Source organism: Enterobacter cloacae complex sp. P47BA, assembly GCF_014930485.1.
Taxonomy (GTDB): domain Bacteria; phylum Pseudomonadota; class Gammaproteobacteria; order Enterobacterales; family Enterobacteriaceae; genus Enterobacter; species Enterobacter bugandensis.
Genome location: NZ_JADBRF010000018.1, coordinates 57,672 through 114,382 on the forward strand (window position 1 = coordinate 57,672; position 56,711 = coordinate 114,382).

Sequence of the window (56,711 nt, forward strand, 5' to 3'; positions counted from 1 at the left end):
ATGTTGCTGGTGCCGGACGCTTCCGTTCCCGCCGTGGAGATCTGCTCGGAGAGATCTGCCGCCGGGATGATCAGCTGCGCCAGGCTGACGCTGTAGTTCGGGATGAATACCACCTTCAGCTTGTCGCCAATCTCCGGATCCTGGTTAACCACCTTCGCCACGTCGTTGATCAGGTGAATAATGTGCTTCGCCATGTAGTAAGCGGAAGCCGCCTTACCGGCGAAGATCTTCACGCGCGGCACCCACTCTGCGGTTGGATCGGCCTTAATGCGGTTGTAGTGAGTGATCACGTGTAGCACGTTCATCAGCTGACGCTTGTATTCGTGGATGCGCTTGATCTGCACGTCAAACAGCGCTTTTGGGTTTGCGACCACGTTGAGGTGCATCGCCAGCCAGACCGCCAGACGTTTCTTGTTCAGCAGCTTGGCTTCCCGCACGGCCTTGTTCACCGTCGGGAAATCAATATGCTGCTTAAGCTCGCTCAGCTGGCTCAAATCGGTGCGCCAGGTGCGGCCGATATTCTCATCCAGCACGTCAGAGAGCGGCTGGTTGGCCAGCGCCAGCCAGCGGCGCGGCGTAACGCCGTTGGTGACGTTGCAGAAGCGTGTCGGGAAGATCTTCGCGAAGTCCGCAAACAGGGACTGCACCATCAGGTTCGAGTGCAGCTCGGACACGCCGTTCACCTTGTGGCTGATGACAACCGCCAGCCAGGCCATGCGCACGCGGCGACCGTTTGATTCATCAATGATCGAGGCACGGCTCAGCAGCCCGGTATCGTTCGGGTACTGCTCCTGCAGCGTCTTGAGGAAGTAGTCGTTGATCTCGAAGATGATTTGCAGGTGGCGCGGCAGAATTTTGCCGAGCATGTCCACCGGCCAGGTCTCCAGCGCTTCGCTCATCAGGGTGTGGTTGGTGTAGGAGAACACCTGGCACGTCACCTCAAACGCGTCGTCCCAGCTGAACTTGTGCTCGTCGATCAGCAGGCGCATCAGCTCGGGAATGGAGAGCACCGGATGGGTGTCGTTAAGGTGAATCGCGGTTTTCTCCGCCAGGTTGGCGTAGGTTTTGTGCAGCTGATGGTGGCGGCTGAGGATGTCCTGAATCGTCGCGGAGACGAGGAAATACTCCTGACGCAGGCGCAGCTCGCGCCCAGAGTAGGTTGAGTCATCCGGGTACAGCACGCGGGAGACGTTCTCGGAGTGGTTTTTATCTTCCACCGCCGCAAAGTAGTCGCCCTGGTTAAATTTACCGAGGTTGATTTCGCTGCTCGCCTGGGCATTCCACAGGCGCAGCGTATTGGTCGCATCGGTGTCATAGCCGGGGATGATCTGATCATAGGCCACGGCGAGGATCTCTTCGGTTTCCACCCAGCGGGACTTTTTCCCTTCCTGCTGAATGCGTCCGCCAAAGCGCACCTTGTAGCGCGTGTTGTGGCGCTTGAACTCCCAAGGGTTGCCGTATTCCAGCCAGTAGTCCGGGGACTCTTTCTGGCGGCCGTCAACGATGTTCTGCTTGAACATGCCGTAGTCGTAGCGAATACCGTAGCCGCGCCCCGGCAGCGCCAGCGTTGCCAGCGAGTCAAGGAAGCAGGCGGCAAGACGCCCGAGACCACCGTTACCCAGCCCCGGGTCGTTCTCTTCGTCAATCAGCTCTTCTAAATCCAGCCCCATCTCTTCCAGTGCAGTTTTGACGTCGTCGTAGATACCGAGCGACAGCAGCGCGTTGGAGAGGGTGCGGCCAATCAAAAATTCCATCGACAGGTAGTAAACCTGCCGCGTCTCCTGCGAAAGCTGGGCGCGGTTAGAGCGCAGCCAGCGTTCGACCATGCGGTCACGCACCGCAAACAGGGTGGCGTTCAGCCACTCGTGCTTGTTGGCGATGACCGGATCTTTCCCGATGGTAAACATCAGCTTGTAGGCGATGGAGTGCTTTAACGCCTCAACGCTGAGCGTGGGGGAAGAGTAGCTAAATGGAGCGTTCATATCAGTAACTTCGCCTCGTTACATCAAGCGTTGATAAAGGTCGCGGTACGACTGCGCCGCAACGTGCCAGCTAAAGTCCATGGACATCGCCTGACGCTGAACGTAACGCCACAGGGATGGACGGGACCACAAGACGAACGCACGCCGAATCGCCCGAAGCAGCGACCAGGCATTACTGTCTTCAAAGACAAACCCGCTGGCGATACCGTCCGCCAGGTTTTCCAGAGAACTATCCGACACCGTATCCGCCAGCCCGCCCGTGCGGCGCACCAGCGGCAGCGTGCCGTATTTCAGACCGTAGAGCTGCGTCAGGCCGCAGGGTTCGAAACGGCTCGGCACCAGAATCACGTCCGCGCCGCCCATAATGCGGTGCGAGAATGCTTCGTGATAGCCAATCTGCACGCCCACCTGCCCCGGATGTTCCGCGGCGGCGGCGAGGAAACCTTCCTGAAGCACCGGGTCGCCCGCGCCGAGCAGCGCCAGCTGTCCGCCCTGCTCCAGTAAACCGGGCAGCGCCTCCAGCACCAGATCCAGCCCTTTCTGGCTTGTCAGGCGGCTGACCACCGCAAACAGCGGCACCTTGTCGTTGACCTTCAGCCCCATCGCAATTTGCAGCTGGCGTTTGTTTTCGGCTTTATCTTCCACCGAGTCGCGGCCATAGCGCGCGGCCAGCAGGAGATCGGTTTCAGGGCTCCAGATCTGCTCATCCACGCCGTTCAGAATGCCCGACAGGCGGCCTTCACGATGGCGCTGCTGCAGCAGCCCTTCCAGACCGTAGCCAAACTCCGGCTGGGTAATTTCACGCGCGTAGGTGGGGCTCACCGCCGTGATGTGGTCGGCGTAGTACAGCCCGGCCTTCAGGAACGAAATTTGCCCGTTGAACTCCAGCCCGTGCATGTTATAGAACGACCATGGCAGATCGATGTCATTCATATGATGCGCATAGTACATGCCCTGATACGCCAGGTTGTGCACCGTAAACACCGATTTTGCCGGATGCCCTTTTGCCGCCAGATACGCTGGCGTCAGCCCGGCGTGCCAGTCGTGCGCGTGGACCACATCCGGACGCCAGAATGGATCCAGCCCGACGGCCATCTCCGCCCCCACCCAGCCGAGCAGCGCAAAGCGCAGCACGTTGTCGGTATAGGCGAACAGGTTGGTATCGTGATACGGGCTGCCCGGACGGTCGTACAGATGCGGCGCGTCGATCAGGTAGATCCCTACGCCGTTGTAGTGCCCAAACAGCAGGGTGATGCGTCCGGCAAACGTTTCACGGCGGGTCACGACCTTTGCATCAGGTATGCCGCGCCGGATATCCGGGAAGGCGGGCAGCAGGACGCGGGTATCGACTCCACCGGCGATTTGCGCCGCCGGTAATGCACCAAGAACATCCGCCAGGCCGCCCGTTTTTAACAACGGGAACATCTCAGAACATACGTGTAAAACCTGCATCATCGCTCCTGTTTGATCTGCAGCTTCCGCAACATTTCCCGTGTGACTAACACGATCCCCTCTTCAGAACGGTAGAAGCGACGCGCATCTTCTTCCGCGTTTTCACCAATCACCATCCCTTCAGGGATGACGCAGGCGCGGTCGATCACGCAGCGACGCAGACGACACGAACGCCCTACCCAGACATCCGGCAGCAGAACCGCCGAATCGATATTACAGAATGAGTTTATACGCACGCGCGGGAACAGCACGGACTGCACCACCACCGAACCGGAGATGATGCACCCGCCGGAGACCAGCGAGTTCAGGGTCATGCCGTGGCTGCCGGATCGGTCCTGCACGAACTTCGCCGGCGGCAGAGATTCCATGTGGGTACGAATCGGCCAGTTCTGGTCGTACATATCCAGCTCAGGCGTCACGGACGCCAGATCGAGGTTGGCTTTCCAGTACGCTTCCAGGGTTCCCACATCACGCCAGTATGGCTCCGCATTCGGATCGGACTGCACGCAGGACAATGGGAAGGGATGTGCATAGGCCATGCCAGCTTTGGTAATTTTCGGGATGATGTCTTTACCGAAGTCGTGGCTGGAGCTTTCGTCTTTGTCGTCTTCTTCGAGCAGCTCATAAAGATAATCTGCATCAAAGACATAGATCCCCATGCTGGCGAGCGATTTGGTGTCATCGCCCGGCATGGTTGGCGGGTTCGCCGGTTTTTCAACGAAGTCGATAATCTTGTCGTCCGCATCCACGTGCATCACGCCAAACGCCGTCGCCTCGGCAACGGGCACCGGCAGACACGCCACGGTGCAGCGCGCCCCTTTTTCGACGTGGTCGATCAGCATGTGCGAGTAATCCTGCTTGTAGATGTGGTCACCCGCGAGGATCACGATGTATTCCGCGCTGTAGCGGCGAATAATGTCGAGGTTCTGGGTCACCGCATCCGCCGTGCCGCGGTACCAGTTTTCCCCGTGTACGCGCTGCTGCGCCGGGAGCAGATCGACAAACTCGTTCATCTCTTCGCTGAAGAATGACCAGCCGCGCTGAATGTGCTGCACCAGGGTGTGCGACTGATACTGAGTAATGACGCCAATGCGGCGAATGCCCGAGTTCAGGCAGTTTGAGAGCGCAAAGTCGATAATGCGGAACTTACCACCAAAGTGAACGGCCGGCTTGGCGCGCTTGATGGTCAAATCTTTCAGACGGGTACCACGCCCGCCCGCAAGTATCAGGGCAACGGTTTTTAATGGTAGCTGGCGCGCCAACATTAACGGATCGTTCTTCTCTAATCTAACCATGACTAACTCCTTTTTTATCATCTTTGGAATACGCACACTCCGTGCGCAGGCCCGTGCCAGACAGCCATTACTACCGGATTATCCGCTCCGGCAAAGGGGGGAACAGCTCGCCACTCCCCGTCAGGTAAAACAATCTCTGCGACGTCGTCCGTCGCGTTCAGCGTCACCAGCCACTTATCCGAAAGCAGGATTTGCAGGCAGGTGATGCCGTGTTGCCACTCTTGCGCGCTCAACGGCTGCGCGTCTTTATTCAGCCAGCTAACGTTGCCATCGCCCTCTTCCCACCAGCTGTCGGCGGTAAGGGCGGGGATCTGCTGGCGAAGGTGGATCAGCGCCGCGGTGAAATGGGTCAACCCGCTGTTCGCCTCCCCCCAGTCGAGCCAGGTTAAGGTATTGTCCTGGCAATAGGCGTTGTTATTGCCGTGCTGGCTGTGGCCGTGCTCGTCGCCCGCCAGCAGCATCGGCGTGCCCTGAGACAGCAAAAGCGTCGTCAGCAGCGCATGAACGCTGGCGCGTCGCCGCTCGATCACATCCAGACTTCCGCCTAACCCTTCTATACCATGATTGAAGCTATGGTTATTGTTAGTGCCATCGCGATTCTCTTCGCCGTTGGCCTCATTGTGTTTCTGATTGAAACAAACGCAGTCGCGCAGCGTAAAACCGTCATGCGCCGTCACCAGGTTGATGGTGGCCGACGGACGTTTTCCGTCGCGCTTAAAGAGATCGCTGGAGCCGGCAAAGCGTCCGGCGAACTCGCCCAGCGACAGCTCGCGCGCCAGCCAGAAGCGGCGGATGGCATCGCGGTAGTGGTCGTTCCACTCGGCAAACAGCGGCGGGAAGTTCCCCACCTGATAACCGCCTGTACCAATGTCCCAGGGTTCCGCAATCAGCTTCACCGTTGAGAGCACCGGGCAGTTTTTTATCGCCTCAAACAGCGGTGCCTGCTGGCTAAATGCTGGGGTGCGCCCCATCACGGGCGCCAGGTCGAAACGAAAACCGTCCACGTGGAACGTCTCTACCCAGTATTTCAGGCATTCGTACGCGTAATGCGTAACGGCCGGATGGCTGAGGTTGAGGGTGTTACCGCACCCGGTCCAGTTCTCGTAATCGCCATCTTCCCTGATCCAATAATAGCTACGGTTATCGATTCCGCGCTGTGAGAGCGTCGGGCCGTCAAGATCGCTTTCCGCACTGTGGTTCAGCACCACGTCCAGAATGACCTCAATGCCCGCGGCGTGGAGTGCCTTCACCGCGTCGCGAAACTCGTCCCGCGCTTTCTCCGGATGCACCGCGTAGCGCGGGTCGAGAGCGAACATCGCCAGCGGGTTGTAGCCCCAGTAGTTGCTTAACCCAAGACGCTGAAGACGCGGCTCGCTGGCAAAATGCGCCACCGGAAGCAGCTCCAGCGCGGTGATGCCCAAATGCTTCAGGTAAGCGACCATGGTCGGATGCCCCAGCGCTTTGTAGGTGCCGCGCATCTCTTTGGGGATCGAAGGGTGCAGGTAGGTCAACCCTTTGACGTGCGCTTCATAGATGACGGTGTTACCCCACGGCGTGCGCGGCGGGGCATCGTCTTCCCAGTCGTAGAGATCGTGCACCACCGCGCTTTTCGGCGCGACGGGCGCGCTGTCGCGGTGGTCCGGTTCGCCGTAGCCGACGTGGAACAGCGGGTCGTCTTTAAACTCGCCGTCCACGCGGCGCGCGCACGGGTCAATCAGCAGCTTCGCCGGGTTAAACCAGTGCCCCTGAGAAGGCTCCCACGGGCCGTGTACGCGAAAACCGTAGTGCATTCCCGGACGCCCGCCGGACAGGTAACCGTGCCAGATGTCTCCCGTGCGGGACGGTAAATCGTAACGGCGCTCGTTACCCTCCCCGTCAAACACGCAGAGCTCCACCCGCTCCGCGTGAGCAGAAAAGAGCGTGAAGTTCACCCCCTTTCCATCAAAACTCGCGCCGAGCGGTTCGGGTTTACCTGCCGTAAGCTGCGTCATTCTCCCTCCCGCATCAGCCAGATGGTGCCAAGCGGCGGCAGCGTCAGGCTCAGGGAGTTTGGACGCCCGTGGCTTTCAATCGCATCGCTCTGCACCAGCCCGCCGTTACCGGCGTTACTGCCGTGGTAATGCATGGAGTCGGTATTCAGGATCTCGCGCCATTTGCCCGGCTGGTTAATGCCGAAGCGGTAGTGTTCGCGCGGCACCGGCGTGAAGTTGCTGGCGACGATAATCTCGTTACCCGCTTTGTCACGACGTACAAAGACAAATACCGAGCGCTCGTGGTCGTCCACCACCAGCCACTCAAAGCCGTACGGATCAAAGTCCAGCTCGTGTAGCGCTTTGTGGTGGCGGTAGGTCAGGTTCAGGTCGCGCACCAGACGCTGTACGCCGTGGTGCCAGTTGTCGCCGCCCTCCAGCAGATGCCAGTCGAGGCTGGTGTCGTGGTTCCACTCGCGACCCTGGGCGAACTCATTGCCCATAAACAGCAGCTTTTTGCCCGGGAAGGCAAACATCCAGCCGTAGTAGGCGCGCAGGTTGGCAAACTTCTGCCACGCGTCGCCCGGCATGCGGTCGAGAATGGATTTTTTGCCGTGCACCACTTCATCGTGCGACAGCGGCAGCATGAAGTTTTCGGTGTAGTTGTAGAGCAGCCCGAAGGTGAGCTTATCGTGGTGATACTGACGATAAACCGGGTCGAGCTTCATGTAGTCGAGCGTGTCGTGCATCCAGCCCAGGTTCCACTTGTACCAGAACCCCAGGCCGCCTGATGACGGAGGGCGGGAGACGCCCGCAAAGTCCGTCGACTCTTCCGCCATGGTCACGGCGCCTTCCACCTGCTCACCGATGATGCGGTTGGTGTTGCGCAGAAATTCAATCGCTTCGAGGTTTTCACGGCCGCCATACTCGTTCGGGATCCACTCCCCCTCTTTGCGGCTGTAGTCGCGGTAGATCATCGACGCCACCGCATCCACGCGCAGGGCATCAATGCCGAAGCGTTCGATCCAGTACAGCGCATTCCCCACCAGGTAGTTTGACACTTCACGGCGACCGTAGTTGTAGATCAGCGTGTTCCAGTCCTGGTGATAGCCTTCGCGCGGGTCGCTGTGCTCGTACAGCTTCGTGCCGTCGAACTCTGCCAGCGCAAAATCGTCCGACGGGAAATGGCCCGGCACCCAGTCGAGGATCACGTTCAGCCCGGCGGCGTGCGCGGCATCAATGAAATAGCGGAAATCATCGCGCGTGCCGAAGCGCCGCGTGGGCGCATACAGCCCGGTGGGCTGATAGCCCCAGCTGCCGTCGAACGGATGCTCGTTAACCGGCAGCAGTTCGAGGTGGGTAAAGCCCATCCATTTGGCGTACGGCACCAGCTGGTCGGCGAGCTCCCGGTAGCTGAGCCAGAAGTTGTTGTCCGTGTGGCGGCGCCAGGAGCCGAGATGCACTTCGTAAACGGAGATCGGCGCATCAAAGCGGTTGGCCTGCTTGCGATCCTCGGTCTGAACGACCTTCTCCGGCAGGCCGCAGATCAGCGATGCGGTATCCGGGCGCATCTGCGCCTCGAAGGCGTACGGGTCGGCTTTAATGCGCAGCTTGCCGTGCGCGTCGATCATCTCAAATTTGTAGAGCTGACCGTTATGCGCCCCGGGGATAAACAGCTCCCAGATGCCCGTCTCACGGCGCAGGCGCATCGGGTGGCGGCGACCGTCCCAGTAGTTGAACTGCCCGACAACGGAGACGCGCTGGGCGTTTGGCGCCCATACGGCAAAGCGCGTGCCGGTGATACCGTCCATGGTATCCGCATGGGCACCCAGCGTTTCGTAGGGGCGTAAATGGGTCCCTTCGGACAGCAGCCAGGCATCCATCTCTTTTAAGAGCGGCCCAAAGCTGTAGGGATCGTCAATCAGGTTTTGCTGGCCGTGCCAGATAACGGCGAGCTGATAGCGAAAGGGGTTTTTACGGCGGGGCATGACGCCCGAAAAGAAGCCGCGCGAGTCGAGGCATTCCAGATTACCCACCTTGCGGCCGGTTTTGGGTTCGATAACCCACACTTCTGTCGCATCCGGCAACAGCGCCCGAACTTCCAGTCCGGCCTCTGTACGGTGCATCCCTAGCACAGAAAAGGGGTCGGCAAAATGACCCGCAATAAGCGCATTAATCACGTCTCTCGAAATACGATCGGACATGGTATTCATCCTGTTTTTTTATGTCGCCCTTTTTACGCGCTCCGGGACGACTTTTAATGTGACCTAAACGGTGCAGTTGATCCTCTCTGCTCCGCCCTACCCTCAGGTGAGAAATAAATCTTCCTTAAAGCATAGCCAACGTCGTGGTTCCTCCTGATAAAAAATAAGACATCTGCGTTTTACTCCATGTAGTACGCAAAAAAAGGGGGTGACAATCACCCCCCGTGTTTAACAAATTATTACGCCAGCTGGCGCAGCATGCGGCGCAGCGGCTCGGCGGCCCCCCACAGGAGCTGGTCGCCGACGGTGAACGCGGAGAGATACTCCGGCCCCATGTTCAGCTTGCGCAGGCGGCCAACCGGCGTGGTCAGCGTGCCGGTAACGGCAGCCGGGGTCAGTTCACGCATGGTGATATCGCGATCGTTTGGTACCACTTTCGCCCACGGGTTGTGCGCGGCCAGCAGCTCTTCCACGGTCGGAATAGACACATCTTTTTTCAGTTTAATGGTGAAGGCCTGGCTGTGGCAGCGCAGCGCGCCGATACGCACGCACAGACCGTCAACCGGAATGGTATTCGCGGTGGCGAGAATTTTGTTGGTCTCCGCCTGGCCCTTCCACTCTTCGCGGGTCTGGCCGTTATCCAGCTGTTTGTCGATCCACGGGATCAGACCACCGGCTAGCGGTACGCCAAAGTTATCCACCGGCAGCTCGCCGCTGCGGGTCAGCTGAGTGACTTTGCGCTCGATGTCGAGGATGGCGGACGCCGGGTTTGCCAGCTCGGTCGCGACGCTTTGGTGCAGCTGGCCCATCTGGGTCAGCAGCTCGCGCATGTGCCGCGCGCCGCCGCCGGACGCGGCCTGGTAGGTCGCCACGGAGACCCACTCCACCAGGTCCTGCGCGAACAGGCCGCCGAGTGACATCAGCATCAGGCTGACGGTGCAGTTACCGCCAACAAAGGTTTTCACGCCGTTGTTCAGGCCGTCGGTGATGACGTCCTGGTTAACCGGGTCGAGAATAATGATGGCATCGTCTTTCATGCGCAGTGAAGAGGCCGCGTCAATCCAGTAGCCCTGCCAGCCGCTTTCACGCAGCTTTGGATAGATTTCGTTGGTATAATCGCCGCCCTGGCAGGTCACAATAATGTCGAGTGCCTTCAGCGCTTCCAGATCGTAAGCGTCCTGCAACGTGCCTGTGGTACCACCAAAGGACGGAGCAGCCTGGCCGAGCTGAGAAGTGGAGAAGAAGACCGGGCGGATAGCGTCGAAATCGCGCTCTTCAACCATGCGTTGCATGAGTACAGAGCCGACCATACCGCGCCAGCCGATGAAACCAACGTTTTTCATAGCATTTTTTTCCTGCTGAGGGTGTGTGCTGATTGTGCAAGCCAGTATTGAACTGGGATATGCTTCACATTACAAAATGCTGCCAAAGTCGCAAGCGAAATTAATCGATGATTGCCCGGCAATCAGAAATACAGCTAATTATCATAATAACCATAGAGAGTTTCAGGGATAATTTACATGAGTGAAATCATTTCAGCAGCGGTTTTATTGATCCTGATAATGGATCCACTGGGCAACCTGCCCATCTTCATGTCGGTGCTGAAGCACACCGAGCCGAAGCGCCGCCGGGCGATCATGATCCGCGAGCTGCTTATTGCCCTGCTGGTGATGTTTATCTTCCTGTTTGCCGGTGAAAAAATCCTCGCGTTCCTGAACCTGCGCGCCGAAACGGTCTCCATTTCCGGCGGGATTATTCTGTTCCTGATTGCCATTAAGATGATCTTCCCGAGCGCCGAAGGCAGCAGCAGCGGCCTGCCCGCGGGCGAAGAGCCGTTTATCGTGCCGCTGGCGATTCCCCTCGTCGCGGGGCCAACCATTCTGGCGACGCTGATGCTGCTGTCGCATCAGTATCCCAATCAGATGAGCCATCTGGTGTTTGCCCTGCTAATTGCCTGGGGCGGAACATTTATTATTCTGCTGCAGTCGTCGCTGTTCCTGCGCCTGCTGGGTGAGAAAGGGGTGAACGCGCTGGAGCGTCTGATGGGGCTGATTCTGGTAATGATGGCGACGCAGATGTTCCTGGACGGCATCCGGGCGTGGATGAAAGGATGACTTTCTCCCTCTCCCTGTGGGAGAGGGCCGGGGTGAGGGCATCAGGCCGCAGAGGACAGCCCACCTACCCCTTACGAATCAAATACCGGTACGGCAGCGTTTCCGTCTGCTGTGCCACCAGTTCATGCTCCATAAAGGTACAAAAACCGGGAATATCGCGCGTGGTGGCCGGATCGTCGGCAATAATCAGCAGCGTTTCACCGGTCTGCATGTTACGCACGGTCTTACGTACCATCATTACCGGCTCCGGGCAGCGAAGGCCCTGGGCATCAAGGGTGTGGTCTGGGCTGGAAAACAGGTCGGTCATGATCTTCTCGGTCAGATAAAAACGGCAGTAGTTTACGCCCCGGCGCGGGCAATGCAAACCAGGTTAACGATTGCGCAAAAACTAACCATTGCAATGTCCAGCCAAAGCAGTATCATGCTGCGGTTTTTATTGGGTTCCCTCACCCCAACGTATAAAAAGGTCACAATATGACGCAGTTCTCTGAATCACAGCGCGTAAAAGCGTTGTTCTGGCTTTCGCTTTTCCATTTGCTGGTGATCACCTCCAGCAACTACCTGGTGCAGCTCCCGATCTCCATTTTTGGTTTTCATACCACCTGGGGCGCGTTCAGCTTTCCGTTTATTTTCCTCGCCACCGATCTGACCGTGCGTATCTTCGGCGCACCGCTGGCACGCCGCATTATCTTTGCGGTCATGCTTCCGGCGCTGTTCATCTCGTACGTGATCTCCTCCCTGTTTTACATGGGAAGCTGGCAGGGCTTTGAGGCGCTGACACACTTCAACCTGTTTGTCGCCCGTATCGCCGCGGCAAGCTTTATGGCCTACGCGCTGGGGCAGATCCTCGACGTGCACGTGTTTAACCGCCTGCGTCAGAATCACCGCTGGTGGATGGCACCGACCGCGTCCACGCTTTTCGGCAACGTAAGCGATACGCTGGCCTTCTTCTTCATCGCCTTCTGGCGCAGCCCGGATGCCTTTATGGCCGAGCACTGGATGGAGATCGCGCTGGTGGACTACTGCTTCAAGGTGCTCATCAGCATTGTTTTCTTCCTGCCGATGTACGGCGTGCTGCTGAATATGCTGCTGAAAAGGCTGGCAGATAAATCTGAAATCACGGCATTGCAGGCTGGTTAAGGGTTCGCTTTATCAGTTGTGATAAGATGGGTGAATGAGCCGCTATGGCCGTTTATCGAAAGGAAGAAGTCAATGCGCAATCTGGTTAAATATGTCGGGATTGGCCTGCTGGTTGTGGGTCTTGCAGCCTGTGATAACAGCGACACGAAAACGCCTGCTCAGGGCGCATCCGCAGAAAGCAACGCGACCGGTCAGCCGGTGAATCTGATGGATGGCAAACTCAGTTTCTCTCTGCCAGCCGATATGACTGACCAGAGCGGCAAGCTGGGCACCCAGGCGAATAACATGCACGTTTACTCCGACGCAACCGGCCAGAAAGCGGTCATTGTGATTGTGGGCGACGACACCAGCGAAGACCTGGCCGTCCTGTCCAAACGTCTTGAAGACCAGCAGCGCGGCCGCGACCCGCAGCTGCAGGTCGTGACCAATAAATCCATCGAGCTGAAAGGCCATAAGCTGCAGCAGCTGGACAGCATCATCTCCGCAAAAGGCCAGACCGCCTGGTCTTCTGTGGTGCTGGGCAAGGTTGATAACAAACTGCTGACCCTGCAGATCACCCTGCCAGCGGAAGATCAGCAGAAAGCGCAGACGGCTGCTGAAAACATCATTAACACCATCGTGATCCAGTAACCCTTCACGACGATGACGTGGCCTCCGGTGCCTGCACCGGGGGCCATTTTTTTAGCCGCCACGTCAGCAGCAGGGCAATTATCACCAGACCCGCCGCGGCAAGATAGATCACCGGTACCCCCGCCCAGGCCATCACCAGCCCCGCCAGCGGCCCGGTTATGCCTAAAGACATATCCATAAATACCGTATAGGTCGCCAGCGCCGCCCCCTGGTTCTGCTGCGGCACCGCTTTAACCGCCACCACGCCCAGTGCCGGGAAGACCAGCGAGAAACCGGCTCCCGCCAGGAAGACGCCAATTTTCGCCATCCAGGGCGCGCTGGCGATGCCGGTTAATAGCAGCCCGACAATCTCTACCGTAAAGCAGATCATCGCTACGTTCAGCCCGCCCAGACGGTTGATACCGTTCGGGAAAAGCAGGCGTGCGCCAACAAACGCACCGCTGAAGAGGGTTAACGCAAAGGCCGCGCCCTCCCAGCCTTTGGCGTCATAAAACAGGGTAATGAAGGTCGCAATGACGCCGAAGCCGGTGGTCGCCAGGGCCAGCGCCATGCCGTACGGCCAGACGCGCCCCAGCACGGCCCGAAACGGCAGCGGTTTGCCCTTGCTGGCCTTCACCTTCGGGCGCGGCAGCGCAAACAGTATCGCCACAAGCGCGACCGCTATAATGGTCAGCGACAGTCCATACAGACCGCCAAAGGCGTAACAGGCCACGCCAAGCGGCGCGCCGAGCGCCATCGCCCCGTAGGTGACGATCCCGTTCCACGAGATAACCCGGCCAATGTGTGGTGCACCGACAACCCCCACACCCCATAGCGTCGAGCCGGTTCCTGCCAGGCTTTGCCCAATCCCGAGAATGACGCGGCCCAGGCAAAGCAGCGCCAGGCTGACCAGCGGCCAGTGGCTGGTAGCGGCAGCCAGCAGGTAGCTCAGACCACTGAGGAAACAGCCGCACAATCCCACTACCACGATGCTTTTGGGACCGAACAGGTCGGCATAGCGCCCGGCGTGCGGGCGGCTAAGGAGCGTGGCGAAATACTGCAGGCTGATGACCAGCCCCGCCCAGAACGCGCTAAAACCCATCACGTCATGGACGTAGCCCGGCAGAACCGCCAGCGGCAGGCCGATCGTTAAATAGCTGGCAAAGTTGAAGATAACGACGGAAACAATGCGCAGATTGAGGCGCAATCCGCTCAGCGCCGGTTCGGCGGCAGGTTCGGGCATGGGGTTCTACCTGATTTTTTTTGCAACAGTGTTTCACTATTACCACGGAGCAATAAGAAAATCAGCCCCGACTTTCAGATTATCGGTGCCAGACGAAGCGGCCCTAAGGCACTACACTTATCGGGTCATCTTATTAAGGAACACGCATGTTAGCTCCCCAGCCCGATAAAGCAGGACTCCACATCTTATTAAAACTCGCCTGTCTGGTGGTTATCCTTGCGGGTATACATGCTGCCGCTGACATTATCGTCCAGCTCCTGCTGGCGCTCTTTTTTGCCATTGTCCTCAATCCGCTGGTGACCTGGTTTTTACGCCGGGGCGTGAGCCGCCCGGTGGCCATCACCATCGTGGTTATCGTGATGCTGATTGGCCTGACGGCGCTCTTCGGCGTACTGGCGGCATCTCTGAGCGAATTCTCCACCATGTTGCCGCAGTACAATAAAGAGCTGACGCGTAAAATCGTCGCGCTGCAGGAGATGATGCCCTTTCTTAACCTGCATATTTCGCCAGAACGGATGCTGCGCAGAATGGATTCCGAGAAGGTCATGACTTACGCTACCACGCTGATGACCGGTCTTTCCGGCGCGATGGCCAGCATACTGCTGCTGGTCATGACGGTGGTATTTATGCTGTTCGAAGTGCGCCATGTTCCGTATAAGCTGCGCTTTGCTTTAAATAACCCGCAAATACACATTGCCGGCCTACACCGCGCCTTAAAGGGCGTCTCCAAATATCTGGCGCTGAAAACGCTGCTGAGCGTCTGGACCGGGATTATTGTCTGGCTGGGGCTGATGCTGATGGATGTTCAGTTCGCGCTGATGTGGGGGGTGCTGGCGTTTCTGCTGAACTACGTGCCGAATATTGGCGCGGTGCTTTCCGCCGTGCCGCCGATGATTCAGGCGTTTCTGTTTAACGGTTTCTACGAATGTATGCTGGTCGGAGCGCTGTTCCTCGTCGTGCATATGGTGCTGGGCAACATTCTTGAACCGCGCATGATGGGGCACCGGCTGGGCATGTCGACGCTGGTGGTGTTTTTATCCTTGCTGATTTGGGGATGGCTGCTGGGCCCTGTCGGCATGCTGCTGTCGGTCCCGCTGACCAGCGTATGTAAAATCTGGATGGAAACCACCAAAGGGGGCAGCAAGCTGGCGATCCTGCTTGGGCCGGGGCGGCCGAAAAGCCGGTTGCCGGGGTAACGTATCTGTCTGTGTAAACGGGTTTATACCGTCAAATACCGCGACGCTCACCGTCGCGGTATTTTTATTTGCGTTAAGGCTTATTCCTTCCGTTTTTTATCAACTCACCCAGATTTCGCTTAAATGCAACACTCCCTTAAAGCAAATTAAAAAAAACGGAATGATTAATTATTTTGCGTGATATTATACCCCGCCTTAGCGACGACGTAATGTAAACATTAATATTGATTAAAAACACACCTGACTTAATCCGTAAGCCTGGTGATGCTTATTTGTAAAAAACACTACCTTTAATTGTTATTATTGATATGGAGTTGTTGATGAAAAAGCTCGTTAAATGGTGCGCTGCCGCCGTATTCGTTGGCGCACTGGCTGGCTGTGCGCGTACCGCCCCTATTGCTCAGGTTCACTCTGTCGTGAGCGCGGGTCATACTGCCGATCAGGTGAAAACAGCCATTTTGAAAGCAGGCCAGAAGCGTGACTGGATCATGACGGAAGCGGGCCCGGGCGTGATTAAGGGCCGTCTGCAGGCACGCGATCACTCGGTCCAGGTGCGTATTCCCTACTCTGCGACAAGTTATTCAATTAATTACGAAAGCAGCCTGAACCTGAAAGCGGCAGACGGTAAAATTCACAAAAATTATAACCGCTGGGTGAACAACCTCGACCACGATATTCAGCTGAACCTTTCTGCGGGTGCCGCGCTGTAATATTTTTCTAAAGTCGGGCCGGACATGGCCCGATAACCTCATTTCTTACCCTGAAAGGTTACGCAACAATGTACGAAAAGGACACGCTCAGCGCGCTGGATGCCATTACCGAAGCGCAACGCATCGCTTTTGCGCCGATGTTATTTCAGACCGCGCTTTGTCTGCGTAACTCGGGCGTTCTCGCCTGGCTCGATAAACAGGGTAATAAGGGGGCAAGCCTCGACGAAATAACCGAAAACAGTACCCTGAGCAGTTATGCCGTCAGCGTATTGTTAGACATGGGATTAAGCGGGCGGATAATTACTTATAAAGAAGGTCGTTATTTCCTGGCGAAAGTGGGCCATTTCTTACTCCACGATACCATGACCCGCGTTAATATGGATTTCACGCAGGACGTCTGTTACCAGGGGTTATTTCATCTGGCCGATGCCCTGCAGAAAGAAAAACCGGCTGGATTATCCGTGTTTGGCGACTGGCCAACCATCTATCCGGCTTTATCCCAGCTTCCTGCCCCGGCAAAAGAGAGCTGGTTTGCCTTCGATCATTACTATTCCGACGCCGCTTTTGACGCTGCGTTGCCATATATATTCGCAAGCTCGCCGACAAAATTGTACGATGTGGGCGGAAATACAGGTAAATGGTCGTTACGCTGCTGCCGCTATGACGACAATGTTGCCGTGACGATCCTCGATCTCCCGCAGCAGATAGCGCTAGCGCAGGAAAACATCGAAAAAGCAGGTTTTTCTCATCGTATTGGATTCCATGCTGTCGATATGCTTAGTCCGTCGGCATTGCCGGGAGATGCCGACGTCTGGTGGATGAGCCAGTTCCTCGACTGTTTCTCTCCGGATCAGATTGTCGCCATGCTGACGCGCGTCGCAGAGGTCATGAAGCCTGGCGCACGGTTGTGCATCATGGAGCTTTTCTGGGATGCCCAGAAATATGAAGCGGCGGCTTTCAGCCTGAATGCCACCTCGCTCTATTTCACCTGTATGGCGAATGGCAATAGCCGGTTTTACAGCGTAGAGAAGTTTTATCACTACCTGGAAAGGGCGGGCTTCAGCATAGCACAGCGGCTGGATAACCTTGGGGTAGGTCATACCCTGTTAATTTGCACCAAACGTGAACAATAGCGCAGCCTGGCTGCCCTTTGAATACGGTATTCCGCGGACGCGCGTAGATGAAATTTTCACTGAACATTATTGACTGGCAGGCAAGAGCGCCAGGACTAAGCGATGCCGCAGAGTGGCAGGCGTGGTCGCGCCTGCAGTCGACCATCGACCCGACGGCTCCTCTACCCCGCCTGACCGCGTTACCCATGATGACCGCGCGCCGCCTTAACTCAGGCAGTAAGCTGGCGGTGGATATTGGTCTTGCCATGCTGCAAAGCCACGCCATAGACGCCGTCGTCTATTCCAGCCGCCACGGCGAGCTGGAGCGCAATTACCGTATTCTGCATACGCTGGCGACCGGGCAGGCCGTTTCGCCTACCGACTTCGCCATGTCCGTGCACAATTCCGCGGTGGGCAATCTCACGATCGCCGCTCGCCAGCCTGTTGTCTCGTCATCCATTTCCGCCGGGCTGGACACCTTCCAGCAGGCCCTGTGTGAAGTGCTGAGCCTGCTGCATGCGGGCTACTCCCGCGTCCTGCTGGTGGATTTTGACGGCGCGCTGCCGGAATTTTACCATCCGGCGTTACCGCCGCAGATGCCTACCTGGCCGTACGCGGTGGCGCTGGTGATTGAAGCCGGCAGCGAATGGCAGTGCGAAACCCGCAGCGGCAGCACGGGTGAGGAAGCCGCCCTGCCGCAAAGCCTGATGTTCCTGCAACGCTATCTCCGTGAGGAACAACAGTTTGTGGTGCCCGGCGAACGTTTGCTGTGGCAGTGGGCGCGCCAATGAACCGCCTGACCGCCCGGATCAACTGGCTATGGCGTCTGGTCATGACCGGATTCTGCTTCGTGCTGTTTGGCGCGGGCGGGCTGCTGCTGTCGCTGGTCTGGTTCAACCTGCTGCTGATTGCCCAGCGCGATCGCGCCAAACGCCGTCGCCTGGCGCGCCGCAGCATCGCGGCCAGCTTCCGCTTCTTCTTAACCGTTGCCCGCGGCACCGGGGTGCTGGACTATCGCATCCACAATCTTGATGCCCTGCGCGGCGATCGGGGCTGCCTGGTGGTGGCTAACCACCCTACGTTAATTGACTACGTGATTCTGGCGTCGGTAATGCCCGAAACCGACTGTCTGGTGAAAAGCGCGCTGCTGCGCAATCCGTTTGTCAGCGGCGTTATCCGCGCGGCAGATTATCTGATTAACAGCGAGGCCGAGCCCCTGCTCGCCGCCAGCCAGCAGCGTCTGGCCCAGGGCGACACGCTGTTAATCTTCCCGGAAGGGACGCGTACCCGCCCAGGTGAGGCAATGTCCCTCCAGCGCGGCGCGGCAAATATCGCCGTGCGCTGCCGCAGCGATCTGCGGATCGTACTCATCCACTGCAGCGAGCACCTGCTGGATAAAAAATGCCGCTGGTATGATGTACCGCCCGCAAAACCTGTCTTTACCGTCGATGTGCGCGATCGCGTGAACATCGACGAATTTTACGATGCAAGGCAACAAGAACCGGCACTGGCGGCAAGGCAGTTAAACCGGCACCTGCAGCATCGATTAACATCAGGCCTTCAATCTTTGTCAGGAATTAATGATGCAAGCGCTTTATCTTGAAATTAAGAATCTCATTATCACCACGCTGAATCTGGACGAGCTTACCGCAGAGGATATTGATACCGATGCCGCGCTGTTTGGCGACGGGCTGGGTCTCGACTCTATCGACGCGCTGGAGCTGGGTCTGGCGGTGAAAAACCAGTATGGCGTGGTGCTTTCTGCCGAAAGCGAAGAGATGCGCCAGCACTTCTTTTCCGTCGCCACCCTGGCGTCCTTTATCCACGCCCAACGCGCCTGAGATGTGAACTATGACCGAACAAGAAACCATTTATCAGGAAGTCTGCGGCCTTCTGACCAAACTCTTTGAAATCGACCCGCAGGACATTACGCCCGAAGCCCGTCTTTACGAAGACCTGGAGCTGGACAGCATTGACGCGGTGGACATGATTGTCCATCTGCAGAAGAAAACCGGTAAGAAAATCAAGCCGGAAACCTTCAAATCGGTTCGTACCGTTCAGGATGTGGTAGACGCCGTCGAACAGCTGCTGCGCGAAGAGTAAGACACCGTGCGTGGTGGACGGACGTTCCCGGTCATCCCACTCCTGACGGGGCTGATGCTGCTGGCGTGGCCCTTCCTGATTGGATTTGGGCTGACGCATAACAGCCTGCCGTGGCTGCTGCCGGTGATGGCGCTGCTGTTGCTGCTGCGGCTGCGTCAGGCGCGGCGTAACACCGGCCCGATGCGGTATGTGGTGCAGTGCGTGGCGCTGGCGGGGATTGCGCTCTGCGCGGCAAGCTATCTGCTGAAAACCCACCAGTGGCTGCTGTTTTACCCTGTGGTCGTTAATCTTGTAATGCTGGCCGTCTTCGGCGGTTCGCTCTGGACAGCGATGCCGCTGGTCGAACGCCTGGCGCGCCTGCGAGAGCCCAATTTGCCGCCGGAGGGCGTGCGCTATACCCGCAGGGTGACCCTCGTCTGGTGCGGATTTTTCATCGGCAACGGGGCGATGGCGCTGTATACCGTCCTGCACGGCGACATGCACCTGTGGACGCTGTGGAACGGTATGGTGGCTTACATCCTGATGGGGACGCTGATGGCGGCAGAGTGGCTGGTGCGCCAGCGGGTGATAAAAAAAGAGATGCACAATGAATAACCCCCTTCCGCTGGGCCAGTGGTTAAACGCGCCCCGCCCTGACGACACGCCCGTCGCCTGGCTCGACGATCGTACCTGGACGCTGGGCCAGCTGCGCCACGACGTGACGTTACTGGTCGACACCCTGCGTCAGCAGGAAGGCGAGCGCTGGGCGCTGTGCTTTGAAAACAGCTACCTGTTTATCGTTGCGCTGCTGGCCTCGCTGCATGCCGGTAAAACGCCGGTCATTCCCGGCCATAGCCGCGTTTCGCTGCTTGAGGAGCAGCAGCCGCTGTTTAGCGGCGTCCTGAGCGATCGGTCCCTCGATATTGACGGGCAGCTGATTGTGGTAGCCTCCCGCCACCAGACGATCGCCCGCTGGGTACCCCTGCCGGAGATTAACGAAAACCGCTTCGTCGAGCTGTTCACCTCCGGCTCCACGGGAACGCCGCGCCGGGTGGTTAAGCACATCGTCAGCCTGGATCGCGAAGCCCGCCTGCTGGCTGACCGCTTCGGCGAACGTCTGGCTGGCTGTAGCGTTGTGGCCTCCGTCGTCCCGCAACATCTCTATGGCCTGACATTTCGCATCGTACTGCCGATGGCGATGGGCCTGCCGCTGCATGCCGCGATGCTCTACTACGCTGAGCAGCTGGCCGCCCTTCCTCATGACCGGCATTACCTGTTCATCAGCAGCCCGGCGTTCCTGAAGCGCCTGGATACCGAACTGGCCGCGCCGCCCGTCAGGATGCTGATTTCCGCGGGCGGAATGCTGCCCTGGCGTGACGTCTCCACCACGGTTGGCTGGCTTAACATCTGGCCGGACGAAATTTATGGCAGCACCGAAACCGGGATCCTCGCCTGGCGCCATCGCGTGGAAGATAACCTGCCGTGGCGACCCTTCCCCGGCGTAAACTTCCATCAGGAAGATGACGCCTGCCGCGTCACTTCGCCGCTTATCCATGAGGCTGAAGGACTCCAGCTGGACGATATCCTCCACTTCGACAGTGAGGGACTGTTTAGCATCGCCGGTCGTCGCGGGCGGGTGGTCAAAATTGAAGAAAAGCGCATCTCGCTTAACGAGATTGAGCGTCGCCTGCTGGAGCTCGACGGCGTTTGCGAGGCGGCTGCGCTGCCGGTTACGCGCGGGGGCCGTCAGGGGATTGGCGTCCTGCTGGTGCTGGATGAGGCGGTTCGTCAGCGCTGGCATCTGCAGGATAAAAAAGCGCAGGAGTTCGCCTGGCGACGCGCCCTGCTGCCGTGGCTTGAGCCGGTCGCCGTTCCACGCTACTGGCGCATTGTCGATGAGATGCCGGTAAACAGTATGAACAAGCGTGTCTATGCGCAGTTAGAGGAGTTATTTCATGAAAATTCATGAAATCGAGCGCCATCAGGCACAGCCGGAGAAGCTGGAGATCGTGTTGCATCTCGACGCCTCTCTGTTCTGGTTTCAGGGCCATTTTGCCGTACAGCCGCTGCTGCCCGGCGTTGCGCAGCTTGACTGGGTGATGCACTACGCAACGACCTTACTGGCACCGGGCTACCGCTTTCACAGCATTCAAAACGTGAAGTTCCAGGCGCCTCTGCTGCCGGAAACCACGGTGACGCTGGTGCTTGAGTGGCATGCCGGGCGCAAACTGCTGACCTTCAGCTACCTGCGTCATGACGGAGCTGAACGCCATACCGCCAGCAGCGGGAAAATTCGTCTATGTCAGTAACCTTCCGCCCCTGCGTGCTGATCCCGTGCTACAACCACGGCGCCACGATGGCCAGCGTGCTGTCGCGCCTCTCGCCGTTTGGCCTGCCGTGCCTGGTGGTGGATGACGGCAGCGAAGCCGCCACCCGCCAGGAGCTTGAGCGGCTGGCGGCGGAGCAGCCGCAGATGACGCTGGTCCGTCTGGCGCAAAACGCCGGCAAAGGTGCCGCGGTCATCAGGGGGCTGGAGGAGTGCGCGCGTGCGGGCTATACCCACGCCCTGCAGGTGGACGCGGACGGCCAGCATGCCATCGAAGATATTCCCAAAATGCTTGCGCTGGCGGAGCGCCACCCGGACGCGCTGATTTCCGGCCAGCCCATTTACGATGATTCCATCCCGCGCTCGCGGCTCTACGGGCGCTGGGTCACCCACGTCTGGGTATGGATTGAGACCTTATCCCTGCAGCTTAAAGACAGCATGTGCGGCTTTCGGGTCTACCCGGTCTCGCCCACGCTGCGGCTCGCCGCGCGTGAAACGCTCGGTAAACGGATGGACTTTGACACCGAAGTGATGGTCCGTCTCTACTGGCAGGGCAACACCAGCGTCTTTCTGCCCACCCGCGTGACCTATCCGCAGGACGGGTTGTCCCACTTCGACGCGTTGAAAGATAACGTGCGGATCTCCCTGATGCATACCCGGCTGTTCTTCGGCATGCTTCCGCGCATTCCCGGCCTGCTCTTCCGTCGACGCGGCCAGCACTGGGCGCAGCAGGACGAGGTTAAAGGCCTGTGGGGCATGCGCCTGATGCTGCGCGTCTGGCAGCTGCTGGGGCGGCGGGCGTTTACCGTGCTGCTGTGGCCGGTTATCGGCGTCTACTGGCTGATCGCGCGTCCGGCGCGGCAGGCTTCGCGGCAGTGGATTGCACGCGTGAAGCAGGTGCTGATGCAGCGGAACATGCCTGTTCCAGAACAGCTCAACAGCTTTTTCCATTTCATGCGCTTCGGCAACGCGATGCTGGACAAAGTCGCCAGCTGGCGCGGCGAGCTGAAGTTTAAGCGCGACGTGGTCTTTGCTGCCGGCGCGAGCGAAACGCTTAATATCGCGGCGCCGCAGGGCAAGCTGCTGCTGGCCTCGCATCTTGGCGACGTAGAAGCCTGCCGGGCGCTGGCCCAGCTGGACGGCAGCAAAACCATCAACGCCCTGGTCTTCAGCGAGAACGCCCGGCGTTTTAAGCAAATTATGAGCGAAATGGCGCCCCAGGCCGGCGTGAATTTGATGTCGGTCACCGACATCGGCCCGGACACCGCCATTGCCATCAAAGAGAAGCTTGATCGCGGAGAATGGGTCGCGATCGTGGGCGATCGCATCGCCGTCAACCCGCAGCGTGGCGGCGAGTGGCGGGTGATCTGGAGCCCGTTCATGGGCCAGCCCGCACCGTTCCCTCAGGGGCCGTTTATCCTGGCCTCCATTCTGCGCTGTCCGGTGGTGTTGATTTTCGCCCTGCGCCAGCAGGGGAAGCTCGTCCTGCACAGCGAGCCGTTTGCCGACCCGCTGATCCTGCCGCGCGGGGAACGCCAGCAGGCGCTGCAGGCTACCGTCGATCGCTACGCGCAGCGGCTGGAGCATTACGCCCTGATGTCGCCGCTCGACTGGTTTAATTTTTTCGATTTCTGGCATCTGCCAGAGTCCAGAGAGAAGGAGTAAAGGGTGCTGACCGATCCCCGCTTTACGACTGAAGTTGAGATCACCGTTCCGTTCCACGACGTCGATATGATGGGCGTGGTCTGGCACGGCAACTATTTCCGCTACTTTGAGATCGCCCGCGAGGCGCTGCTCAATCAGTTTGACTATGGCTATCGCCAGATGAAAGCCTCCGGCTACGTCTGGCCCGTTGTCGACACGCGGGTGAAATACCGCGATGCGGTGACCTTTGAGCAGCGCATTCGCGTTCGCGCGCAGATTGAAGAGTATGAAAACCGCCTGCGCATTGCCTATCAAATTTTCGATGCGCAGAGCGGCAAACGCACCACCACCGGCTACACCATCCAGGTGGCGGTGGAAGAAGCCACCCGCGAAATGTGCTTTGTCAGTCCGGCAGTACTGTTTGAACGTATGGGAGTCACGCCATGAAATGGTTGCCTTTGCTGGCGCTGATCGTCAGCCCGCTGGTCAGCGCCGTGACGCTGGATGAACTGCAGCAGCGTTTCACCGAGCAGCCCGTGGTGCGCGCGCACTTCGAACAGGTCCGCACGATAAAAGATATGCCGCAGCCGCTGCGCTCGCAGGGCGAGATGCTGATCGCCCGCGACAGCGGCCTGCTGTGGGATCAAAAAGCGCCGTTTCCAATGACGCTGCTGCTGGACGACAAGCGGATGGTTCAGGCGATCAACGGCCAGCCGCCGCAGACCATCACCGCCGACAATAATCCGCAGATGTTTCAGTTCAACCACCTGCTGCGAGCCCTGTTCCAGGCCGACCGCAAGGTGCTGGAAGAGAACTTCCGCATCGATTTTAAAGACCTGGGCTCAGGCCGCTGGTCGCTGGTGCTTACCCCAAAAACGACGCCGCTGGACAAGATTTTCGCCACCCTCGATCTGGGCGGCGCGACCTATCTTGAGACGATTCGCCTGAACGACAGGCAGGGCGACCGTACCGATATCGCCCTTACAAACCACCAACTGACGCCCGCCAGCCTGACCGATGACGAACGCCAACGCTTTGCCGCACCGTAAATCCCTGCGCCCGGCGCTGCTGTGGGCCACGGTATGTCTGGTTATGCTGGGCGTGCTGCTGTCGCTGCTGCCCGGCGCGCGGCTGAACAGCAGCGTGCTGGCCATGCTGCCGAAGCAGACGCTGGGGGCGATCCCTCCGGCGCTCAACGACGGGTTTATGCAGCGTCTCGACCGCCAGCTGGTCTGGCTGGTCAGCCCCGGCAAAGAACCCGATCCGCGCGTGGCGCAGCAGTGGCTTGAACTGCTGCACAGCAGCGACGCGCTCCGCGAGGTCAAAGGCCCGATGGACGCCGCCGGGCAAAAGGCCTGGGGAGAATTCTTCTGGCAGCACCGCAACGGGCTGATTGATCCGGCCACCCGTGCCCGCCTGCAAAACGGCGGAGAAGCGCAGGCGCAGTGGATTTTATCCCAGCTCTACTCCGCCTTCTCCGGCGTCAGCGGTAAAGAGCTGCAAAACGATCCGCTGATGCTGATGCGCGGCTCGCAGCTCGCCCTGGCGCAAAACGGCCAGAAGCTGCGGCTGATGGACGGCTGGCTGGTCACGCAAGATGAAGCGGGAAACTACTGGTATCTGCTGCACGGCGAACTGGCGGGCTCGTCATTTGATATGCAGCAGACCCACCGGCTCGTGACGACGCTTAATGCGCTGCAACAGACGCTGAAAGCGCGTTACCCGCAGGCGCAGCTGCTTTCGCGCGGGACGGTGTTCTACAGCGATTATGCCAGCCAGCAGGCTAAACGCGACGTCTCAACGCTGGGCATCGCCACCCTGCTTGGGGTGTTCCTGCTGATCGTGGCGGTGTTCCGCTCTCTGCGCCCGCTGCTGCTGAGCGTGCTCTCCATTGCCATCGGCGCGCTGGCGGGCACGGCGGTGACGCTGCTGCTCTTTGGCGAACTGCACCTGATGACGCTGGTGATGAGCATGAGCATCATCGGTATTTCGGCCGACTATACGCTTTACTACCTGACCGAACGGATGGTGCACGGCGCTGAGCTCTCTCCCTGGCAAAGCCTGGCCAAAGTGCGCAATGCGCTGCTGCTGGCGCTGCTGACGACCGTCGCTGCCTACCTGATTATGATGCTGGCCCCCTTCCCCGGGATCCGCCAGATGGCGGTATTTGCCGCGACGGGGCTGAGCGCCTCCTGCCTGACGGTGATTTTCTGGCATCCGTGGCTGTGCCGGGGTTTGCCGGTGCGCCCGGTTCCCTTTATGGTCCTGATGTTGCGCTGGCTGGCCGCCTGGCGACGCAGTAAAAAACTGTCCGTTGGTCTGCCCGTCGCGCTGGCGCTGCTCTCCGCCGTGGGAATGAGCACCCTGAAGGTGGACGACGACATCGCCCAGCTGCAGGCGCTGCCGAAAGATATTCTGGCGCAGGAGAAAACCATTACCGCCCTGACCGGCCAAAGCGTCGATCAGAAATGGTTTGTGGTGCACGGCGCTTCTCCCCAGCAAACGCTGGAGCGGCTGGAAGCCTTTACTCCCGCGCTGGCCGAGGCGCAAAAGGCGGGGGATCTCACCCGCTGGCGCACCCTGCCGCTGAACTCGCTGGCCCGCCAGAAAAGCGACCTTGCGCTACTGCGGAACGCCGCGCCTGCGGTGACGAACGTGCTGAAAAGCGCAGGGCTCAACGCCGTTTCCCCCAATCTGGACGCCATGCCGGTCAGCGTGGACGCGTGGCTTGAAAGTCCGGCCAGCGAGGGCTGGCGCCTGCTCTGGCTGACCCTGCCCGATGGGGAAAGCGGCGTGCTCGTGCCGGTGGACGGCGCAAAAAACAGCGCGGCGCTCGGTGAGCTGGCCGCGCGCCATGACGGCGTCGTCTGGGTGGACCGCAAGGCCAGCTTTGACAGCCTGTTTGCCCTCTACCGCACGCTGCTGACGGGGCTACTGTTTGCGGCGCTGGCGGTGATTGCCTGCGGGGCGATACTGCGCCTCGGCTGGCGCAAAGGGCTGATAAGCCTGGTGCCGTCCGCACTGTCGCTGAGCTGCGGGCTGGCCGCGCTGGCCGCAACGGGCCACCCGGTAAATCTGTTTTCACTGCTGGCGCTGGTACTGGTGCTCGGCATTGGCATTAACTACACGCTGTTCTTCAGCAACCCACGCGGTACGCCGCTGACTTCGATGCTGGCGATTACCCTGGCCATGATGACCACCCTGCTGACGCTGGGCATGCTCGTCTTCAGCGCCACCCAGGCTATCAGCAGCTTTGGTATTGTGCTGGTGAGCGGTATTTTCACCGCCTTCCTGCTGGCACCGCTGGCGATGCCGGATAAGAAAGAGAGAAAACGTAAATGAACGCTGTTTATCGCGCTGTCGCGCTGGCCGCGGCGCTGCTGCTGGCAGGCTGCAGCCATTCGACCGATACCAAAGAGACGCGGCCTCAGGCCTGGCTTCAGCCTGGCACCAAAGTCACTCTGCCGCCGCCCGGCATCAGCCCGGCGGTAAGCTCCCAGCAGCTGCTGACCGGCAGCTTTAACGGGCAAACGCAGTCCCTGCTGGTGATGCTCAACGCGGATGCGCATAAGGTCACGCTGGCCGGCCTCTCTTCCGTGGGCATTCGCCTGTTCCTGGCAACGTACGACGAGAGCGGTATTCATACCGAGCAGTCGATCGTCGTGCCGCAGCTGCCGCCCGCCAGCCAGGTGCTGGCCGACGTGATGCTCAGCCACTGGCCGATTAGCGCCTGGCAGCCGCAGTTGCCGAAGGGCTGGACGTTAACGGACAATGGCGATCGGCGCGAGCTGCGTAACGCCAGCGGCAAGCTGGTGACGGAGATTGTCTACCTCCAGCGCAAAGGCAAGCGCGAGCCGATCAGCATCGAGCAACACGTATTCAAATACCACATCACCATTCAATATCTGGGTGACTGAGATGATTTATATATCCGCTGTTGGCATGGTCAACGCGCTGGGCAACTCACCTGATGAAATTGCCGCCAACCTGGCTGCGGGCGTGGCGCCGGGCATGCACGCCCGGACCGGCTGGCTGCAGGGAATGCCCGAAGCAGTACTGGGCGGGGTGGAAGGCGAACTGCCGCTCATCCCGGATACCTTCTCTGCACACCGCACCCGCAACAACCAGCTGCTGCTGGCCGCGCTGGCGCAGATTCAGCCCGCCGTTGACGAGGCCATCGCCCGCGTTGGTCGCGACCGCGTGGCCGTGGTGCTGGGAACCAGCACCTCCGGGCTGGATGAAGGCGATGAGCACGTGCGTCTCATGACCGACGGCGAGACCAGCACGCGCTGGCAGTATCCGCAGCAGGAGCTGGGCGATCCGTCCCGCTTTCTCGCCAACTGGCTGCAGCTTGAAGGCCCGGCTTATACGATCTCCACCGCCTGCTCCTCCAGCGCGCGGGCGATGATCGGCGGCAAACGCCTGATCGAAGCCGGGCTGGTAGATATCGCCATTGTCGGCGGAGCAGACACCCTGAGCCGGATGCCCGTGAACGGCTTTAACAGTCTTGAATCCTTCTCCCCCACGCTCTGCGAGCCGTTTGGCCGGGACCGCCGGGGGATCACCATCGGTGAAGCGGCGGCGCTGATGGTATTAAGCCGGGAACCCGCGGACGTGGCGCTGCTCGGCACGGGCGAATCCAGCGATGCGTACCATATCTCCGCCCCGCATCCGCAGGGCGACGGGGCGATAAGGGCTATCACTCAGGCGCTCAGCGAAGCGGGCATGCAGCCGGACGACATCGGCTACATCAACCTGCACGGCACGGCCACGCCGCTCAACGATCAGATTGAATCACAGGTGGTTCACGATCTCTTCGGAGAAAGCGTGCCGTGCAGTTCAACCAAACACCTTACCGGCCACACGCTGGGCGCTGCCGGCATTACCGAAGCGGCTTTGAGCTGGCTTATCCTGACGCGCGATCTGCCCTTGCCGCCGCAGGATTTTTCCCGCTACGCTCCGGACGAGACGCTGGCGCCGTGCGGCCTGCTGCACCAGAGCACCGCCCTGAAAAAGCCGGTGATTTTGTCTAACTCGTTCGCGTTTGGCGGCAATAACGCCAGCATTCTGCTGGGGAGAGCGTCATGAGCTATCTATCACCCGAAGCCTATTTGCCGCACGATGCGCCCATGATGCTGCTGGGGTCCGTTGAAAATGTGACGGATGACATGGCGGTCTGCCGCGTGGCGGTTGACAGGCAAAGCGTGCTGGCGCCGTTTCTCAATGCCGATGGCGACCTGCCGGGCTGGTACGCGCTCGAGCTAATGGCGCAGACCGTTGGCGTCTGGTCGGGCTGGCATCGTCAGCAGCAGGGGCAGGAACATATCGCGCTGGGCATGGTGCTCGGCGCGCGCGAGCTGGTCTGCGCCAGCGGGCGTTTCGCCAAAGGCTTAACGCTGGACATTACCGTTAAGCTGCTGATGCAGGACGAACGCTTCGGCAGTTTTGAATGCACGATTTGCGCAGGTGAAGAGACGCTGGCCACGGGCCGGGTCAATACCTTCCAGCCGACTGCAGAAGAATTAACATCGCTTTTTAATCAGGGATCCCAAGCATGAGTCGTTCCGTACTGGTCACAGGGGCCAGCAAAGGCATTGGTCGCGCCATCGCCCGCCAGCTTGCCGCTGACGGGTTTACCGTCGGCGTGCATTACCATCGTGATGCCGCAGGCGCGCAGGAGACGCTGGACGCCATCACGCAGGCGGGCGGCAGCGGCCGTTTACTCTCGTTTGACGTAGGCAACCGCGAGCAGTGCCGTGAAGTGCTTGAGCAGGAAATTGATGCCCATGGCGCTTGGTATGGCGTGGTCAGCAACGCCGGAATTACCCGCGACGGTGCCTTTCCGGCACTGAGTGAAGACGACTGGGACAGCGTGATCCACACCAATCTCGACAGTTTTTATAACGTCATACACCCCTGCATTATGCCCATGATCGGCACCCGTCAGGGCGGGCGCATTATTACCTTATCCTCCGTCTCCGGCGTGATGGGCAACCGCGGCCAGGTGAACTACAGCGCGGCCAAAGCGGGCATTATCGGCGCCACCAAAGCGCTGGCGATCGAACTGGCAAAACGAAAAATCACCGTGAACTGCATTGCGCCAGGGCTGATTGATACCGGCATGATTGAAATGGAGGAGGCCGCGCTGAAGGAAGCGATGTCCATCATCCCAATGAAACGTATGGGCCAGGCTGAGGAGGTCGCCGGGCTGGCAAGCTATCTGATGTCGGATATCGCGGGCTACGTCACCCGCCAGGTCATTTCGATTAACGGAGGAATGCTATGACGCGTCGCGTGGTGATTACGGGCATGGGCGGCGTCACCGCCTTTGGCGAGAACTGGCAGTCCGTTTCCAGCCGGCTGCTGGCGTATGAAAACGCCGTGCGTAAAATGCCGGAATGGCAGGTTTATGATGGCCTGCACACCCTGCTGGGCGCGCCGATCGACGATTTTGCGCTGCCGGAACACTATACCCGCAAGCGTATTCGCGCCATGGGCCGCGTGTCGCTGATGTCTACCCGCGCCACAGAGCTGGCGCTGGAGCAGGCGGGGCTGATTGGCGAAGCGGTGCTCACCAACGGGCAAACCGGCATCGCCTACGGTTCTTCGACAGGCAGCACCGGCCCGGTCAGCGAATTCGCGACCATGCTTACCGAAAAGCACACCAATAACATCACCGGGACAACCTACGTCCAGATGATGCCGCACACCACCGCGGTGAATACCGGCCTGTTCTTTGGACTACGTGGCCGCGTGATCCCAACGTCGAGCGCCTGTACCTCCGGCAGCCAGGCGATTGGCTACGCCTGGGAGGCAATTCGCCACGGGTATCAGACCGTGATGGTCGCGGGGGGCGCGGAAGAGCTTTGTCCGTCTGAAGCGGCGGTGTTTGACACGCTGTTTGCCACCAGCCAGCGCAACGACGAACCCAAAACCACCCCCTCGCCGTTCGATACGCAGCGCGATGGTCTGGTGATTGGGGAAGGCGCAGGCACCCTGATTCTGGAGGAGCTGGAGCACGCCAGAGCGCGCGGGGCCACCATCTACGGTGAGATCGTGGGCTTTGCCACCAACTGTGACGCGGCCCATATCACCCAGCCGCAGCGTGACACCATGCAGATATGCATGGAGCAGTCGCTGGCGATGGCGGGGTTAAGCGCCCGGGATATGGGGTATATCTCCGCGCACGGTACCGCCACCGACCGCGGCGATATCGCCGAAAGCCAGGCCACGGCCGCCATCTACGGTGACAGCGTGCCGGTTTCCTCGCTGAAGAGCTATTTTGGCCACACGCTGGGGGCCTGCGGCGCCCTGGAAGCGTGGATGAGCCTGCAGATGATGCGCGAAGGCTGGTTTGCCCCGACGCTCAATTTAACGCAGCCGGATGAGCAATGCGGGGCTTTAGATTATATTATGGGAGAAGCCCGTCAGATTGACTGCGAGTATCTGCAGAGCAATAACTTCGCGTTTGGCGGCATCAATACCTCGATTATCATTAAACGCTGGGCGTAACTATGTACCGGTTTGTACTGGGAAAAATTTCCACCCTTTGCGCGGACCCGCTGGCGTCAACGCTTGCAGATAAGGCACCTCAGGGTGCACGACAGGCCTCCTGGCTGGCTGGCCGGACGCTGCTCGCCAGAACATTATCCCCTCACCCGCTCCCCGACATCATTTACGGCGAGCAGGGGAAGCCGGCTTTTGCGAAGGGGGACCCGCTGTGGTTCAACCTGAGCCATAGCGGTGATGATATCGCCCTGCTGATGAGCGATGAAGGCGAAGTGGGCTGCGATATCGAAGTGATTCGCCCCCGCAAGAACTGGCAGGCGCTGGCCAACGCCGTTTTCAGCCTGACAGAGCATGACGAGCTGGAGCGTGAAGCGCCCGAGGAACAGCTTTCTGCCTTCTGGCGTATCTGGACGCGCAAAGAAGCGATTGTGAAACAGCGCGGCGGCAGCGCCTGGCAGATTGTCAGCATCGACAGCACGGCGCAGTCGCACTCGGTCAGCCAGCTGCAGCTCGGTTCTCTGAGCCTTGCCGTCTGTACCTCGACCCCTTACACCCTGACCACCGAGTCGATTATTCACGTCGGGGCAGGAAAATCACCAGTACACCCAGCATAATCAACGCGACGCCCAGCAGCCCATGCCAGGAGAAGTGCTCCCCCCAGCCGGGCAGCAGGATTGCCGCGCCCCACACCAGGATATAGCTGAGGCTCAGCAAGGCATACGCTTTGCTGAGCGCCATGCGATGCAGCGCCAGATACCAGCAGCCCATGGAGGCAACGTATCCCGTTAACCCCAGCAGCAGCGCGCCCGTGCCGGACGAAACGTGCCACAGCGCGGAGATAAACGTCAGAAAATCGCTGACCGGCGGCAGAGCCTGCATGGCATCGCGCAGCAACAGCTGTGCGGCGCTGACTAACAGTACGCTGCATAACGCCCAGAACGCGCCTTTCACAGGCTTCCTCCCAGCACGATAATCCCCATGATAATGAACCCGACCCCCAGCCAGTGGTGCACAGCAACGTGCTCGCGCCAGAAGACCTTCGCCGCCAGCGTCACCCAGACAAAATTGAGGCTCAGCATAGGGTAAGCTACGCCGACGGGCAGGCGCTGCAGCACCATCAGCCAGACCAGCATTCCGCAGCCCAGCGCCAGCATCGCCAGGCCAAGCCACCGCATGATGTGCGCGCCACGCCGTCCGACTTTCGCCGGACGGGTAGCCTGTTTCTGGCACAGCTGTCCCGCGCAGCTCAGCAGGCTTGCCAGTATGAGCCAGGTCCAGGTCATCACTTCGGCAGATACTCCAGCAGGGCCAGACGCCCCTGGATATAGAGATTGTCCGGCTGCGGTAAATTCGCCTCTGCAATATCGTCACGTTTAGACAGCAGCATCACCAGCGACACGCTTCCCTGCTTACGATGCGTTGCCAGCCACTGCGCGAAGTCGTCTTCACTGACAAAGCGATCTTTCGCATCGGGATAATCCAGCCCGTAGCGCAGCTCGCCGCTCTGAGCAAACAGCGTGATGTCACTGCGCTTCAGCTCCCACGCCAGGCCCGCAGCCACGCCAACGTTATTGGTCAGCACAAAGCGGCTGCCCTGAAGCGGCTCGCGCACGGTATCCACCAGCGACTGCGGCTGCTTGGAATCCACCACCAGGTTCGGAATGGCAAAACCAATCAACAACGCCAGACCCGCAGGACACAGCGCCGCCAGCCACCAGCGCCGCTGGCTCTGCCGCAGCGTAAACCAGCCTACCGCGCCCCAGATAAGGAACGCCACCACCGCGCAGAAGACTTTATACAGTTCGACCGATGTCCAGACCGGATGCTTAGCCAGCCCCCACGGCGAGACCGCCAGCGCCGCCACCACGCCGATAGCGCCAAACGCCAGGTTAATGCCGCCGTTAATGCGCAACGCTCTGGCCCCTTTTTCCGCCGCGAGGCAGGCATAGCGCGCCATCAGGATAGCCAGCGGGGCAAAACAGGGCAGGATATAGGTCGGCAGCTTGCCTTTAGCGATGCTGAAAAACAGCAGCGGCATCACCACCCACCCCAGCAGGTAGAACCCGCCGCCCACGTTTTGTCTGTCATTCCAGCCAAGACGCAGCGCGCCTGGCAGCAGCGCCAGCCACGGCAGGCTGCCCGCGAGCAGGAACGGCAGGTAATACCAGAACGGAGCTTTATGCTGCGCGTCGCTCTGGGCAAAACGCTGAATATGCTCAACCCAGAAGAAGTAGCGCCAGAAATCAGGCTCGCGGTGCGCAATGGCCAGCCCCCACGGCAGAACAATCAGCACGCAGCTCAGGACCGCGAGCCAGCCAAAAATCAGCACCTCTTTCCAGCGCTTTTGGGCAATCACCCACGGCAGCACGCCGATCACCGGTACCGCCAGCGCCAGGAAGCCTTTGGTCATCACCCCCATCCCGCAGGCCAGCCCAAGCAGCACATAGCCGCCCGCTTTTCCGGCCACGGTGCGCGCCTGTGAGGCGAGCCAGAAGCTGCACATCGCCGCCACCAGCCACAGGGTGACGATGGGGTCCAGCACCGCATAGGTGCCGATGCCATACACCAGGAACAGGGTCAGAAAGATCAGGCCGGAGAAAATGGCCGTACGCTTATCCCGCCAGAGACGCCAGGCCATCCAGATCACCAGCAGCGCCGCGAGCCCGGTGGAGAAGATCGACCCGGCGCGTACGGCAAAGTTCGTATGCCCGAACAGCCATTGTCCGATAGTGTTGATCCAGTAGCCGGCAATCGGCTTTTCAAAGTAGCGCAGCCCGAGGAAATGCGGGACAACCCAGTCACCCGATGCCAGCATTTCGCGGCTGATTTCCGCATAGCGCGTTTCATCTGGCTGCCAAAGCAGGCGAATATCGACCGGAATGAAGTAATAAACGATAAACAGTGCGAAAAGCGCTACGCCATAACGGGCTGTTTTCATGGGACCGGACTCACGGTTTGTTGATAGCCAAGCCAGCCTTCCCGGCCAGCCAGTTCATTACGGACGACTTTACCCACGGGCAGGGTGCTGAGGTCGTCCGGCAGCAGCTCGCTCATCGGACAGAACGCAATGCCTTCCCGGGCGGCCATCGTCAGCAGTTCATCGAAATCATGCTGCCAGGCAATCCCTTCCACTTCGGCATGGATGGTATAGACCGGCGTTCCGGCGTCACGATGGATGCGGTCCAGAATGTAGCGATTAAATGCTTCCGCCTTCACCTCGCGCCCCACCACTTCATCCCACGTAGGAAGCGTGACCGGAATTTGCACCGTACCGTAGCGATTTTCGCCCAACAGCGGCAAAAACGGCCCGGTTCCACGACAGTCGCTATTGTAGCGAAACGCGAAATGCTCTTTGGCTTTGACCACCCGCTGGTCGGCACGCCATCCCGCCACGGCGGAACAGCGCACGGGCTGACCGATGATGGCCTCAAGCTCCAGCATTCCACGCTCGACCTCACGGGACAGGCGCGGGATATCCCAGACGCCCGCCCACGCCTGCCAGGCGTGATGATCCCAGGCATGCAGGCCGACCTCGTGTTGCTGCGCCGCCGCGCGGATAACCGCTTCATTACCCGCGCCGATGCGTCTGCCGGGCCAGGCGGTGCCGGCCAGCAAAATATCCCAGCCGTAGAGCGATGCCGCGCGCGAGCGCAGCATTTTGAACAGAAATGCCGGTTTAACCAGACGCCATAAATGGCGTCCCATGTTGTCAGGCCCCACGCTGAAGAAAATGCTGGCACGCACGCCGTGCCTGCTCAGCAGTTCCAGCAGTCTGGGCACGCCGTCACGCGTTCCCCTGAAGGTGTCGACATCAATGCGTAAACCGACTTTTTTCATGAGGCCTGTTCCGACAGCTCCACGGTGCGCAGGAAGAAGTCGAGCGTTTCATCAATGGTCTGCTCCATCTTCACCGTCGGCGTCCAGTTCAGGCAGCGCTTCGCGTTGCGGATGCTTGGCTTACGGTGCTCGACGTCCTGGTAGCCCTTACCGTAGTAGCTGCTGCTTTCCACTTCGCGGAAACCGGCAAACGGCGGGAAGCGATCGCGCAGCGGGTGGCGCTCAAAGCTGGCCAGCAGCATCTCTGCCAGCTCGCGAATGCTCGCCTCGTTTTCCGGGTTACCGATGTTAATGATCTCACCGTTGCAGCGGTTATCTTTGTTCTCAATGATGCGGAACAGGGCTTCGATACCGTCGCTGATGTCCGTAAAGCAGCGTTTCTGGCTCCCGCCTTCAATCAGCTTGATAGGCGAGCCTTCGACCAGGTTCAGGATCAGCTGAGTGATCGCGCGGGAGCTGCCGATTCGCGCCGCGTTCAGGTTATCCAGACGCGGGCCCATCCAGTTAAACGGACGGAACAGGGTAAAGCGCAGACCCTCTTTCTCGCCGTAGGCCCAAATTACGCGGTCCAGTAGCTGCTTGGAGACAGAGTAGATCCAGCGCTGCTTGTTGATTGGCCCGACCACCAGGCTGGAGGCATCCTCATCGAAGTTTTTGTCGGTACACATGCCGTACACTTCAGAGGTGGACGGGAAGATGATGCGCTTGTCGTATTTCACGCAGTCGCGGATGATCTTCAGGTTCTCTTCGAAGTCCAGCTCGAACACGCGCAGCGGGTTACGGGTGTACTCGATTGGCGTGGCGATGGCGACCAGCGGCAGCACCACGTCGCATTTTTTAATGTGATATTCGATCCACTCGGAGTGAATGCTGATATCCCCTTCCACAAAGTGGAAGCGCGGGTTGTTGAGGAAACGGCTGATGGCGTCAGAGCCGATATCCAGACCGTAAATCTCGTAGTTATCGTCTTTGAGCAGACGTTCGGTCAGGTGGTTCCCGATAAAGCCGTTCACGCCGAGGATCAGCACGCGCGTGCGGCGCTTGATGGCAACCACCGGCGCGCTGGTGATCAGCGCCCCGGTCACCAGACCCAGAGACTGCGCCAGCTGCGTGCCCTGAACGTACAGGCCGTTGTCGGTCTGCCCGGTGACGATCTCCAGCGCCTGCTCGCCGCAGCTCACAATCAGCGGGGAGACGGAGACGACGGTTCCTGGCTTAGCGGCCGGGATATCGTCACGCACGCGGGATTTCCAGACGATAAATTTGCTTACGCCCGCAAAGCTGTACGCGCCCGGCCACGGGTCGGTCACGGCGCGCACCAGGTTGTGCAGCTGGCGGGCGGGTTTATTCCAGTCCAGGCGACCATCTTCCGGCGCGCGGCGGCCAAAGCAGCTGGCCTTGCTTTCGTCCTGCTCGGTCTCGCTGAAGGTGCCGTTGAGGATGGCTGGCAGCGCGTCACGCAGCAGGCTTTGCGCCGCGGTGCAGAGTTTATGATGCAGCTCAAGCGCGGTTTCATCCGCGTCGATTGCCACGCGCTGCTGGGCGACGATGGCCCCGGCATCCGCGCGGCGCACCATGCGGTGCAGCGTCACGCCCGTTTCCGTTTCGCCGTTGACCAGCACCCAGTTCAGCGGCGCGCGGCCACGGTAGGCGGGCAGCAGAGAGCCGTGAAGGTTAAAGGCCCCTTTAGCGGCTAAACCTAAGATCTCGTCGCAGATCAGGTTGCGATAGTAGAACGAGAAGATGACATCAGGTGCGAGCGCGCGGATGCGATCCACCCACAGCGGGTGGTTGACGTCGTCCGGGGCATAAACCGGAATACCGCGCTCGGCGGCGATACGCGCCACGGAGCCGAAGAAGTGATTCTCTCCCGCCGCGTCCGGATGGGTAAAGATTGCAGCAATGTCATAGCCCGCTTCCAGCAGGGCCAGCGTGCCCGCGCACCCCATATCGTGATAGGCAAATACAACGGCTTTCATGGGTGGTTTTCCTCTTGAGATGCTTTGTGTTCCTGACGGACAACACGTTGAATAAAGTAGCGCGGACGTGCGCGAACATCGTTATAGATACGGCCTATGTATTCACCGAGCAGGCCCATTCCGACGAACTGGGCGCCGATGAACATAAACAGCACGGCAAAAAGCATGAAGACCCCTTCCGCCGCCCACTGCGGGCCAAAGACCAGCCTCAGCACCACCAGCAGGACGGACAGCGTAAAGCCGGCCAGGGCGATGATGCTGCCGAACACGCTCAGCAGGCGCAGCGGCGTGGTGGTCAGGCAGGTGACGAGGTCGTACATCAGGTTGATGAGACGCATAAAGCTGTACTTCGATTCCCCGTGCTCGCGCTCGGCGTGCAGGACCGGAATTTCCGTTGCCTTGCGGGCAAAGGTGTTGGCGAGGATCGGAATAAAGGTGCTGCGCTCATGGCAGTGCAGCATGGCGTCGACAATATGGCGGCGGTAGGCGCGCAGCATGCAGCCGTAATCGCCCATTGCTTTACCGGTGGTGCGCTGAATAAGACGATTGATGGTGCGTGAGGCCAGCTTGCGGAACAGGCTGTCCTGACGGTTCTGACGCACCGTGCCGACCACGTCATAGCCTTCATCGGCTTTCGCCACCAGGCGCGGGATCTCCTCCGGCGGGTTTTGCAGATCCGCGTCCAGGGTGATAATCAGATCGCCCGTAACGTGGCTGAACCCGGCCATAATGGCGGAGTGCTGGCCATAGTTACGGTTGAGCAGCACGGCGACAATATGGCTGCCTTCGGCCTGGGCGGCTTCGGTCAGCATCAGCGCGGAATCATCGCTGCTGCCGTCGTCCACCAGCAGAATTTCATAGGCTTTGCCCATCGTGTCGCAGGCTGCCGTGGTGCGGCGGATCAGCTCGGGCAGGCTCTCCTGCTCGTTATAAACTGGGATGACCACAGAAACTTTTTGTACAGGCGGTGCGCTGAACATATCAATGTCCTGCAAGCTGATGGAGCGCGGTAATGACGCGGGTTGTGTCGTCATGAGTCATGTCCGGGAAAAGAGGGAGAGAACAAATACGCGCGCTGTTCCATTCCGAATTCGGAAGCGATACATCAGGAAAACGCTCGCGGTAGTATTTTTGGGTGTGCGCCGCGCGGAAATGAAGGCCGGTGCCGATGCCTTGCTCCTTCAGCGCCGCCATCAGGTTGTCGCGTGAGATCCCGCAGCGCGCTTCATCAACGCGAATAATAAACAGGTGCCAGGCGTGAACGTGTGGCCATGACGGAATGCTCAGCGGCTGGAACGGCGTATCGGCAAGCTCGCGCAGGTAGCGTTGCGCGATTGCCTCGCGGCGTAGGTTGGCCTCTTTCAGCTTACCCAGCTGTACCAGCGCCAGCGCGGCGTTGATATCTGCGAGGTTGTACTTAAAGCCCGGGGAGATCACTTCGGCCTGCGGCGCGCGGCCGTGCGTCTGGCGGTCATAGGCATCCACGCCCAGGCCGTGGAATTTCAGGCTGCGGATCCGCGCGGCAAGCCGGGCGTTATCCGTGACGACTAAACCACCTTCCGCGCAGGTCATGTTTTTGATGGCGTGGAAGGAAAAAATCGCCGTGCCTTTCCAGCCCACGTGACGGTTCTTGTAGTACGTTCCGGCGGCATGGGCCGCGTCTTCAATCACCGTAATACCGTGACGCTCACCGACGGCATGAATGGCGTCGATATCACACGGCGCGCCGGCGTAATGCACGGGAATAATCGCTTTGGTACGCGGGGTAATGGCGGCTTCAACCGCTTCCGGTGTCACCATCAATGTCTCTTTGTCCACATCGATCATGACCGGCGTGGCGCCCAGCAGCACGATCATATTCAGCGTGGAGACCCAGGTTTGGGAGGGGGTAATGACCTCATCGCCCGGACCAATATCCAGCGCCATCAGCGTAACGTGCATGCCCGCCGTCGCCGAGCAGACGGCAATCGCGTGCTGGTTCCCCGTCAGCTGACAAAATGCCGCTTCAAGTTCCTGATTTTTAGGCCCTGTGGTGATCCAGCCGGAGGTTAAAACCTCCTGCAACGCCGCTAATTCCTCACTACCCATCGACGGGCGGGAAAAAGGCAAAAAATCACTCATCATTAATTTCCTTGCAATAAGAATGGCACGCGCTTGATATTAACCAATTACTTTTTCGTTTATTTCAACGAACCATAAACTCATATCAAGGTATCGTTCATTTCTTAGGGAAAAATTAAGATGCGTAATTAAGATGTAACTAAATCAATATTAATTTATTTATAAACAATAGCTTATGTAATTATGAATTATTTATTTCGTGATCAAACTCAATTTTTACAAAATGTTATTTTAAACCAAACATCAACAAACAAAAAAAATCCCGGTTATTTCTGTAAAAGCAGAAATAACCGGGAACTTTTCTTTTTAGTTAATTGTCGCGCTTATTTTAAGTTATCGGGAAAGTTTTTCGGTAACTCGCTGGCCGCGCAGGCAATCACGCTTTCGTTGTTCGCACCGCAGTCGCGTACAAAGGTGATGGTGGCAAATTCGTCAATCACTTCTGTTGGATATGCAGGCCCCGCATCGCGATAGCTGTTCATCAGCGGAATATGGTCGTTCTGGAAGCAGACGGTTTTTTCCGGGTTGTTCATGACCCAACGCGGGAAGAAGATGGTGCCGTGGAACAGTTTGTCGCCCAGGTTCACAATCAGGCTAACGTCCGTACCGGTTGGCTCGGTCCAGGAGATTTTATAGATGCTCTCCCCTACCCGCACGATGTAAGCCTGCTGATCTTTAACCCAACGGTTCGCCACCAGACCGCTGTGAATACGGTAGTCGAGAGTAGTCTCGTTTTTGACGTAAATTTCGTAATTCCAGCCGTTGTCATAGGTATAAACCAGATGTTTGCCAACGAAGCCGCTTAAGTCGTGTTTATCGAATGTGTTCATAAGATGTCTCCTTCGTTTTGATGAGACGATCTTAAGCCTTCAAAAAATGAATGAATAACGCTATGTTTTAATCAAATTCATTCAAATTTTAGATAAATTATGCACAAGACGACGCTGGAACAGTGGGCCTTACTGGAAAAAGTGGTGGATGCGGGCAGCTTTGCCAAAGCTGCGGAAGAAACCCACCGCAGTCAGTCCTCGGTGAGCTATAACCTGTCGCTGCTGCAGGAGCGGCTGGGCGTGGCGCTGCTGGCGCCGGAGGGGCGCAGGGCGGTGTTGACCCCGGCCGGAGAATTGCTTCTCGGCCAGGTGAAACCGCTGCTGAAAGCGTTTTCGTATGTCGAGACGCGCGCGGCGACCCTTCGTAACGGGATGCGCACGCGGCTGGACCTGGTGGTGGACTCGATTTTCCCACGCCGCCGCCTGTTCGCCATTCTGCGTCAGTTCCAGCAGCAGTATCCGCAAACTCAGGTCCGCCTCACGGAGGTGCTGGAAAATACCCGCGCCGATGCCATGAACAACGAGGCCGATGTGATGGTTTTAACCCGCCGCCAGGACATTACCGGGCTCGGCGAATGGCTGATGAATATTGACTTTGTCGCCGTGGCGCATCATCAGCATCCCCTCTTTAGCCTCGACGCGCCGCTGAATGATGAGATGCTGCGCCCGTGGCCGCTAATCCAGATTGCGGACAGCCAGAACGCCGCGCGGGCTGCCGGCGAGTCGTGGACGTTCTCGACCATCGACGCTGCCATAGAGGCGGTCGTCTCGCAGGTCGGCTACGGCTGGCTGCCAGAGGAACGCATTCAGCCCCAGCTGGAGCAAGGCGTACTGAAACTCCTCCCGCTGAGCCACGGCGTTCGTCGGGCAACGCCGCTGCATCTGATCGTGAAGCGCACCCTCGCCCCGCTGGATGAGCAGGTTGAAACCCTGCTGCGCCTTTTTAGCCAGGAGCCGTCATCATCACCTGCTACGCTTTAAGGTCCGAACGTTAAAACGATAAGGAGCTGATGATGAAAATCGACTTTGCGGGGAAAGTGGCCCTGGTCACCGCCTCAACCGGCGGGATCGGGTTTGCCATTGCCAGAGGCCTGGCAGAAAGCGGCGCGGAAGTGATCGTTAATGGCCGCAGCACCGACTCGGTGAACAAAGGTATTCAGCAGCTGCAGCAGGTTGTGCCTGGCGTGCAGGTGCGTGCAGCCATTGCCGATCTCAGCACCGCGGAAGGGGTTGAATCGCTGCTGAAGGTTGCGAGCGACGTCGATATTCTGGTGAACAACGCCGGGATTTACGGCCCGCAGGATTTCTATGGCACCGACGATGAAACCTGGGAGCGCTACTGGCAGACCAACGTGATGTCCGGCGTGCGCCTCTCCCGCGCCCTGCTGCCGGGCATGGTGAAAAAAGGCTGGGGCCGCGTGGTGTTTATCTCCTCCGAGTCAGCCTGCAATATCCCGGCAGACATGATTCACTACGGGGTGACCAAAACGGCCCAGCTTTCGCTGGCGCGCGGGCTGGCGAAGTTCGTGGCGGGAAGCGGCGTGACGGTGAACAGCGTGCTGCCGGGCCCGACGATGTCCGACGGTTTCGCTGAAATGATGAAAGATGAGATCGAGAAAACCGGTAAATCGCTGGAGCAGCTGGCGAAAGAATTTGTCATGACCAACCGCCCCAGCTCGGTTATCCAGCGCGCCGCCACCGTTGAAGAGGTGGCTAATATGGTGATTTATGTCTGTTCGACGCAGGCCTCCGCCACCTCAGGCGCGGCATTGCGCGTCGATGGTGGCGTGGTGGATGACATTATTTAATGTCGTCAGGCGGCGCTGCCCGCGATACGACGGGCGGTAATGTAACGATCCTGCCAGTAGTCATCAGTCAGGGTTGAGACCGTTACGCCCTGGCTGCTGGAGGCATGAATAAACTGGCTGTTACCGATATACACGCCAACGTGTCTGCGGTTCGGGCCCGTCTGGAAGAAGACCAAATCTCCCGCCTTCAGACGGTATTGCGCTACCTGTACACCGCGATGGATCTGCTCGCTCGTCGTGCGCGGCAGATAAAGATGCGCCGCATCGCTGAACAGATGCTGCATAAGCGCGGAGCAATCCACTCCGCGGTGTGTGGTGCCGCCCCACTGATAGTGAGTCCCTTTCCATTTCTGGTATTGATCCAGTATCCGGGAGCGGAGTGGGCCTGTCTCCTGGTGAAGCAGGGCCGACTTCACCGGCGATTCCGCAAATGTGCTATCGGCGGAGATCATCGATGCGGGCAGCTGGAAACTCAGTGCGGAAAACGAAGCAAAACTTAACGTGAGGATTGAAATAAGCGATCTGAATGTCATATCTAAACAGGAGCTAAGAGTGAATTTTTCCTTACCTGTGGAGGCCAACGTTCCCCCGAAATATCTTTCGATGTGGCGATAATATAGACTGCTCACTTTTTCACCAATCATTATTGAGGCCAAAATTGGACTCACTTTCAGATCGCAAGATTGAGAAAAAAAGGGTGGTGATGTAAGGACTGTTCAGATAAAGCAGGTAAACTGATCGACAGAATGTGTAATTCAGCTAAGACGTATTTATGACCAATATGATTGCCGACGAGACGGTGGCGAAATCCAGCGTGCTCTCTGTCTTTGACTTTGACGGGACGCTCACGCACCACGACAGCTTTATCCCTTTCCTGCGTTTTGCCTTTGGGAAACGCTACTTTGCGGGTCGTCTGGTGCGCATGGCGCTGCCCACGCTCCACTGCGTGCGCCGCAAGCTGACGCGTGATGAGCTGAAGGAAGTGCTGATTAAAACGTTCCTGACGGGCGTGGACGAACACTGGCTACGCCAGCAGGCGGAAGCCTTTTGCGAAAAATACTGGAACAAGCTGATGCGCCCCGAAGGGGTTCTGGCGGTGGCGGCTGAAGTGAATTCCGGCGCGGAAGTGACGATCTGCTCTGCGTCGCCGGCGCTGGTGCTCCAGCCGTGGGCGGACAGGCTCGGCATTAAGCTGATTGGCACGCAGCTGGAAGTGAAGGACGGCAAGCTGACGGGACGCATTACGGGCAATAACTGCCGCTGCGCCCAGAAAGTGGCGAGGCTGGAGAAGGTGTATGGCGATCTGAACGACTATCATCTGCGAGCCTGGGGCGACACCCGCGGCGACCACGAACTGCTGGCCGCGGCGCAGGATCCTCACTGGCGGCACTTCCATCACCCGCGCAAGCGCCGGAATTCACCGATTAAGGGTTAGGTGCGGTCTGTTGCCCTCACCCCAGCCCTCTCCCACAGGGAGAGGGAGAAAAGCGGTGCATCAGGCCTCACGTTTCCCCGGGAACAACACGCTCGCAATAATCCCCAGCGCCAGCACACCTAACACCACAAACAGGCTGGCCGTCGCGCCAATGCTGTAACCGTGGTGCCAGAAGTGATCGGTCGCATTCAGACCCAGCTTGAACGCCACGAAGAACAGCAGCAGCACCACTGCTTTTTCCAGGTGCACCAGATACTGCTTGAGCGCTTCCAGCACAAAGTAGAGGGTACGCAGGCCGAGAATGGCGAACATCATGGCGCTGTAGATAATCAGCGGCTCGCGGCTTACCGCAATAATCGCCGGTACGGAGTCAAACGCGAACATCACGTCAGAGAGTTCTACCACCGCCACGCAGAGCAGCAGCGGCGTTGCGTAGCGCTTCGCCTTCTTCACGCGGCCAACCGTTACGTCCTGGTTTTCCGGCTTTTCAAGCTCCGCATCGACCTCTTTCTGCGTCAGAATAAACGCGTTGCTGCTGATTTTGGGCCAGACGGGATAGAAGCGTTTCACCAGGCGATAGGCAAGGTGACCCGAGTAATCTTCCACTTCGTCACTCTCTTCATTGCGCTTGAGCATCATCACCGCCGTCCAGCCGACGACCAGCGCAAAAATAACCTCCACATACGGCCCCAGGCTCAGCAGGCTGGTGCCGATCGCCACGAAAATACCGCGGAAGACAATCGCCCCAAGCACGCCCCAGTAGAGCACACGGTGACGGTACTTATCCGGCACGCCGAACCAGGCAAAGATCGCCATCATCACGAACAGGTTATCGATGGAGAGCACCTCTTCCAGCGCGTAACCGGTGAGGAACAGGCTCGCCATCTCGGCGCCGTGGTGGATGTACAGAAAACCGGCGAAGGCCATCGCCATCGAGAACCAGAAAACGGACCACATGGCCGCACTTTTCAGCGAAACAGGTTTATCGTGACGGTGCATGAAGAGGTCGATAAACATCGCCCCAACGGCCATCACCACAAAGACAACAACGGTTTCAGTCGGGAAACCGAGATGAGCAGAAGCCATGAATCTATCCTTAACCTTCATCTGCGCGCTGGCAGAGGCAACGTTTGCAACAAAAAAAAGAAAACGCCCGTATCACCGGGCAAGAGAATAATAATAACACTTCTTGACGCCAGCCCGGCAATGTAAATGTGATGTTAAAAGCGCCAGGATTCCCCTTACATCTTCCGGGAAGGCAACGTGTTCTTCCGGAGATTATTCTTTCATTATTATGAAAGTTTTATTATCTGAGCTGAACCTGACATACGGCAAGTAGTAAATAAGCCGTAAAATTCTCACACTGAATTGCTGATAAAACCCTGATAAAAACAACATAACTCATTGATTTTAAAATGACCAAAGACAAATCATGATGTTCTCACTTTATTTTTTTTAAACGCTTGTTAACCTGACCCAGAAAAATATTCAGACTTCTTGTGATGGAAGTTTTTCACATGGACTGGTAAGCGATGATGAATATCCACCTTAATGTTTCATATTAGCGGAATATCCACATCCCGTGACCACAACAACGCTTTCGAGTGACTAACCCGAAATAATACTGTTCTACCTTTTACACACTGAGGAATATTTTAAAAAATGAATAAATCCGTTATTACCATGGGATTTTTATTGGCTGCAATTGCCAGTCCTTCCAGCCATGCAGCGCCAGGTAAAGGCGCAGGGACCATTGAATTCACGGGTATGATTACCGCGAGCACCTGTGATGTCGATATTAACGGTCAGGGGGGGAACCCAACGATCGATATGGGTACCATCTCGTCTTCAGCATTTAAAGAAAAAGGTGACGTTGCGGGTATTCACCGTATCCAGATAGAACTGTCTAACTGCGATACCGCCGTCCTTAAATCAGCCGGAGCACGATTTGGCGGTGCCTATGATGCTAATGATAATAATCTGCTCGCGCTTAAAACCGGTGGCGACGCTGCAACGGGTTTGGGTATTGAATTCCTGAATGAAGATGGAACATCGTTAAAACTGGGCGACAACCCGAATAAATTTGTTCCTATTACCGGTGATGGCACCACGGGGGCAGCCACCCTGCTGTATTCAGCCCGTTATAAAGCATCCCTGGATGCTGTGACCGCCGGTAAGGCAGATGCGGTTGCGGATTACACCATTATCTATAAATAAATCATTCAACTCAGTTCCGGGCAATGAATAACAGCCCGGAACGCAAGGACGTTTTATGTTAAGGAAACGCTATCTGACGCTGCTGGCTCTGCTCTTTGGCTCTTGTATGTCACACGCCAGTGTGACCTTATCCAATACGCGAGTGGTATATCATGCGGACAAGAAAGAGAGCAATATTACAGTCAGAAATAATACTGCCAGCCCGTTCCTGGTACAGAGCTGGGTACAGGGCAAAGATTCACAGGGCACCAAAGCCCCGTTTATTGTGACGCCACCGCTTTTTCGCATGGATGCAGGTAAGTCCAACGCGCTACGTATTATCTTTAACGGCGCGCCTTTACCGCAGGATCGCGAGTCGCTTTTCTGGATCAACGTAAAATCGATCCCCTCCTCTTCCAGAGAGGACATTAATAAACTGCAGATAGCGGTAAATACCCGGATCAAATTATTTTATCGTCCGTCAAATTTAATGGATGAACCCACGGATATTAGTAAGAATGTGCAATGGTCTGTTAAAAATAACGAACTCATTGTACGCAACAACTCGTCTTATTACATTTCTTTTGCGGAGGTGAAGATCAATAACAAAGCATGGTCAGAGATTGACATGCTCGCGCCTAAAAGCAGCACAACATTCACGCTCAGGAACACGCTTTTGAAAAACAATGCCACCGTGCAATGGAAATATATCAATGATTATGGCGGCAACAGCCAGTTAATCACACAAAAAATAGAATAACGATTTTAAAACAATAACCTCACAGGGGTATTTTTTCATGACTATATTTTGGGGCATTCGTCCAGCGCTTTGCTTTGCCTGGATATTACCCAGCGCATTATACGCCAGTGATTACTTCGACCCGGCCTTTCTGGAAACAGGTGGCGCGCCGCGTACCGCCGTCGATCTTTCTCTCTTTGAGAACAAAGAGAGCCAGACACCCGGCGTTTATCGTGTTGACCTGTTTATTAACAATAAAATGTTCGACACGCGCGATATCACGTTTCGACTCGAAGAGAACGCGCAGCATAAAAATATCCTCGCACCGTGCCTCAGCGAGGAGACGCTCCAGTCGTTTGGTGTTAAAACGGCGGCATTCCCGTTGCTCCGGGACGATACCCAGGGCTGCGCGAATCTGTCGGCGATCCCTCTCGCAAGCAGCGAATTTGACTTCAGCGAGCAGGCGTTAAGGCTCAGCATTCCCCAGGCGGCTCTGGACAGCCACGCTCACGGCTACATCGATCCTGCGCGTCGGGAACAGGGTATTCCGGGCCTGATGCTCAGCTACAACTACAGCGGCGCCACGTGGACCTCGCACAACGGGACGGGAACCGATAGCCAGTACCTCAGCCTGCGTCCGGGTCTGAACGTTGGGCCCTGGCGTTTACGCAATTTCTCGACCTGGAGTAACAGCCAGGGGCAAGCTGGGCGCTGGGAATCGGTTTATACCTATCTGCAGCGTGATATCAGCGCCCTGAATAGCCAGCTGATTGTCGGGGATAACAGTTCTACCGCAGAAGTCTTTGATAGCACCCCGTTTCGCGGCGTTCAGCTTTACTCGGATGAACAGATGCTTCCGGGCAGCCTGCGAGGCTATGCGCCGGTGATCCGCGGTATTGCTCGTACTAATGCCCAGATCACTATTTTTCAGAACGGCTACAGCATTTATCAAAGCTATGTCCCGCCTGGTGAATTTGTCATCAACGATCTTTACCTCGGCAGCAGCGGCGAGCTAAAAGTTGTGGTGAAAGAGGCGGATGGCAGCGAACAAATCTCTTTAGTGCCTTACGCGTCGTTAGCGGTTATGCAGCGGGAAGGGCAATACAAATATGAAGTCATTAGCGGAAGCTATCGTTCCAGCAGCAGCGATGCTGAGAATGCCCTGTTTTCACAAGGGAGCCTGATTTACGGTCTGCCGTGGGAAACCTCGATATACGGAGGCATGCAGGCCGCCAGTCAATATCAGTCCCTGCTTTTTGGCATGGGTAAAAACATGGGCGATTTTGGCGCACTGTCATTTGATATTACCCAGGCCTGGGCCACCACTAAACAGGCAGAGAAAAACCGGGGACAGTCGCTACGCCTGCGCTATAACAAAAATTTGCTGTCTACCGGCACTAACGTTGCGATTGCGGGCTATCGCTACTCGACGTCCGATTTCTACACGCTCGGTGAAACCCTGAGCAGCTATCACTCGCAACCCTCGCGCCTGGATCGACGCCGTAGCCGTACAGAACTGACGCTAAACCAAAACCTGGGAGAAAACCTCGGCTATCTCTCCGCCATGCTGGTCAGCGAGGACTACCACACGAGCCAAAAACGCACGACCTCCGCCACGCTGGGCTATGGCAACAGCTGGAACGGGATCAGCTATAGCCTGAATTACAACCACTATCTGAACGTGACAAAAGAGGATAACCAGCGTCTCTATAACCAGGACAATCTGTTCAGCCTGAGCGTGAGCGTCCCTCTGGACAAATGGCTCCGCTCCACACGTGCCGGTTACACCTTCTCTGCGGCGGAAAAACGCTCGCCAGGCCACAGTGTTTCCCTGAGCGGCAGCGCCCTTGAGGACAATAACCTGAACTGGAGCGTACAGCAGAATATCAACCCAGGGAGCCAGGCAAACAGCAGCGATGCCTCGCTTAGCTATAACGGACGCTATGCGCAGGTTGGCGCCGGGTATGGCTATAGCCGGGACGCGCAGCGGCTGAATTACAGCCTGCGCGGGGGCGTGCTGGTTCATCCTCATGGCGTCACGCTGGCGCAGTCGCTGGGTGAAACGGTCGCTCTGGTTGAAGCGCCGGATGCCGCAGGTGTCAGCGTCCGTAACCACACTGGCGTGCGCACCGACCCCTGGGGCTATGCGGTGGTGCCTTACCTGACACCTTATCAGGAGAGCAATATCCAGCTGCGTCCCGATACATTACCTGACGATGTCGAGCTGGAAAGTAACAGCCATAAAGTCGTTCCCACCCGGGGGGCTATCGTTCGGGCACGTTTCACCACGGCGGTGGGTAAACGCCTGATGATGACGCTGAAAGATGCGCAGGGCAAACCCGTTCCGTTCGGTGCCATTGTTTCTCAGAATACCACCACAAGCATTGTGGGTGATGAAGGCAGCGTATTCCTCACCGGGATGGCAGAAAAAGGGACGTTAGACGTGAGCTGGGGTAAGAAACCCGATCAGCGTTGCCAGGTTCACTATCAGCTTTCTGGCCAGGAACCCACGATTAGCGGAATTGTGCAGTTAACGCAGACCTGCAAATCATCCGTTAATAAATAAAGGAATTAAAAATGAAAAAATTAACGTTACTCGCATGCCTGGCAGCAGGGGGATTGATGGGCGCGCCAGCTTATGCTGATGTTGTAGGAAGCTGCTGGCCGACATCAACCGTATCTGGCCAGGCGCACAAGTTTGATATTATCGAAAACCTTACTGCTGACGACGTACCCGGCACAACCCAATCCACATGGAATAATAAAGGTAATTTTAATGGTATCTGCCTCTGTCAGGACTCCAGCGTGCCAGAAAGTATCTTATTTCGATTTACCAGTGCGAAACTGGGTACAGGAGGCGGCAAACGTAACGCAGACTTTATCTATTATCCTCTGGATGCGGAAAAAGGTATTAATATCGGTATAAATGTCGTTCTTGGTGGCGAGGATGAATTGCGGTATATCCCGGTTGATTTGAGTAATACCGCCGGTGTTGATAATGGACGTCCTGCGACAAATAACTGTGATGATAAAAACGACCATACTCTGTTCGCAACCGGCTCCAGCGGGACTGTCTCTCTGGAATTAACTAAACCGCTTCCTTCAGGCCGCATTGATATTCCTATGCAGGAATTAGTGACCATTTTTGCCAAAAAACAGACGGGGAGTTATGACACCTCCAGACCTTTTGTCACACTTAATTTCCAACTGTCAATTGATATTCCACCACAATGCATGATTAATGACGGGCAAACCATCAAGGTCCCGTTTGGCAGTATTACCGCGAATGAATTTAAGCCCGAGGCCACCGGTAAGCAAAAAAGCGTGGATATTCGTGTGACTTGCAAAAATCCTGAAGATGAAAGCAAGGTGAGTATTAAGTTCCGCGCGTCCGATTTTAATGGCTCTGGTTTTATCAAGACCCATAATGATGAAGGTGAGCGCAATGATTTAGGGATAAAACTTGAACACAACGGGAATAAAATTGATGGCAGCAGTTCGGCCGTACCAACGCAGGAGGGGAATGTCACTATTATAGCAACACCTGTCCAACAAGGAGAAAAGTCTCCACAACCGGGAAAATTTGAAGCCACATCCACGCTGGATTTCGAGTTTAAATAAAGAAAAAACTTAATACAGCGTAGAAACCTCTTATTTCCCGGCAACACATAGCGCTATACAAATGAGTTGCCGGGTATGAAAAATGGATTTGTATAAGGATATATACTATGAAACTCAAAACGAAAACGCGTGTAGCGCTTTGCGTTGCAGCTTTATCAGGTACTGGCATCACGGCATCACAGGTTATCGCCAGCGATATCGAGCCTTATTCTGTCCCTGTATCTATTAAGGGTGAAAAACAAAAAGACTATTTCGGTATGACGATGACCACGATCGGTAAGTTTTCCGATAAGGACAATGGTTCGCATATCGCGGGTGAAGATATTGTCATTACGGCCCCCTGGGGGGATGGCGCAAAAGGGATCGCGTACGTCATTTTCGGGACTTCCGGTGGGAAACCCATGCAGCAAGTCAATAACGTAGGTGAATTCGATCCACAAAACGCGCTTAAAATTATCCACAGCAATAAAGCGAATAAGCCTGGCTCAGTGACGACAAAATGGATGGGCGTCGCGGTACGTAAAATAGGTGATATTAACGGCGATGGATATGATGATTTAGTCATCGCCTCCCACTGGCATGATCAGGTCTATATTATCTGGGGCGGACCGCATCACCGTACCGGCGCGCGTCTTTCTAATCAGATTGACCTCAATGATATCGACAACGGCGACGCTCGCCTGGGTATTCGCATCCGTACGGTGAATTCTTCAGGCAATGCGAATACCGGCGGCTGGTTTGGCGCCGCGGTAGGCCCAATTAAATATAAAAATTCTGCCGTGGCTAACAAGATGGTCGATCTTGCTATCGGCGATATCGAAGGCACGGGCGGACGCGGCGGCGCCATCATTATCTACGGCGCTCAAAAGCCAGGCGATCAGTGGCAGAACATTGATATTAAGCGCAACAACCTGGGCGACTGGGAGATCCCTGCCGCGACCGGTGCCTATATTCGTCCGCAGATGACCGCCACCAATGGCCCGGATAAACCCCTTAACTACAACCTTGGGCAGCAGATCAGCGATGTCGGGGATATTAACGGCGACGGCTTCAGTGATTATCTGATCGTCGACCCGGAATCGGTCAATGAAGGCCGTAAATCAGAGAACAGCGGCACTGATGGACGCGGCACGGCCTATCTCGTCTACGGCAGCAGCTTCAACCAGGGGAATCTCGACATCGCCTCGCTAAACGCGACGCAGGCAACCCGCATTCACGGTATGGGGGCGGCTTTCCTGGGTGGTCAGTCCGGCGGAGGTGAAGGAAGTAACGATCATAGCGCGTATACGCAGGATAAGCCCAATAACGGCACCATTACGCCATTAGGTAACTTCCTGAATGCTCACGCTAACGCTTTTGCGATTAGCGCCCCTGCCGACATGGGTATTGATAAAAAACGTTCCGGGCTGGTCTGGATTATTAAAGGTAAGGCCGACGGCAGTAAGCTGCCATCGTCTCTGTTCCTCGATGCGGCGCACACCCGGCTGAACTACAACAAAACATTTAGCGTACACGATGGCTATGCTATTTACGCCGACAGGCCTGGCAGCAAGCTGGCAGGGTTCGGGAACAGCATTCTCGGTAATGTGGACTTGAACGGCGACGGTAAAAAAGACCTGGTGATCGGCGATCCGAATGCGGTGAACGGCAGCGGCACGCAGGTGGGTGCCGTGTACGTCATCAACGGCGGTAAAAGCCTGGATGACTACGCTGACGATGAAGAAGGCATGATCAATATTAATACGCTGGTGAGAGAAGGCGTTGCGAAAGTCTACTGGGGTAAAAATCAGTATGAAAAATTCGGCGCGTCCATTGCGGCCGGGAGCTTCAATGGCTTCACTCAGGACAGTCTCGCCATTGGTTCTTACCGTGATAACACCTGGACGGGTAAGGTCACCTTCCGCATTGCGGATTACGCGATACCGGATTAATGCTCACATCATCTGAATGGGCAACACCGCCGGGGAGGAGACTCCCCGGCAATTTATTGCGCACCTTGCAGCGCCTGCGCGCACGCCCAGGCGCTCGACCACGCCCACTGGAAATTGTACCCGCCGAGCCAGCCGGTTACGTCCATTACTTCGCCAATAAAGTAGAGCCCCGGCACGTTGCGCGCTTCCATCGTGCGTGAAGAAAGCTCATTCGTATCAACGCCGCCCAGCGTCACTTCCGCCGTGCGATACCCCTCGGTGCCGTTTGGCTGAACGCGCCAGTTCGTCAGCGTATCCACCAGCGTATCCTGCTCGCGGCTGTTTAGCTGCTTGAGCGACACATCCGGGATCTGCCCCAGCCCCTGCAAACACTCCACCAGACGCTTCGGCAGCTGCATAGCCAGGGTATTTTTCAGGCTCTGATTCGGGTGCGCGGCGCGCTGTTCGTTGAGGAACGCGTCCAGATCGCTGTCCGGCAGCAGATTCACCGAGACAAATTCCCCCGGCTGCCAGTAGCTGGAGATTTGCAGGACCGCCGGGCCGGAGAGACCGCGGTGGGTAAAGAGCAGGTTTTCGCGGAATACCGTCCCGTCTTCGGCAGTAATAACGGAAGGAACAGAGACGCCGGACAGCGTCTGTAGCTGCTCCAGCAGCGGCTTATGCAGCGTGAACGGCACCAGCCCGGCGCGGGTTGGCAGCACCTTCAGGCCAAACTGCTCGGCAATCTTGTAGCCGAACGGTGACGCGCCCAGCCCCGGCATCGAGAGGCCGCCGCTGGCGATCACCAGATTATCGGCGCTGACGGTGTCACCGTTCAGCTGCAGCGTGTACCCCTGTTCGTCGCGGGCCACCTCCAGCACTTCAGTGCGCAGGCGCATCACTACCCCGCCCTTTTCGCACTCGGCCACCAGCATATCGACAATCTGCTGCGCGGAGTCGTCGCAGAAGAGTTGCCCGAGCGTCTTTTCATGCCACGCGATGCCATGCTTACCCACCAGGTCGATAAAGTCCCACTGGGTGTAACGCGCCAGCGCTGATTTGCAAAAATGGCGGTTCTGGCTCAAATAGGCCGCGGGTTCGACATAAAGATTGGTGAAGTTGCAGCGCCCGCCGCCTGACATCAGGATCTTGCGGCCAGGCTTTTTCCCGTTGTCCAGCAACAGCACGCGACGACCCGCCTGTCCGGCCATCGCCGCACAAAACATACCCGCCGCACCGGCGCCAATAACCACGGCATCAAACCTTTCCACGTCAAAACCCTCTTCGTTAACTGCCGCGGATTGTAAAGTTTCCTCTGTGGTCACACCAGCGTAAAAAGATATTACAAAGCCATTCCATTGAAATTTAACGATTATCCTTTCAGGCACTTTTCCCAAATCAGGTGGTATGTCAAAAAAAGTCTATATTTCACTTTGCCCGTTGCGCATTTGTCCTGGATAATGCGCCGCGTTCATGTCCTCAAAATGGCGTAACGTCCTATGCTACATTTGTTTGCCGGCCTGGATTTACATACCGGGCTTTTACTATTGCTTGCTCTGGTTTTTGTACTGTTTTACGAAGCGATCAACGGCTTCCACGACACTGCAAACGCAGTAGCAACGGTTATCTACACTCGCGCAATGCGATCGCAGCTTGCGGTTGTTATGGCGGCGGTATTTAACTTTTTTGGTGTCCTCCTGGGCGGACTGAGCGTTGCGTATGCGATCGTGCATATGCTGCCAACGGATCTGCTGCTTAACGTGAGTTCCGGTCATGGCCTCGCCATGGTGTTCTCAATGCTGCTTGCTGCCATTATCTGGAACCTCGGTACCTGGTATTTTGGCCTGCCTGCATCCAGCTCTCACACTCTCATCGGCGCGATTATCGGTATCGGGTTAACCAACGCCCTGATGACCGGGACATCGGTTGTTGATGCGCTGAATCTGCCTAAAGTACTGGGCATTTTCGCTTCTCTCATCGTCTCCCCTATCGTGGGTCTGGTGGTTGCGGGTGGATTGATTTTCATCCTGCGTCGCTACTGGAGCAACACGAAGAAACGTGCGCGTATCCACCTGACGCCAGCAGAGCGTGAGAAGAAAGACGGCAAGAAAAAGCCGCCGTTCTGGACGCGTATCGCCCTGATCATTTCTGCTATCGGCGTGGCCTTCTCTCACGGCGCGAACGACGGGCAGAAAGGCATTGGTCTGGTGATGCTGGTTCTGATCGGTGTCGCACCGGCGGGATTCGTGGTGAATATGAACGCCTCGGGTTACGAAATCACCCGTACCCGTGATGCGGTCAACAACGTTGAAACCTATTTCCAGCAGCACCCTGAGCTGCTGAAAAAAGCGACCGGCGTTGACCAGCTGATCCCTTCTCCGGAAGCCGGTGCCACCACCGCGCCAGGCGAATTCCACTGCCATCCGGCTAATGCGATTAACGCGCTGGAACGTGCCAAAGGTATGCTGGGCAACATCGAAAGCTACGATAAACTGGCCGTTGAACAGCGTGGTCAGCTGCGTCGTATCATGCTCTGTATCTCCGACGTGACCGATAAAGTCGCGAAGCTGCCAGAGGTGAATGGTGACGACAAGCGTCTGTTGAAGAAACTGAAAAGCGATATGCTCAATACCATTGAGTACGCGCCAATCTGGATCATCATGGCCGTCGCGCTGGCGCTGGGTATCGGTACGATGATTGGCTGGCGTCGTGTGGCGACCACCATCGGCGAGAAGATCGGTAAGAAAGGCATGACCTATGCGCAGGGTATGTCCGCGCAGATGACGGCGGCAGTGTCTATCGGTCTGGCGAGCTACACCGGTATGCCGGTATCCACCACCCACGTACTCTCCTCGTCCGTGGCAGGTACCATGATTGTTGACGGCGGCGGTCTGCAGCGCAAAACCGTGACCAACATTCTGATGGCCTGGGTGTTTACGCTTCCGGCTTCTATCCTGCTGTCAGGCGGGTTGTACTGGATTTCGCTGAAGCTGATTTAATTGGCTGAAGGCGACAAAAAGCGGGTCAGGAAACTGACCCGCTTTTTTTATGGCTGTTATTTGCAATCCAACAGTTTATAACATTAGGATTTTCTGAACATTTTTTGCTCAAAAGAGTTGCGAAAATAACACTATGATGACGGCCAGAAGAAAAACCAGGCAAAGGAGAATGTATGGCTTCTGTCCCAATTTCAGGACCTGGCTCAATAGTTATAGCAAATAATATGCGTGAAGCACGTCTCCATGGCATGTCGCGTAACATGGCCACTCCCTCAACGTATTACTGGTTCTACCAAAAAGTCCGAAATGGTGGTCCCTGGGATTACAAAAAATTCGACCCTTATTTTGCTGCATTTGGTAATTTCAACTTCGGAGCCGCCGGAACTGCAGCAGGCATACCTGCAAACATCCTTCTTATGGGTGCTGGTTGGGCTCAAGGCCGTGCTGGCACGTCAAAACCTGAATGGGGAAAATGGCACGAAAAGCCGCCTTACGGGGACGATCCAACGGACCAACGCAATATCAGAGAAGGAATAGAGTATGCCATTCAAAACGGCTACTAAATGGATTCATCGCCTTGTTACTGTTTCGCTTCTGGCTCTGGTCATTGGATTTGTGTGGCTCAACCACCAGCCCAACCAGCAAGAGGGCGATAAACTTCAACGCGTTTATAAATTATCTGACAGCGTCTGGCTCTATATGACCGTGAACAATCAGGGTGGCGCCACCGTACCCACAATCTACCGTTACTATCTCTCGGAAAAGATAACAGGAAAAGACACCGACATTATCCATCAGTTGGCAATGAAGCATCCTGTCATTGAAGGTACGGGTACAATCACTGCGGCCAGCATTGATACAAACGGACACGTTAATATCGCCTATAGCGGGAAGGTTATTTCGATCGAGACCAATATCTCCAATCTGCGGTTCTCAGTGAAGCCCTGAACCAGAGGAAAGCAGGCGGGGTTATCCCCGCCTGTTGTGGTACTCAGTGCCAAATCATCAACGCAATCATACTGACCACGACCAGCCCACACAGGGCGCTGGTCAAAATGAACTGACGACGCAGACGCTCGCAGCGACGGATAAACTCTTCATCGTGATGATCGCGGTAGCGCTGGTAGTAGATATACCCCACCAGACGCATCTGCTTGCTGGGCTGTCCATGCGAGGTGAAGAACCCTCCACCGTCCACATACTGATACAGCAACGGATCGCAACCACGAAGTACCACTAACAGCGCACGTAACGATGAGAAGTAGCGCGCCATATTCACTATGCAAACTACGCATAACGCCCAAAACAATGCGACGGTGCTAATCATACATCCTCCCCGGCGTCCGCCCACGAAGCAAGGCTCCTGAGCTACCGCACCCCAATGCCCTGACAGACAGTTCAGTGAAAGAATGACTAAAAGTCGATCCGGTTCGCGTTTTAATATCCGAACGGCTCATTAAATAGTGTAGGAGATCCGTTAATTTTTTTGCCACAAGGTTAATCGTTATCAACACCAAAGCTTGAAAAATATGTTTAACTGGGCCGTAATGAAAGCATCAGACGACGGCTTTCCCATTTAGTCATCGATAACTTAAGGAAGGAGTAACACTATGGCTTACAAACACATTCTTATCGCGGTAGATCTCTCCCCGGAGAGCAAAGTGCTGGTTGATAAAGCGGTATCTATGGCACGTCCCTACAACGCGAAAGTCTCCCTGATTCACGTTGATGTGAATTACTCCGACCTCTACACCGGTCTGATCGACGTCAATCTGGGCGATATGCAGAAACGCATCTCTGAAGAAACGCATCACGCGCTGAGCGAGCTCTCCACCAACGCGGGCTATCCGATCACCGAAACCCTGAGCGGCAGCGGCGACCTGGGTCAGGTGCTGGTTGATGCGATTAAGAAATACGATATGGATCTGGTGGTATGCGGTCACCATCAGGACTTCTGGAGCAAGCTGATGTCTTCAGCACGCCAGCTGATTAACACCGTTCACGTGGACATGCTGATTGTTCCGCTGCGCGACGAAGAAGACGAGTAAGTGCAAAAAAAGCGGCACTGAATGTAGGCCGGGTAAGGCGAAGCCGCCACCCGGCTTTTTTTATTCTGGCGTACCCGAATAAATATCAAACCGATGCCCTTTCGTGGTCACCGCGTTGGTCGTAGCAACGTCCGCCAGCGGCGGCGCGTAATCCGGACGCTTCACCACCACCCGCTTCGTCGCGAGCTGACGAGCAGGCTGCAGCAGGCCATCTGCGTCTAAATCCGGCCCCACCAGCGACTGAAATACCCGCATCTCTTTCTTCACCAGCGCGCTTTTCTGCTTATGCGGGAACATCGGGTCGAGGTAGACCACCTGCGGACGCGGGGTGATGTCCGTCAGCGCCGTCAGGCTTGACGCGTGGATAAGCTGCAAACGCTCCTGCAGCCACGGGCCGATTTCCGGGTCCGCATAGCCTCGCGTCAGCCCGTCGTCGAGCAGCGCGGCGACAACCGGATTACGCTCCAGCATCCGCACATGACAGCCCACCGACGCCAGCACAAACGCATCGCGTCCCAGCCCCGCCGTGGCGTCCACCACGTCCGGGAGATAGCTCCCCTTAATGCCGACCGCTTTGGCCACCGCTTCGCCGCGACCGCC

At 57.3% G+C, this 56,711-nt stretch carries 56 protein-coding genes (2 of these 56 cut by a window edge); 35 read left to right on the forward strand and 21 right to left on the reverse strand.

Features of this window, described 5'->3' with window-relative positions; translation table 11 throughout:
- The 6 genes from glgP to asd all read right to left on the reverse strand — a co-directional run.
- A protein-coding gene (gene glgP, locus IM299_RS17715) for a glycogen phosphorylase (RefSeq protein ID WP_041911899.1) crosses the window boundary here: on the reverse strand, positions 1-1,982 show its 5' portion. The gene continues 466 nt to the left of window position 1, outside the view; only the first 1,982 of its 2,448 coding nucleotides appear in the window; it begins with the start codon at positions 1,980-1,982; its stop codon lies off the left edge, out of view.
- Positions 1,983-2,000: 18 nt separating this feature from the next.
- Positions 2,001-3,434, reverse strand: coding sequence for a glycogen synthase GlgA (glgA, locus tag IM299_RS17720; RefSeq protein ID WP_041911898.1), 1,434 nt, complete (start codon positions 3,432-3,434; stop codon positions 2,001-2,003).
- A complete protein-coding gene (glgC, locus tag IM299_RS17725) occupies positions 3,434-4,729 on the reverse strand; it encodes a glucose-1-phosphate adenylyltransferase (RefSeq protein ID WP_028014690.1) in 1,296 nt (431 codons plus the stop codon). The genes glgA and glgC overlap by 1 nt, the downstream gene beginning before the upstream one ends.
- 17 nt (positions 4,730-4,746) lie before the next feature.
- The gene (glgX, locus tag IM299_RS17730; protein WP_193357885.1) at positions 4,747-6,720 is read right to left on the reverse strand and encodes a glycogen debranching protein GlgX; all 1,974 of its coding nucleotides are present in this window, start codon (positions 6,718-6,720) and stop codon (positions 4,747-4,749) included.
- Positions 6,717-8,903, reverse strand: coding sequence for a 1,4-alpha-glucan branching enzyme (gene glgB, locus IM299_RS17735; protein ID WP_193357886.1), 2,187 nt, complete (start codon positions 8,901-8,903; stop codon positions 6,717-6,719). Before glgB ends, glgX begins: the two co-directional genes overlap by 4 nt.
- A gap of 239 nt (positions 8,904-9,142) precedes the next feature.
- The gene (gene asd, locus IM299_RS17740; protein WP_022649649.1) at positions 9,143-10,246 is read right to left on the reverse strand and encodes an aspartate-semialdehyde dehydrogenase; all 1,104 of its coding nucleotides are present in this window, start codon (positions 10,244-10,246) and stop codon (positions 9,143-9,145) included.
- Between the two features lie 177 nt (positions 10,247-10,423).
- On the opposite strand from asd, the gene IM299_RS17745 reads away from it, so the two are divergent.
- Positions 10,424-11,017, forward strand: coding sequence for a YhgN family NAAT transporter (locus tag IM299_RS17745; protein WP_193357887.1), 594 nt, complete (start codon positions 10,424-10,426; stop codon positions 11,015-11,017).
- Positions 11,018-11,081: 64 nt separating this feature from the next.
- Here IM299_RS17745 and tusA read toward each other — a convergent pair whose 3' ends face one another.
- Positions 11,082-11,324 (reverse strand): sulfurtransferase TusA, encoded by a 243-nt coding sequence (gene tusA / locus IM299_RS17750; RefSeq protein ID WP_032653764.1) that lies wholly within the window; start codon positions 11,322-11,324, stop codon positions 11,082-11,084.
- Between the two features lie 167 nt (positions 11,325-11,491).
- On the opposite strand from tusA, the gene IM299_RS17755 reads away from it, so the two are divergent.
- Together IM299_RS17755 and IM299_RS17760 are read left to right on the forward strand one after the other, a co-directional pair.
- Positions 11,492-12,157 carry a 7-cyano-7-deazaguanine/7-aminomethyl-7-deazaguanine transporter gene (locus IM299_RS17755; protein ID WP_028014693.1) on the forward strand — a complete coding sequence of 222 codons (666 nt, stop codon included), beginning with the start codon at positions 11,492-11,494 and terminating at the stop codon, positions 12,155-12,157.
- 72 nt (positions 12,158-12,229) lie between these two features.
- Positions 12,230-12,787 (forward strand): DcrB family lipoprotein, encoded by a 558-nt coding sequence (locus IM299_RS17760; RefSeq protein ID WP_028014694.1) that lies wholly within the window; start codon positions 12,230-12,232, stop codon positions 12,785-12,787.
- 4 nt (positions 12,788-12,791) lie between these two features.
- On the opposite strand, the gene IM299_RS17765 is transcribed toward IM299_RS17760, so the two are convergent.
- Complete coding sequence (locus IM299_RS17765; protein WP_041911894.1) at positions 12,792-14,009, reverse strand: MFS transporter; 1,218 nt, start codon at positions 14,007-14,009, stop codon at positions 12,792-12,794.
- Positions 14,010-14,155: 146 nt separating this feature from the next.
- Here IM299_RS17765 and IM299_RS17770 point away from each other — a divergent pair, with 146 nt between their 5' ends.
- From IM299_RS17770 to acpT, 20 genes are all read left to right on the forward strand, one after another.
- On the forward strand, positions 14,156-15,205 hold the full coding sequence (locus IM299_RS17770; RefSeq protein WP_041911893.1) for an AI-2E family transporter: 1,050 nt from the start codon (positions 14,156-14,158) through the stop codon (positions 15,203-15,205).
- A 320-nt stretch (positions 15,206-15,525) separates the two neighbouring features.
- The gene (locus tag IM299_RS17775) at positions 15,526-15,915 is read left to right on the forward strand and encodes a hypothetical protein (protein WP_048957384.1); all 390 of its coding nucleotides are present in this window, start codon (positions 15,526-15,528) and stop codon (positions 15,913-15,915) included.
- 68 nt (positions 15,916-15,983) lie between these two features.
- Positions 15,984-17,048, forward strand: a complete 1,065-nt coding sequence (locus IM299_RS17780; RefSeq protein ID WP_041911892.1) for a class I SAM-dependent methyltransferase — start codon at positions 15,984-15,986, stop codon at positions 17,046-17,048.
- 47 nt (positions 17,049-17,095) lie between these two features.
- Positions 17,096-17,818: a beta-ketoacyl synthase chain length factor gene (locus tag IM299_RS17785; RefSeq protein WP_045631447.1), complete on the forward strand. Its 723-nt coding sequence runs from the start codon at positions 17,096-17,098 to the stop codon at positions 17,816-17,818.
- Positions 17,815-18,630, forward strand: coding sequence for a 1-acyl-sn-glycerol-3-phosphate acyltransferase (locus IM299_RS17790; protein WP_041911890.1), 816 nt, complete (start codon positions 17,815-17,817; stop codon positions 18,628-18,630). Before IM299_RS17785 ends, IM299_RS17790 begins: the two co-directional genes overlap by 4 nt.
- Positions 18,611-18,868, forward strand: a complete 258-nt coding sequence (locus IM299_RS17795; protein ID WP_028014701.1) for a phosphopantetheine-binding protein — start codon at positions 18,611-18,613, stop codon at positions 18,866-18,868. The genes IM299_RS17790 and IM299_RS17795 overlap by 20 nt, the downstream gene beginning before the upstream one ends.
- Positions 18,869-18,878: 10 nt before the next feature.
- Positions 18,879-19,130, forward strand: coding sequence for an acyl carrier protein (locus IM299_RS17800; RefSeq protein ID WP_024908875.1), 252 nt, complete (start codon positions 18,879-18,881; stop codon positions 19,128-19,130).
- A gap of 6 nt (positions 19,131-19,136) precedes the next feature.
- Positions 19,137-19,724, forward strand: coding sequence for a hypothetical protein (locus IM299_RS17805; protein WP_045259379.1), 588 nt, complete (start codon positions 19,137-19,139; stop codon positions 19,722-19,724).
- Positions 19,717-21,078: an acyl-CoA synthetase gene (locus IM299_RS17810; RefSeq protein WP_193357888.1), complete on the forward strand. Its 1,362-nt coding sequence runs from the start codon at positions 19,717-19,719 to the stop codon at positions 21,076-21,078. Before IM299_RS17805 ends, IM299_RS17810 begins: the two co-directional genes overlap by 8 nt.
- Positions 21,065-21,418 carry a hydroxymyristoyl-ACP dehydratase gene (locus IM299_RS17815; RefSeq protein WP_028014704.1) on the forward strand — a complete coding sequence of 118 codons (354 nt, stop codon included), beginning with the start codon at positions 21,065-21,067 and terminating at the stop codon, positions 21,416-21,418. The genes IM299_RS17810 and IM299_RS17815 overlap by 14 nt, the downstream gene beginning before the upstream one ends.
- Positions 21,409-23,100 (forward strand): glycosyltransferase, encoded by a 1,692-nt coding sequence (locus tag IM299_RS17820; protein WP_193357889.1) that lies wholly within the window; start codon positions 21,409-21,411, stop codon positions 23,098-23,100. Before IM299_RS17815 ends, IM299_RS17820 begins: the two co-directional genes overlap by 10 nt.
- Before the next feature lie 3 nt (positions 23,101-23,103).
- The gene (locus tag IM299_RS17825; protein WP_045259382.1) at positions 23,104-23,526 is read left to right on the forward strand and encodes a thioesterase family protein; all 423 of its coding nucleotides are present in this window, start codon (positions 23,104-23,106) and stop codon (positions 23,524-23,526) included.
- Positions 23,523-24,128 (forward strand): outer membrane lipoprotein carrier protein LolA, encoded by a 606-nt coding sequence (locus tag IM299_RS17830; protein WP_193357890.1) that lies wholly within the window; start codon positions 23,523-23,525, stop codon positions 24,126-24,128. The genes IM299_RS17825 and IM299_RS17830 overlap by 4 nt, the downstream gene beginning before the upstream one ends.
- Positions 24,097-26,421: an MMPL family transporter gene (locus IM299_RS17835; protein ID WP_193357891.1), complete on the forward strand. Its 2,325-nt coding sequence runs from the start codon at positions 24,097-24,099 to the stop codon at positions 26,419-26,421. The genes IM299_RS17830 and IM299_RS17835 overlap by 32 nt, the downstream gene beginning before the upstream one ends.
- Positions 26,418-26,996 (forward strand): DUF3261 domain-containing protein, encoded by a 579-nt coding sequence (locus tag IM299_RS17840; protein WP_028014709.1) that lies wholly within the window; start codon positions 26,418-26,420, stop codon positions 26,994-26,996. Before IM299_RS17835 ends, IM299_RS17840 begins: the two co-directional genes overlap by 4 nt.
- Position 26,997: 1 nt before the next feature.
- Positions 26,998-28,167, forward strand: a complete 1,170-nt coding sequence (locus IM299_RS17845; RefSeq protein WP_041911882.1) for a beta-ketoacyl-[acyl-carrier-protein] synthase family protein — start codon at positions 26,998-27,000, stop codon at positions 28,165-28,167.
- Positions 28,164-28,637, forward strand: coding sequence for a 3-hydroxy-fatty acyl-ACP dehydratase (locus IM299_RS17850; protein WP_028014711.1), 474 nt, complete (start codon positions 28,164-28,166; stop codon positions 28,635-28,637). The genes IM299_RS17845 and IM299_RS17850 overlap by 4 nt, the downstream gene beginning before the upstream one ends.
- Positions 28,634-29,365 carry a 3-ketoacyl-ACP reductase FabG2 gene (locus IM299_RS17855; protein ID WP_028014712.1) on the forward strand — a complete coding sequence of 244 codons (732 nt, stop codon included), beginning with the start codon at positions 28,634-28,636 and terminating at the stop codon, positions 29,363-29,365. Before IM299_RS17850 ends, IM299_RS17855 begins: the two co-directional genes overlap by 4 nt.
- A complete protein-coding gene (locus IM299_RS17860) occupies positions 29,362-30,591 on the forward strand; it encodes a beta-ketoacyl-ACP synthase (protein WP_028014713.1) in 1,230 nt (409 codons plus the stop codon). The genes IM299_RS17855 and IM299_RS17860 overlap by 4 nt, the downstream gene beginning before the upstream one ends.
- 2 nt (positions 30,592-30,593) lie before the next feature.
- Positions 30,594-31,202, forward strand: a complete 609-nt coding sequence (acpT, locus tag IM299_RS17865; protein WP_028014714.1) for a 4'-phosphopantetheinyl transferase AcpT — start codon at positions 30,594-30,596, stop codon at positions 31,200-31,202.
- Here the strand turns inward: acpT and arnF are convergent.
- The 8 genes from arnF to IM299_RS17905 form a co-directional block, all read right to left on the reverse strand.
- Positions 31,159-31,539 (reverse strand): 4-amino-4-deoxy-L-arabinose-phosphoundecaprenol flippase subunit ArnF, encoded by a 381-nt coding sequence (gene arnF, locus IM299_RS17870; protein ID WP_028014715.1) that lies wholly within the window; start codon positions 31,537-31,539, stop codon positions 31,159-31,161. The genes acpT and arnF overlap by 44 nt on opposite strands.
- Positions 31,536-31,871, reverse strand: coding sequence for a 4-amino-4-deoxy-L-arabinose-phosphoundecaprenol flippase subunit ArnE (gene arnE, locus IM299_RS17875; protein WP_048957393.1), 336 nt, complete (start codon positions 31,869-31,871; stop codon positions 31,536-31,538). The genes arnF and arnE overlap by 4 nt, the downstream gene beginning before the upstream one ends.
- Complete coding sequence (gene arnT / locus IM299_RS17880) at positions 31,871-33,526, reverse strand: lipid IV(A) 4-amino-4-deoxy-L-arabinosyltransferase (RefSeq protein WP_041911879.1); 1,656 nt, start codon at positions 33,524-33,526, stop codon at positions 31,871-31,873. Before arnT ends, arnE begins: the two co-directional genes overlap by 1 nt.
- A complete protein-coding gene (gene arnD / locus IM299_RS17885; protein ID WP_048957394.1) occupies positions 33,523-34,425 on the reverse strand; it encodes a 4-deoxy-4-formamido-L-arabinose-phosphoundecaprenol deformylase in 903 nt (300 codons plus the stop codon). The genes arnT and arnD overlap by 4 nt, the downstream gene beginning before the upstream one ends.
- Positions 34,422-36,404, reverse strand: a complete 1,983-nt coding sequence (arnA, locus tag IM299_RS17890) for a bifunctional UDP-4-amino-4-deoxy-L-arabinose formyltransferase/UDP-glucuronic acid oxidase ArnA (protein WP_193357892.1) — start codon at positions 36,402-36,404, stop codon at positions 34,422-34,424. The genes arnD and arnA overlap by 4 nt, the downstream gene beginning before the upstream one ends.
- Entirely contained in the window at positions 36,401-37,384 is a 984-nt protein-coding gene (gene arnC / locus IM299_RS17895) for an undecaprenyl-phosphate 4-deoxy-4-formamido-L-arabinose transferase (RefSeq protein WP_045631456.1), read from the reverse strand. The genes arnA and arnC overlap by 4 nt, the downstream gene beginning before the upstream one ends.
- A 1-nt stretch (position 37,385) precedes the next feature.
- Positions 37,386-38,525: a UDP-4-amino-4-deoxy-L-arabinose aminotransferase gene (arnB, locus tag IM299_RS17900; protein ID WP_069733653.1), complete on the reverse strand. Its 1,140-nt coding sequence runs from the start codon at positions 38,523-38,525 to the stop codon at positions 37,386-37,388.
- A gap of 323 nt (positions 38,526-38,848) precedes the next feature.
- Entirely contained in the window at positions 38,849-39,355 is a 507-nt protein-coding gene (locus IM299_RS17905; RefSeq protein ID WP_028014722.1) for a phenolic acid decarboxylase, read from the reverse strand.
- A gap of 99 nt (positions 39,356-39,454) precedes the next feature.
- Between IM299_RS17905 and IM299_RS17910 the strand changes: the two genes are divergently transcribed.
- Both IM299_RS17910 and IM299_RS17915 read left to right on the forward strand, forming a co-directional pair.
- The gene (locus tag IM299_RS17910; protein ID WP_041911874.1) at positions 39,455-40,336 is read left to right on the forward strand and encodes a LysR family transcriptional regulator; all 882 of its coding nucleotides are present in this window, start codon (positions 39,455-39,457) and stop codon (positions 40,334-40,336) included.
- Between the two features lie 32 nt (positions 40,337-40,368).
- Positions 40,369-41,163, forward strand: coding sequence for an SDR family NAD(P)-dependent oxidoreductase (locus tag IM299_RS17915; protein ID WP_028014724.1), 795 nt, complete (start codon positions 40,369-40,371; stop codon positions 41,161-41,163).
- A gap of 5 nt (positions 41,164-41,168) precedes the next feature.
- Here IM299_RS17915 and IM299_RS17920 read toward each other — a convergent pair whose 3' ends face one another.
- Positions 41,169-41,696, reverse strand: a complete 528-nt coding sequence (locus IM299_RS17920) for an NlpC/P60 family protein (RefSeq protein WP_041911872.1) — start codon at positions 41,694-41,696, stop codon at positions 41,169-41,171.
- A gap of 239 nt (positions 41,697-41,935) precedes the next feature.
- On the opposite strand from IM299_RS17920, the gene IM299_RS17925 reads away from it, so the two are divergent.
- The gene (locus IM299_RS17925; RefSeq protein ID WP_028014726.1) at positions 41,936-42,598 is read left to right on the forward strand and encodes an HAD family hydrolase; all 663 of its coding nucleotides are present in this window, start codon (positions 41,936-41,938) and stop codon (positions 42,596-42,598) included.
- Between the two features lie 60 nt (positions 42,599-42,658).
- On the opposite strand, the gene IM299_RS17930 is transcribed toward IM299_RS17925, so the two are convergent.
- Positions 42,659-43,684 (reverse strand): TerC/Alx family metal homeostasis membrane protein, encoded by a 1,026-nt coding sequence (locus IM299_RS17930; protein ID WP_045259396.1) that lies wholly within the window; start codon positions 43,682-43,684, stop codon positions 42,659-42,661.
- A gap of 576 nt (positions 43,685-44,260) precedes the next feature.
- Between IM299_RS17930 and IM299_RS17935 the strand changes: the two genes are divergently transcribed.
- The 5 genes from IM299_RS17935 to IM299_RS17955 all read left to right on the forward strand — a co-directional run bounded on the left by IM299_RS17935 (position 44,261) and on the right by IM299_RS17955 (position 51,085).
- Positions 44,261-44,815 (forward strand): fimbrial protein, encoded by a 555-nt coding sequence (locus tag IM299_RS17935; RefSeq protein WP_045259397.1) that lies wholly within the window; start codon positions 44,261-44,263, stop codon positions 44,813-44,815.
- A 55-nt stretch (positions 44,816-44,870) separates the two neighbouring features.
- Entirely contained in the window at positions 44,871-45,554 is a 684-nt protein-coding gene (locus IM299_RS17940; protein ID WP_193357893.1) for a molecular chaperone, read from the forward strand.
- A 37-nt stretch (positions 45,555-45,591) separates the two neighbouring features.
- Positions 45,592-48,099, forward strand: coding sequence for a fimbria/pilus outer membrane usher protein (locus tag IM299_RS17945; protein WP_193357894.1), 2,508 nt, complete (start codon positions 45,592-45,594; stop codon positions 48,097-48,099).
- Positions 48,100-48,110: 11 nt separating this feature from the next.
- Complete coding sequence (locus IM299_RS17950) at positions 48,111-49,154, forward strand: fimbrial protein (protein WP_048957397.1); 1,044 nt, start codon at positions 48,111-48,113, stop codon at positions 49,152-49,154.
- A 107-nt stretch (positions 49,155-49,261) separates the two neighbouring features.
- Positions 49,262-51,085, forward strand: coding sequence for an integrin alpha (locus IM299_RS17955; RefSeq protein WP_048957398.1), 1,824 nt, complete (start codon positions 49,262-49,264; stop codon positions 51,083-51,085).
- 53 nt (positions 51,086-51,138) lie between these two features.
- On the opposite strand, the gene IM299_RS17960 is transcribed toward IM299_RS17955, so the two are convergent.
- On the reverse strand, positions 51,139-52,335 hold the full coding sequence (locus tag IM299_RS17960; RefSeq protein ID WP_193357895.1) for an NAD(P)/FAD-dependent oxidoreductase: 1,197 nt from the start codon (positions 52,333-52,335) through the stop codon (positions 51,139-51,141).
- Positions 52,336-52,563: 228 nt separating this feature from the next.
- On the opposite strand from IM299_RS17960, the gene pitA reads away from it, so the two are divergent.
- The 3 genes from pitA to IM299_RS17975 all read left to right on the forward strand — a co-directional run bounded on the left by pitA (position 52,564) and on the right by IM299_RS17975 (position 55,011).
- Positions 52,564-54,063 (forward strand): inorganic phosphate transporter PitA, encoded by a 1,500-nt coding sequence (gene pitA, locus IM299_RS17965; RefSeq protein ID WP_028014734.1) that lies wholly within the window; start codon positions 52,564-52,566, stop codon positions 54,061-54,063.
- Between the two features lie 173 nt (positions 54,064-54,236).
- Positions 54,237-54,626: a polymorphic toxin type 44 domain-containing protein gene (locus IM299_RS17970; protein WP_059354438.1), complete on the forward strand. Its 390-nt coding sequence runs from the start codon at positions 54,237-54,239 to the stop codon at positions 54,624-54,626.
- Positions 54,604-55,011 (forward strand): hypothetical protein, encoded by a 408-nt coding sequence (locus tag IM299_RS17975; RefSeq protein ID WP_028014736.1) that lies wholly within the window; start codon positions 54,604-54,606, stop codon positions 55,009-55,011. The genes IM299_RS17970 and IM299_RS17975 overlap by 23 nt, the downstream gene beginning before the upstream one ends.
- A 43-nt stretch (positions 55,012-55,054) precedes the next feature.
- Here the strand turns inward: IM299_RS17975 and uspB are convergent, their stop codons facing one another.
- Complete coding sequence (uspB, locus tag IM299_RS17980; protein WP_003861224.1) at positions 55,055-55,390, reverse strand: universal stress protein UspB; 336 nt, start codon at positions 55,388-55,390, stop codon at positions 55,055-55,057.
- A 283-nt stretch (positions 55,391-55,673) separates the two neighbouring features.
- On the opposite strand from uspB, the gene uspA reads away from it, so the two are divergent.
- On the forward strand, positions 55,674-56,111 hold the full coding sequence (gene uspA / locus IM299_RS17985) for a universal stress protein UspA (RefSeq protein ID WP_003861223.1): 438 nt from the start codon (positions 55,674-55,676) through the stop codon (positions 56,109-56,111).
- Positions 56,112-56,171: 60 nt separating this feature from the next.
- Here uspA and rsmJ read toward each other — a convergent pair whose 3' ends face one another.
- A protein-coding gene (gene rsmJ / locus IM299_RS17990) for a 16S rRNA (guanine(1516)-N(2))-methyltransferase RsmJ (protein ID WP_163333514.1) crosses the window boundary here: on the reverse strand, positions 56,172-56,711 show its 3' portion. Its footprint extends 213 nt past the window's final position; only the last 540 of its 753 coding nucleotides appear in the window; its start codon lies off the right edge, out of view; the stop codon is at positions 56,172-56,174.

Bases quoted from the DNA above. Each gene is read 5' to 3' on its own strand.
- glgA (WP_041911898.1), bottom strand. From the start codon at position 3,434: ATGCAGGTTTTACACGTATGTTCTGAGATGTTCCCGTTGTTAAAAACG.
- glgC (WP_028014690.1), bottom strand. From the start codon at position 4,729: ATGGTTAGATTAGAGAAGAACGATCCGTTAATGTTGGCGCGCCAGCTA.
- glgX (WP_193357885.1), bottom strand. From the start codon at position 6,720: ATGACGCAGCTTACGGCAGGTAAACCCGAACCGCTCGGCGCGAGTTTT.
- glgB (WP_193357886.1), bottom strand. From the start codon at position 8,903: ATGTCCGATCGTATTTCGAGAGACGTGATTAATGCGCTTATTGCGGGT.
- asd (WP_022649649.1), bottom strand. From the start codon at position 10,246: ATGAAAAACGTTGGTTTCATCGGCTGGCGCGGTATGGTCGGCTCTGTA.
- IM299_RS17745 (WP_193357887.1), top strand. From the start codon at position 10,424: ATGAGTGAAATCATTTCAGCAGCGGTTTTATTGATCCTGATAATGGAT.
- tusA (WP_032653764.1), bottom strand. From the start codon at position 11,324: ATGACCGACCTGTTTTCCAGCCCAGACCACACCCTTGATGCCCAGGGC.
- IM299_RS17755 (WP_028014693.1), top strand. From the start codon at position 11,492: ATGACGCAGTTCTCTGAATCACAGCGCGTAAAAGCGTTGTTCTGGCTT.
- IM299_RS17760 (WP_028014694.1), top strand. From the start codon at position 12,230: ATGCGCAATCTGGTTAAATATGTCGGGATTGGCCTGCTGGTTGTGGGT.
- IM299_RS17765 (WP_041911894.1), bottom strand. From the start codon at position 14,009: ATGCCCGAACCTGCCGCCGAACCGGCGCTGAGCGGATTGCGCCTCAAT.
- IM299_RS17770 (WP_041911893.1), top strand. From the start codon at position 14,156: ATGTTAGCTCCCCAGCCCGATAAAGCAGGACTCCACATCTTATTAAAA.
- IM299_RS17775 (WP_048957384.1), top strand. From the start codon at position 15,526: ATGAAAAAGCTCGTTAAATGGTGCGCTGCCGCCGTATTCGTTGGCGCA.
- IM299_RS17780 (WP_041911892.1), top strand. From the start codon at position 15,984: ATGTACGAAAAGGACACGCTCAGCGCGCTGGATGCCATTACCGAAGCG.
- IM299_RS17785 (WP_045631447.1), top strand. From the start codon at position 17,096: ATGAAATTTTCACTGAACATTATTGACTGGCAGGCAAGAGCGCCAGGA.
- IM299_RS17790 (WP_041911890.1), top strand. From the start codon at position 17,815: ATGAACCGCCTGACCGCCCGGATCAACTGGCTATGGCGTCTGGTCATG.
- IM299_RS17795 (WP_028014701.1), top strand. From the start codon at position 18,611: ATGCAAGCGCTTTATCTTGAAATTAAGAATCTCATTATCACCACGCTG.
- IM299_RS17800 (WP_024908875.1), top strand. From the start codon at position 18,879: ATGACCGAACAAGAAACCATTTATCAGGAAGTCTGCGGCCTTCTGACC.
- IM299_RS17810 (WP_193357888.1), top strand. From the start codon at position 19,717: ATGAATAACCCCCTTCCGCTGGGCCAGTGGTTAAACGCGCCCCGCCCT.
- IM299_RS17815 (WP_028014704.1), top strand. From the start codon at position 21,065: ATGAAAATTCATGAAATCGAGCGCCATCAGGCACAGCCGGAGAAGCTG.
- IM299_RS17820 (WP_193357889.1), top strand. From the start codon at position 21,409: ATGTCAGTAACCTTCCGCCCCTGCGTGCTGATCCCGTGCTACAACCAC.
- IM299_RS17830 (WP_193357890.1), top strand. From the start codon at position 23,523: ATGAAATGGTTGCCTTTGCTGGCGCTGATCGTCAGCCCGCTGGTCAGC.
- IM299_RS17835 (WP_193357891.1), top strand. From the start codon at position 24,097: ATGACGAACGCCAACGCTTTGCCGCACCGTAAATCCCTGCGCCCGGCG.
- IM299_RS17840 (WP_028014709.1), top strand. From the start codon at position 26,418: ATGAACGCTGTTTATCGCGCTGTCGCGCTGGCCGCGGCGCTGCTGCTG.
- IM299_RS17845 (WP_041911882.1), top strand. From the start codon at position 26,998: ATGATTTATATATCCGCTGTTGGCATGGTCAACGCGCTGGGCAACTCA.
- IM299_RS17850 (WP_028014711.1), top strand. From the start codon at position 28,164: ATGAGCTATCTATCACCCGAAGCCTATTTGCCGCACGATGCGCCCATG.
- IM299_RS17855 (WP_028014712.1), top strand. From the start codon at position 28,634: ATGAGTCGTTCCGTACTGGTCACAGGGGCCAGCAAAGGCATTGGTCGC.
- IM299_RS17860 (WP_028014713.1), top strand. From the start codon at position 29,362: ATGACGCGTCGCGTGGTGATTACGGGCATGGGCGGCGTCACCGCCTTT.
- acpT (WP_028014714.1), top strand. From the start codon at position 30,594: ATGTACCGGTTTGTACTGGGAAAAATTTCCACCCTTTGCGCGGACCCG.
- arnE (WP_048957393.1), bottom strand. From the start codon at position 31,871: ATGACCTGGACCTGGCTCATACTGGCAAGCCTGCTGAGCTGCGCGGGA.
- arnT (WP_041911879.1), bottom strand. From the start codon at position 33,526: ATGAAAACAGCCCGTTATGGCGTAGCGCTTTTCGCACTGTTTATCGTT.
- arnD (WP_048957394.1), bottom strand. From the start codon at position 34,425: ATGAAAAAAGTCGGTTTACGCATTGATGTCGACACCTTCAGGGGAACG.
- arnA (WP_193357892.1), bottom strand. From the start codon at position 36,404: ATGAAAGCCGTTGTATTTGCCTATCACGATATGGGGTGCGCGGGCACG.
- arnC (WP_045631456.1), bottom strand. From the start codon at position 37,384: ATGTTCAGCGCACCGCCTGTACAAAAAGTTTCTGTGGTCATCCCAGTT.
- arnB (WP_069733653.1), bottom strand. From the start codon at position 38,525: ATGAGTGATTTTTTGCCTTTTTCCCGCCCGTCGATGGGTAGTGAGGAA.
- IM299_RS17905 (WP_028014722.1), bottom strand. From the start codon at position 39,355: ATGAACACATTCGATAAACACGACTTAAGCGGCTTCGTTGGCAAACAT.
- IM299_RS17910 (WP_041911874.1), top strand. From the start codon at position 39,455: ATGCACAAGACGACGCTGGAACAGTGGGCCTTACTGGAAAAAGTGGTG.
- IM299_RS17915 (WP_028014724.1), top strand. From the start codon at position 40,369: ATGAAAATCGACTTTGCGGGGAAAGTGGCCCTGGTCACCGCCTCAACC.
- IM299_RS17920 (WP_041911872.1), bottom strand. From the start codon at position 41,696: ATGACATTCAGATCGCTTATTTCAATCCTCACGTTAAGTTTTGCTTCG.
- IM299_RS17925 (WP_028014726.1), top strand. From the start codon at position 41,936: ATGACCAATATGATTGCCGACGAGACGGTGGCGAAATCCAGCGTGCTC.
- IM299_RS17930 (WP_045259396.1), bottom strand. From the start codon at position 43,684: ATGGCTTCTGCTCATCTCGGTTTCCCGACTGAAACCGTTGTTGTCTTT.
- IM299_RS17935 (WP_045259397.1), top strand. From the start codon at position 44,261: ATGAATAAATCCGTTATTACCATGGGATTTTTATTGGCTGCAATTGCC.
- IM299_RS17940 (WP_193357893.1), top strand. From the start codon at position 44,871: ATGTTAAGGAAACGCTATCTGACGCTGCTGGCTCTGCTCTTTGGCTCT.
- IM299_RS17945 (WP_193357894.1), top strand. From the start codon at position 45,592: ATGACTATATTTTGGGGCATTCGTCCAGCGCTTTGCTTTGCCTGGATA.
- IM299_RS17950 (WP_048957397.1), top strand. From the start codon at position 48,111: ATGAAAAAATTAACGTTACTCGCATGCCTGGCAGCAGGGGGATTGATG.
- IM299_RS17955 (WP_048957398.1), top strand. From the start codon at position 49,262: ATGAAACTCAAAACGAAAACGCGTGTAGCGCTTTGCGTTGCAGCTTTA.
- pitA (WP_028014734.1), top strand. From the start codon at position 52,564: ATGCTACATTTGTTTGCCGGCCTGGATTTACATACCGGGCTTTTACTA.
- IM299_RS17970 (WP_059354438.1), top strand. From the start codon at position 54,237: ATGGCTTCTGTCCCAATTTCAGGACCTGGCTCAATAGTTATAGCAAAT.
- IM299_RS17975 (WP_028014736.1), top strand. From the start codon at position 54,604: ATGCCATTCAAAACGGCTACTAAATGGATTCATCGCCTTGTTACTGTT.
- uspB (WP_003861224.1), bottom strand. From the start codon at position 55,390: ATGATTAGCACCGTCGCATTGTTTTGGGCGTTATGCGTAGTTTGCATA.
- uspA (WP_003861223.1), top strand. From the start codon at position 55,674: ATGGCTTACAAACACATTCTTATCGCGGTAGATCTCTCCCCGGAGAGC.